Origin of the sequence: Brevundimonas sp. UYEF29, from assembly GCF_040546195.1 — a bacterium.
In the GTDB taxonomy this organism is placed as follows: domain Bacteria; phylum Pseudomonadota; class Alphaproteobacteria; order Caulobacterales; family Caulobacteraceae; genus Brevundimonas; species Brevundimonas huaxiensis.
The window spans coordinates 170,095-227,459 of sequence record NZ_JBEPNH010000005.1; the positions used below are offsets into that span (position 1 = coordinate 170,095).

Sequence of the window (57,365 nt, forward strand, 5' to 3'; positions counted from 1 at the left end):
TCAACGGGGCGGTGCTGGGCTTCGTCGCCTACGCCACCTACGACCTGACCAATCAGGCGACGCTGGCTGTGTGGCAGACCAAGCTGACGATTATCGACCTGATCTGGGGCACGACCCTGACGATGCTGTCGGCGACCGGCGGATATTTCGCTGCGCGCTGGGCCGAGGGCCGTTTCGGCTAAGCCGCCCGGCTGAGCCCGCGCTTGCGATTGCGACCTTGCGTGTCTAAAGCTCGCGCCAGGGTTGATCGCGGGGGCGACAGTTGGGGGATGGCAGGCACCGATTGCTGTCGGCGCGGGGCGCGGCCGATGCGGGCTGGGTCTATGGCGCGCACGTCGCCCGCTATGTCTCGCCGCTGCTGCTCTATCCGGTTCTGACGCGACGCCTGGGGCTGGAAGGGTTCGGCGTATTCGCCTCGGCCATCGCCCTGGCCTTGGTCGTGTCGGTGGTCGTGGATTACGGGCAATCGCTGTCGGGGCCGCGCGACATCGCCGGAGCGGTCGAAGGGCGCGGCGTCCTGATCGGTCAGGCCCTGGCGATGCGCGGCGTGCTGATCCTGCCCGCCGCTGCGGTCGGCGTTGGTCTGGCGGCCTTCAATCCGGTTCTGGAAGGGGCGAGCGGCGTCGTGGCCATGGCGGTCGTTCTGGGTATCGGGCAGGGGGCCAGCCTGCTGTGGTTCTTTCAGGGTATTCGCGATCCCGGTCCGGCGGCGATGCTGGAGGTCGGCTTCGCCCTGGTCGGAACGTGCGTCGTGCTGGCGCTGCCCGACTTGAGCGTCGGCGGCGTGATGGCCGTCCAGGCGGGCGGCGTCTGGGCCGGCTTGGTCGCGACCGGCGTCCTGCTGCTGCGACGGCAGAGGGTTCAAGCGCCGGAGCGGGGCTTTGTGCGACGCGTCCTGATCCAGGGCGGGCCGCTGTTCGCCAGTCGAGCGGTCATCGTCGCCTATACGGGGGCGGGCGTTCTGGTCGTCGCGGCGCTGGCCGGGCCGGCGCAGGCGGCGCTTTACGGGGCGGCGGATCGGCTGGTCGCGGCGTCCGGGTCGATGATGCGGCCGCTGGCGGGTCTGATTGCGCCCCGGATCGCCGGACTGCTGGGACAGGATCCGGCGGCTGCGTTTCGCACGGCGCGGTGGACGCTGGCGGCCTCGACGGGGGCGTTCGTGCTGCTGGCGGCGGCGCTGACGCTGACGGCGCCGCTGCTGATCCGTCTGTTGTTCGGGCCGGGGTTTGCGGGCGCCGTCGAGGTGCTGCGTCTTCTGGCCTGGGTGCTGCCCCTGGTGGCCGTCAGCCAGGTGCTGGGGCTGCATCTGATGAACCCGCTGCGGATGGATGGACGGTTTGCGCTGATCGTGACGCTGGGCTGTGTCGCGACGCTGGGGCCGGCGGTGGTGTTGGCGCCCGGCCTTGGCGCGGCCGGCATGGCGGGTGCGCGGATCATCGGCGAGGCGGCGGTGGTCGTGGCCTGTCTGATCGGCCTGAGGGCGCATTGGGGCGCGCTGTTCCAAACCGGCGGGAGGCGCGATGTCCCGGCGATATGACTGGCTGATCGTCGGCGCCGGCTTTACCGGTGCGGTGGTCGCCGAACGGCTGGCGCGCGGGCTGGACCAGAGCGTGCTCGTGATCGACCGGCGCGACCACGTCGGCGGCAATGCGTACGACCGGCGCGATGCGGGCGGGCGGCTGATCCATCCGTATGGCCCGCACGTGTTCCACACCAACAGCGCGCGCATCTTCGACTATCTGAGCCGGTTTACGGCATGGCGGCCCTACGCCCATCGGGTCCAAGGGCTGCTCGACGGGCGACAGGTGCCGCTGCCGTTCAATCTGGATTCGATCGAGACACTGTTTCCTGCCGCGGTGGCCGAGCGGATGACGCAGACCCTGGTTCAGCGGTTCGGTTTCGGGGCGCGGCCCAGCATCCATGACCTGCGACAGGCGGGGGACGATCCGGATCTGAGGCGGCTGGGCGACTATGTCTTCGACAAGGTGTTCGCCGGATACACCGCCAAACAGTGGGGCCTGCCGGTCGAGGCGCTGGACGCCTCGGTCACCGCGCGGGTGCCGATCGCGGTCAGCCGGGACGACCGCTATTTCGTCGATCGCTATCAGGCCATGCCGCGCGACGGCTATGGGGCGCTGTTCCAGAGGATGCTGAATCATCCCAACATCACGGTGTCGGTGAATACGCCGATGGATCAGGTCGAAGCGGGGTCGTGGGATCGGATGGTCTATTGCGGCGCGCTGGACGACTATTTCGGCCGGTCGGTCGGGGCCTTGCCCTATCGCAGCGTGCGGTTCGACCATCGGGTCGTGGATGTCGAGGATGGCCTGCCGGTCGGGACGGTCAACTATCCCAATGACTTCGACTTCACGCGCATCACCGATTTCCGCCACCTGACCGGCGAGCATGGGCCGACGACGGCGACGGTGACCGAATATCCGATGGTTTATGAGGCGGGCGTGAACGACCCCTATTATCCGATCCTGACGGAGGCGTCGCGCGCGTTGGCGGGGCAGTATCGCGAGATGGCCGCGACGCTGGCGGGCAAGGTCTGGTTCGCCGGGCGGCTGGCCGATTTTCAGTATTACAACATGGACCAGGCGGTCGGGCGGGCGCTGAGCCTGGTTGAGAAGTCGCTGGCGCCGGCCATCGCCAGGATAGCCGCATGAAGCCGTCGGTGTGGGCCGTGGTGGTGACGTGGAACCGGCGCGCCCTGCTGGAGCAATGTCTGGCGCATCTGATCGCCCAGACGCGCCATTGCGACGGGGTTGTGGTGGTCGACAACGCCAGCGACGACGGCACCGCCGAGATGCTGGCTGACGCCTGGGCGGGGCAGGCGATGGTGGTGCGGATGCCGGTCAACACCGGCGGGGCAGGCGGCTTCAACGCCGGAATCCGCGCAGCGATCGAGGCGGGGGCCGACCGGGTCTGGCTGATGGACGACGACGTGCTGGCGGCGCCGGATGCGCTGGAGGCCTTGCTGGCGGCGGAAACGGGGCTGGCGGATGAGGGCGTCGTGCCGGCCTTCCTGTGTTCCAGCGTGCGGTCGCCTGAGGGGCATCTGACCAATACGCCCGAGATCGACCGGAGGGAGAATGCGCTGGGCTATCCGGCTTGGGGCGAGCGGCTGGAGCAGGGGATGGCGCCGGTGAGGCAGGCGACCTTCGTGTCGGTCCTGGTCAGCCGGGCGGCGGTGATGCGGCATGGCCTGCCGCTGGCGCCCATGTTCATCTGGGGCGACGATACGGAATATACGCTGCGGCTGTCTCGCGAGGCGCCGGGCTATCTGGTCGCGGCCAGCCGGGTCGAGCACGTGCGCGCGGCGCCGGGACGGCTGACCATCGAGACAGAGCCCGATGCGCGGCGCGAACGGCTGCATCGCTATCTGACGCGCAACGTCATCCTGGCCAAGCGGCGGCACGAGGGGCGGCGCTCGGCGCTGCGCTATGCCGCCTCGCGGCTGAGGCTGGCAGGTCGGCTGGCGCTGGGCGGACGCTGGCGACAGGCCGGGGTGCTGGTCGCGGGCGTGATGGACGGGGCGCGGTTCGATCCCGAGGTCGAGCATTGCAGGCCGTCCTGAGCGCATCGCGGCGCGGGACGCTGCGGTGGTCGCAGGTGCGCGCGGCCTATGAGCGGGTGGCGCTAAGCCTGCTGGGCCTGGGCGTGACCTTGCCGCTCTTTCTGACGCCGGGGCAGGTCAGCGGGCCGCGGCTGGGCGATCTGGCGCTGGCGGTTGCTGTGCCGCTCGTGGGTGTGACGTGGCGAGGCATGGCGCCGGTTCTGAGGGCGGCGGTCGTGGTCGCGGCCGGCTTTCTGGTGATGACGCTGCTGGTTCAGGTCGCGCGGGGCGGCGATCGGCTGAACATCGGGGATGCGGTCTTCTGGTTTCGGTGGATCGCCTCGGCCTTGGCGGCGCCGGCTGTGGCGAGCCTGATCCTCAGGGACGAGCGACGGCGGCGGCTGTTCCTATTGGCCGTGCTGGCGGGCGCGGCGTGTCACCTGGCGACCTATGGGATGGCGATGCTGGTCGGGCTGGAGCCTTTGCAGGCCGTGGGGCTGGCGTCGCCGCGCGCGATGGTGACCACGACGGCCGCTCATGTGCGGTTGACGACCCTGGCCGAGCATCCGAATGCGGCGATGGCGATGATCGGACTGGCGGTCCCGGCCGGCGTGATGCTGGCGGGACGGCGCTGGGCGCGGGGCGGGACGACGTGGGGCGGCGTCGGCGTGGCGGTTCTGGGGTTCGTCAGCACCCTGTCGCGGGGCGGCATGATGGCGGCGATGCTGGCGGGGCTGGCGAGGATGGTCGTCGGTTGGCGATGGCGCGAGCGGGTTCGGCCGCTGGGGATGGTGCTGACGGTCTGTGTGCTGGCCACGGGCGCGATGGCTTTGCAGGCCTGGCGGTTCGACCTCGACGGCGGCCGGTTCGCGGGACGGTTCGACAGGATGGCGCTGCGGGACAATCTGGCCGGACGGATGCTGACCTGGAGGCGGACGGTCGATCTGGTCGTGGAAAGGCCAATGGGAACGGGGTGGTCGTCGGCGGAGGAGATGGGGGCGTTTCGGGCGCTGTCGGTCAGCCACAACGGCTATCTGTTCACGGCGCGGACGGCGGGGGTGGTGAGCGCGCTGGTGCTGCTGGGGCTGCATCTGGCGTCGGCGGCGCGGCTGGACGCGCTGACGCCGCTGTCGGTCTATGTGCTGGCGGCGATGTTCGGAGAGGATCTGACGCAGGGGGCGGGGATGGTCTTCCTGTGCTGTCTGGTGGGCGCCCTGGCGTGGCGAAGGCCGCTGGCGCCGTGAGGGTGCTGATCGTCAACACCCTGTATCCGCCGGCGCAGGTCGGCGGGGCGGAACGAAGCGTGGCGCAGTTGGCCCAAGGGTTGACGCGGGCCGGCGTGGAGGCGTCGGTGCTGACGCTGAAGCCGGGGCGCGAAACGGTGAACGAGCGGATCGACGGCGTCCCCGTGCAGCGGCTGCCGCTGCGAAATCTGTACTGGCCCTATGACGGCGCGCGGCGGCCGGCGTTCCGGCGGGCGATCTGGCATGGGCTGGAGGCGGCCAATTCGCTGATGGATGATCAGGTGGATCGCGCGGTCGCGCGGGTGCGGCCGGATCTGATCCACCTGCACCTGACGACGGGGTTTTCGCTGTCGGTCTATCGCGCGGCGACGCGGCGAGACCTGCCGATGGTGCAGACGCTGAGGGACTGGTCGATGCTGTGCGCGCGGGCGTCGCTGTTTCGACGCGGACGGCGTTGCGAGCGGCGGTGTGGGTCGTGCGTGTTGTTGACGGCGGGCAAGCGGGCGCGGTCGCAAGGCGTGAATCATGTCATCGGGCTGAGCGGGCCTGTGCTGGAGACGCATCGGGCGGCGGGCTATTTTCGGCGGACGCCAGGGTCGGTGATCGGCAATGCAGCGGGCGCGGCGGCGATCGCGCCAAGACCATCGTTGGCCGAGGCGCCGACGATGCGGTTTGGGTTTCTCGGGCGGATCGAGCCGGAAAAGGGGATCGAGGTTCTGCTGGCGGCGACGAGGCGGCTGGACGGTCACTGGACGCTGAATATCGCCGGGCGGGGCGAGGAGGATTACGTGCAGGCGTTGAGGCGGGCGTATGAGGATCCGCGCATCGTCTGGCTGGGGCAGGTGGAGGGGGAGGCGTTCTGGCCCAGGGTGGATGTGCTGGTCGCGCCGGCGGTGTGGGCCGAGCCGTTCGGACGCAGCGTCGCGGAGGCGGTTCAGCAAGGACGGGGCGTGATCGCCTCGCGCATCGGCGGCTTGCCGGAAGCGGCGCAGGGGGCGGGCATGTCGGCCCTGATCGAGCCGGGGAATGCAGACGCGCTGACGACGTCGATGCAGGCGGCTGTGGACCAGCCGGAACGGTGGCGTTTCGCGGCGGTCGGTGCGCCGGCCTGGACCGAGGCATCGATCGTCGAGGCTCATAGGGCCGCCTATCGTCAGGTGCTGAGCAGAAGATCTTCGATGACTTCGGCCGAGCGGGACCAGGCGTAACGGTCAGCGCGGCGAAGGCCGGCGTCGGGACGGGCGACATCCGGTCGGCTGAGCAGGTCAGCCATATGGGCGGCCAGGGCTGCGTCGTCGGCGGGATCGAAATAGAGGGCGGCGTCGGCGCAGACCTCGCGCGTCGCCGGGATGTCGGAGGCGATGACCGGACAGCCGAGGGTCATCGCCTCCAGCGGCGGAATGCCGAAGCCTTCGTAGAGGCTGGGAAAGACGAGCCCCTGCGCGCCGCCGAGCAGGGCGGCGATCTCTGCGTCCGAGCGACGGCCGGTGAAGATCAGGCGCGGGTCAGCGGGAAAGGCGGAACGGTCGAAGACGGCGGGGCGGTCGCCGATGATGACCAGCCGGACGGCAGGGTCCGCAAGACGAGAGAGGGCGCGGATGGCGCCGGCGAGGTTCTTGTTCGGCGTCAGATTGCCCAGGGCGACGTAGTAGGGGCGGGTGGTCAGACCGAGACGTTCAATGACGGCCGGGTCTGGCGTGATGTTGAGAAGATGGTCGGCGCTGTTCGGGGCGACGGCGACGCTGTCAGGCGACAGGTTCAGGACCGAGGCCAGCTCGCGCCGGGAGAAGTCGGAGACGGTCGCCAGCCGCGCACGGCGCGCCAGGATCCTGTTCAGGGCGCGGTGAAAGGCGGCGTAGCCGGTTCGGAAATGCTCGGGATGACGAAAGACGGCGGCGTCGTGGATGACGACGATCTGCCGCCGGTGCAGCACCGGGCCCGAACCGCCTAACGACAGCAGGCGGCCGTGGCGCGCGGTCCAGGCCAGGGCGGTCTGTTCCCACAGATGGCCGCCAGCGCGTCCGATCGTGCGGGTCGGGATGTGGAGCAGGTTCAGGTTGTCGGCGCCGGGGGGCGTCAGCAGGACATAGCGGTCGGCGGCGCCGGGGCGCTGGTCCAGGGCGCGGACGATTTGACGCGCATAACGCTGAACCCCGCTCATCGGCTGGGTCAGGAAGCGGCCGTTGATAAAGACGGGGTCAGCCACCCAGGCGTCGGCGGGCGAAGGCGTCGCGGTAGATCCGAACCGTCTGTTCGACCATCAGCGAAGCGGACAGCAGGCCCGGCGCGATCGGCAGGGGCACGACGCGGCTGGCCAGCGCGGCGCGCATCGCCTCGGCCAGATGATCGGGCGAGGCGTCGACGGGCAAGCGGTCGATGCGCGCGCCGATCTGGGTCAGACGCGCGATCCCGCCGACGTCGATGCAGACGATGGGCAGGCCTAGGGCGGCCGCCTCAATCATGGCGTAGGAATCGGCCTCGTAACGGCTGGTCATGGCGAACAGATCGAAGCCCGCCATCAGCGGCCCCGCGTCGCGTGCGCCCAGCAGACGGAGGGCGTCGCCGCCGGCGGTCCTGACCGACGGGGCCAGATCGCCGTCGCCGACCATGACGCCGATGATGCGCGGATCGACGGCGTTCGCCCGGCGGACGGCGTGCGCGAATCGGACGGGGTCTTTCTGAGCGCAAAGCCGGCCGACGAATCCGATGACCAGAGCGTCGTCGGGAACCTCGAGGGCTTGGCGGGCTGCGAGACGATCGTTGGCGGGCGGAGCGGCCAGGCCGTTGGGGACGACGTGCAAGCGGTTTCCGCCCAGCCCCCAGAGACGGGCGACGGCGGCCTCTTCCTCAGAAACGGCGATGATGGCGTCGCCGGACCGGGCCAAAAGCGCCTCGGCCGCGCCGGCGCTGATCGTCGCCGGGCTGGCCGGGCCCATCATCGGCAGGGCGTGAGGGGTGTAGATCTTGGCGGCGCGGGGCGCGTGGGCCAGGCGGACCAGGGCGCCGGCCTTGGCGCTGTGGCCGTGAACGATCTCGAACGGGCCGAGGCGGGCGATCAGGCGATTCAGGGCGTGAAGCGCGGCGACGTCCCACGGTCCGACGCTGCGTCGCATAGGCAGGCGTTCATTGGCGTGGAGGGGCAGAGCGGCGACCGCGGCCTGAAACCAAGGCTCTGCACGGCGTGGCGACCAGATCAGAGACACCTGATGGCCGCTTCTGATCAGGGCGCGGGCCAGATCGACCGCATGACGCCCCGAGCCGCCGCCGGACGGCTCGATGACCAGAAGAATGCGCAATGTCGTCCCCCGACGATGGCTCAGCGTTGCAACTGAAAGCCATCATCGAGAAACGTCAAGATTGCGTGGTTAGTTGACCGTCGCCTTGACGATCTTGCCGGGGCTGCGCGGCGGCTCGCCCTTGGGCAGGGCGTCGACGTGTTCCATGCCCGATTCGACCTGGCCCCAAACGGTGTACTGGCGGTCCAGGAAGGTGGCGTCGTCGAAGACGATGAAGAACTGCGAGTTGGCGCTGTTGGGGTCAGAGGTGCGGGCCATCGAGCAGACGCCGCGCACGTGCGGCTCAGCCGAGAACTCGGCCTTCAGGTTCGGCTTCTTGGAACCCGAGGTGCCGGTGCCGGTCGGATCGCCGCCCTGAGCCATGAAGCCCGGGATCACGCGGTGGAAGACCACGCCGTCGTAGAAGCCTTCCTTGGCCAGTTCGGTGATGCGTTCGACGTGGCCGGGGGCCAGGTCGGGGCGCAGCTTGATGACCACGTCGCGGGCTTCGCCGTCGCCGGTGTCCAGGGTGAAGGTCAGGGTGTCGGCCATGTCGGTCGTCCTCTTTGGGTTGATTTGAGGCGGGACATAGCCCGCAACGCTGGTCGGGGCTATGTGGGAACGATGAGCGAAGACGAAAAGCCCCAGAATCAACCGGCGGGAGAACGCCGCCGGATGGTGAGACCGCCCAGCGGCGGAACCGCCGCCGGACGCGGCATGGGCACCAAGATGAAGACGGCCGACACCAAGTCGATGTCGAGCCAGCAGTGGATCAAGCGCCAGCTGTCTGACAAATGGTCTGAAAAGGCGCGGGCCGAGGGCTGGCGCTCGCGCGCGGCCTTCAAGCTGATCGAGATCGACGACAGGTTCCGGCTGATCAAGCGCGGGTCGAAGGTCATCGACCTGGGCGCGGCGCCGGGCGGCTGGGTCCAGGTGGCCTTGAACCGCGGTGCGGGCGCCGTAGCGGGTGTGGACCTGCTGATGATCGCGCCGATCCCGGGCGCGACCCTGCTTCAAGCCGATTTCACCCATCCGGGCGTGGACCAGCAGTTGATCGACGCCATCGGCGGGGCGCCGGACCTGGTTCTGTCGGACATGGCGCACAATACGGTCGGGCATCGCCAGACGGACCATTTGAAGATCATCGCCCTGATCGAGATCGCCGCTGACTTCGCCATCCGCACGTTGCGGCCCGGCGGCAACTTCGTCTCCAAGAACTTCCAGGGCGGAGACGCCGGCGGCGTTCTGGCGCGGCTGCGCGAGGAGTTCGAGACGGTGAAATACGTCAAGCCGGCGTCGAGCCGTAAGGACAGCGCCGAAGTGTTTCTGGTCGCGCTGAACAAGCGCTGACGCGTCAGGCGGCGGCTGTGCTCGCGCGGGCTCTGCGATCTTCCAGGCGCGACCAGATGCGGTCGTGCAGGGCGAAGAAGAGCGTCTGCACCAGAGGCTCGACCATGCCGATGGTCAGCGCCGTGCGGATGTCGTTGGTCAGGGCGTAGGCCACGGCGACCGCCACGGCGAAATGCATGACGCCATAGGTGACGGTCTTCAGCGCGATCTGTTTGAACGACCGGGGCAGGGCATGGCTGTGGCCGTGATGGGCATCGTGCGAGCGGCGCTGTTCCTCGGGCGACATGATGTCGAGGCGGGCGGTGAAGGCCTCGGTCGCTTCCTCGATACTGGAGGCCATGCGCCGCCGCTCGACCTTGTGCCACACGCGGTCGTGGACGGTGTAGGCGATGGTCTGAAAGATCGGCTCGACCATGCCTACGGCCAGGGCGATGCGCCAGTCGCGGGTGATCGCGAAGGCGACCAGGATGGCGACGATCAGGTGCATGACGCCATAGCTGGCGATCTTCAGAGCCAGTTTGCGCGCGGTGCTGAGGATGACGCCGACCATGCGGAGAGAATGGTGAGCGGCCCTGCGGGTTGCAAAGCAATAAAATCTATCGGGCCTATAACCGCAATCGGCCTTGCCCCCGACCCCCGCATCCCGTTATACGCGGCCCGCAAAACGGAGACTCCCTATGGAGATACGCGAAGGACTGACCTTCGACGATGTTTTGCTGGAACCCGGCGCATCCGAGTTCATGCCGGCGATGGTCGATGTCTCGACCCAGCTGACGCGCGACATCAAACTGAACATCCCGCTGCTGTCGTCCGCCATGGACACGGTGACGGAAAGCCGTCTGGCTATCGCCATGGCCCAGTCGGGCGGTCTGGGCGTTCTGCACCGCAACATGACCATCGAGGAGCAGGCCGACGAGGTCCGCGCCGTCAAACGCTATGAGAGCGGGATGGTGGTCAATCCGGTGACGGTCGACCCGCAAACGACTCTGGGCGAAGTGCGCGAGATCGTGGCGCGCAAGAAGATCACCGGCTTCCCCGTCGTGGATCCGGCGACGGGCAAGCTGGTCGGCATGCTGACCCACCGCGACATGCGCTTCGAGAGCGACCTCAACGTCACGGCCGCCTCGCTGATGACCACGGGCGACCTGATCACGGTGCGCGAAGGCGCCAGCCGCGACGAGGCGCGCGAGTTGCTGAAGACCCGCAAGATCGAACGCGTCATTGTGGTGGACGAGGATTATCGGGCCGTCGGCCTGATCACCATGAAGGACATCGAAAAGGCCCAGGCCTTCCCCAACGCCGCCAAGGACGAGCAGGGCCGCCTGCTGGTCGGCGCCGCCTCCACCGTCGGCGACGCCGGATACGAACGCGCGATGGCGCTGGCCGAAGCGGGTTGCGACGTGGTGGTGATCGACACCGCCCATGGTCACTCCGCCTCGGTCGCCCAGGTGGTCGAGCGGATCAAGCGCGAGAACAACCGGCTGCAGATCATCGCCGGCAATGTCGCCACCTATGATGCGACGCGGGCTCTGATCGACGCAGGCGCGGATGCGGTGAAGGTGGGCATCGGTCCCGGATCCATCTGCACCACCCGCATCGTCGCCGGCGTGGGCGTGCCGCAGCTGACGGCGGTGATGGACTCCGCGCGGGCGGCCAAGGGCACGGGCGCCTCGGTCATCGCGGACGGGGGCATCAAATATTCGGGCGACCTGGCCAAGGCCATCGCGGCCGGCGCCAACGTGGCCATGATGGGATCGATGTTCGCCGGCACCGACGAAAGCCCCGGCGAGGTCTTCCTGTACCAGGGCCGCAGCTACAAGTCGTATCGCGGCATGGGCTCGGTCGGGGCCATGGCGCGCGGCTCGGCGGATCGATATTTCCAGAAGGAAGTCTCGTCCGAGAAGCTGGTGCCCGAGGGCATCGAGGGCCAGACGCCCTATAAGGGGCCGATCAGCCCGGTCCTGCACCAAATGGTCGGGGGTCTTCGCGCCTCCATGGGCTATGTCGGCGCCGGCACGATCCCGGAGTTCCAGGAACGCGCCCGGTTCGTGCGCATCACCGGCGCGGGTCTGCGTGAAAGCCACGTCCACGACGTGATGATCACGCGTGAAGCGCCCAACTATCGGCAAGGGTAGGCGACCATGACGACCGAACTCACCTATATGGCCCTGACGCTGATCCTGGCCCTGGTTCAGATCTTCCTGCCCGCCGGGGCGCGGACGGCCGAGTTCGGCTCGAAATGGAATGCGGGTCCGCGCGACGAGACGCCGGAGGCTAAGAAGCCGCTGACCGGCCGTCTCGAACGCGCCCAGGCCAATCTGTACGAAACCCTGCCGCTGTTCATCGCCGCGGTGCTGATCGCCCATGTCATCGGCGCGTCCAGCGCCCTGACAGTGTGGGGCGCGGCGCTCTATTTCTGGGGGCGGGTGGTCTATGTGCCGCTCTACGCCTTCGGTGTTCCCTATATCCGGTCGCTGGTCTGGGTGGTCTCGCTTGCGGGGCTGGTCATGGTCCTGGCGTCCCTGTTCTTCGTTTGAAAGCCTGAATTGACCCCAGCCGCTCGCCTCGCCGCCGCCGCCTCCGTCCTGGACTCCATCGCCCAGGGCCGCCAACCGGCCGAGGCCGTCATGAAGGCCTGGGGCACGGCCAACCGCTACGCCGGGTCCAAGGACCGGCGCGCCATCGCCGACCGGGTCTACAAGGTGCTGCGCGCGCGCGGCCGCCTGTCGTGGATCATGGGCGGGCGTGAAGACGGTCGGGCTCTGGTCATCGGTTCGCTGCACGCCATCGACGGCCTTTCGCTGGAAGAGATCGAGGCCCTGCATTCGGGCGACGGCTATGGCCCGCGTCCGCTGTCCAAACAGGAGCGCAGCCGCATCACGGCGGGGCAGGGCGAACTGCCGGGCTGGGTCGCCGCCGGCCTGCCCGAGTTCGTGGTCGAGGATTTCAAGGCCACCTTCGGCGACCGCTGGGCCGAGGAAGCCCACGCCCTGATGGCGCCGCGCGCGCCGATCGACCTGCGCGTCAATGATGCGGCCGCCACGGTCGATGAGGTCGAGGCCGAGCTGAAGGCCGCCGGGCTGGACGTGTCGCGCACGCCCTGGTCGGCCGTCGGCCTGCGCGCGCCGTCGGAACCGCCGCCCAACATCCAGGCGCTGGAGGGCTTCAAGGCCGGCCGGTTCGAAATCCAGGATGAAGGCAGCCAGGTCGTCTGCTGGCTGGCGGGCGCCGCGCCCGGCATGACGGTGGTGGATTACTGCGCCGGCGGGGGCGGCAAGACGCTGGGTCTGGCCCAGGCGATGAAGGCGCAAGGCAAGCTTGTCGCCTCGGACGTCGTCAACAAGCGGCTGGAGAATATCCGTCCTCGCCTGCAGCGCGCAGGCGTCGAGGCGGAGCTGGTCCTGATCGGCCAGAACGGCGGGGGCCTGGAAGATCTGAACGGGCAGGCCGATCTGGTCTTCGTCGATGCGCCCTGTTCGGGGTCCGGCACCTGGCGTCGTCGGCCCGAGGACGCCTGGCGTCTGACCGCCGAAGATGTCGTAAAGCTGCATGGCCTTCAGGTGCGTATCTTGAGCCAGGCGACCAAGCTGGTGAAGCCGGGCGGCAGACTGGTCTATGTCACCTGTTCGATGCTGGCGCGCGAAAACGAGGCCAGCGTGGACGCCTTCGAGGCTTTGCATCCCGAATTCCATCCCGTCCCGATCCTCCCCAGCGAAGCGGGGGAGGGGGACCACGCGCAGCGTGGTGGAGGGGGCGACCCCAGTTCCGGCGCCGGGGATGCGTTCGCCCCCTCCACCGCTTCGCGGTCCCCCTCCCCCGTGGACGGGGGAGGATTTTTGACGACGGCGGCTCAGGCGAAGTTCGCCGAGCTGGCGTCCGGGGCGCGCCTGCGCCTGTCGCCGGCCTCGGCCGACACGGACGGTTTCTTCGCCGCCGTCTACGAGCGCGCGGCATGAAGCTGGCGCGGCATGGCGGGGTTTCGCTGCTCTACGTCATGGCCGCGCCTGCTGAATATGGCCTGCACCTTCAGGCCCGGATCGCGCCGTTGATGACCGGCGTCGGCCCGGTCGAGGCCGCCGTGAACCTTGGCGTCGCCCTGGCGCGGCTGGAGGCGGCGGGCGATTTGCCGGATCTGATCGTATCGCTGGGCTCGTGCGGGTCGCGGGTGTTGGACCATGCGGCGGTCTATCAGGCCGCGTCCGTCGCCTATCGCGACATGGACGCCAGCCCGCTGGGATTTCCGAAGGGCGTGACCCCCTTGCTGGACCAGCCCGCCGTCCTGTCTTTGCCGTGCCCAATCCCCGGCGTGCCGACGGCGACCCTGTCGACCGGAGCGAACGTCGTCTCCGGCGCCGCCTATGACGCCATCGACGCCGAGATGGTGGACATGGAGACCTGGGCCCTGGTCCGCGCCGCCCAGACCTTCGGTGTGCCCCTGATCGCCCTGCGCGGCGTGTCGGACGGCCGCGCCGAGTTGAAGGCGTTGGAGGACTGGACCTCGACCCTGCATCATGTGGACGAGAACCTGGCCGCCGCCCTGGATCGCTTGATCGCCGTGCTGGAGGCCGACGGCCCCGCCGCTCTTGAGCTTCCCGCCCTTGAAATATCGGCCCCGCCCGGCCAAGACCCCGCCCATCCTCCTGCCCCGGATTCGATCACGCCATGACCACGCCGCAAGACCACCAGAAGGTCCTCATCGTCGACTTCGGCAGCCAGGTGACGCAGCTGATCGCGCGCCGCCTGCGCGAGGCCAGCGTCTATTGCGAGATCCATCCGTTCCAGAAGGCCGAGGCAGCTCTGACGGCCATGAAACCGGCGGCCATCATCCTGTCGGGCGGTCCCGAGAGCGTGCATGAAGAGGGCAGCCCTCGCGCGCCGCAGGGCGTGTTCGAGGCGGGCGTGCCGGTGCTGGGCATCTGCTACGGCGAGATGACGATGTGCGAGCAGCTGGGCGGCAAGGTCGAGGGCGGCCACACGCGCGAGTTCGGCCGCGCCGAGATCACGGTTCAGAAGGCCTCGCCCCTGCTGGCCGATCTGGCTCCCGTCGGCGAGAACGAAGAGGTCTGGATGAGCCACGGCGACAAGATCGTCGCCATCCCGCAAGACTTTGACGTGGTCGCCTCGTCAGAAGGGTCGCCCTATGCGGTGATCGCCGATGAGGCCCGCCGCTTCTACGGTGTGCAGTTCCACCCCGAGGTGATGCACACGCCGCGCGGCCATCAGATGCTGAAGAACTTCACCCACGGCATCGCGGGTTTGAAGGGCGACTGGACCATGGCCGCCTACCGCGACGAGAAGATCGCCCAGATCCGCGAACAGGTCGGCGACGCCAAGGTGATCTGCGGCCTGTCGGGCGGTGTGGATTCATCGGTCGCGGCCGTCCTGATCCATGAGGCCATCGGGGATCAACTGACCTGCGTCTTCGTCGACACCGGATTGCTTCGCAAGGACGAAGCGAAACAGGTCACGACCCTGTTCCGCGAGCACTACAACATCCCGCTGGTGCACGTCGATGCGTCGAAGGAATTTTTGGGCGAACTGGCCGGCATTTCCGACCCCGAGACCAAGCGCAAGACCATCGGCAGGTTGTTCATCGAGGTGTTTGATCGCGAGTCCGCCAAGATCGAAGGGGCCGAATTCCTGGCCCAGGGCACCCTCTATCCCGACGTGATCGAGAGCGTCTCCTCGTCCAGCGGCAAGGCCCACGTCATCAAGAGCCACCATAACGTCGGCGGCCTGCCGGACTATATGAAACTCAAACTGGTCGAACCCTTGCGCGAACTGTTCAAGGACGAGGTCCGGGCGCTGGGCCGCGAACTGGGCCTGACCGACGCCTTCGTCGGGCGCCACCCGTTCCCCGGACCGGGCCTGGCCATCCGCATCCCCGGCGAGATCACGCCGGACGCCGTCGAGACCCTGCAACAGGCCGACGCCATCTATCTGGACGAGATCCGCAAGGCCGGCCTCTACGACAAGATCTGGCAGGCCTTCGCCGTCCTGCTGCCGGTCAAGACCGTCGGCGTCATGGGCGACGCCCGCACCTATGAAAAGGTCCTGGCCCTGCGCGCCGTCTCCTCGACCGACGGCATGACCGCCGACTTCTACCAGTTCCCCTGGGACGTCCTCTCTAAGACCGCCACCCGCATCATCAACGAGGTCCGCGGCGTCAACCGCGTCGTCTACGACGTGACGTCCAAGCCGCCCGGGACGATCGAGTGGGAATAGGGCAGGGCGTCCGTCGGTTCTTTCAAGTGGCGGGTATTCTTCGAAACCGCACAATGCGCCGGCGTGCAGGTTGCAACTGCTTTCCCGCCTAACCCACGCTCTCAGACGAGATTACAAATCCGCCATCAGGATCGTCGCCTGCTTGCGAGTCGCGACCGAATGTGACTAAACATGAATGACACCGGTAGCAGTCAAACGGCCAACTCGCTTTGACACCGGTGTCTCCCGTCAGCAGCGGGAGGCGTGAACGAGGGCGTTCGATCCTTGAAGCGCAACACTTGGGAGGAGAAACTAGAATGATCCAACGCCACAAATTCGCGCGCCACGCCCTGGTCGCCACCGCGTCGCTGGGAGCCCTAGCTCTCGCCATGATGGCGCATGACGCCGCCGCCCAAACGGCCGAGGTCGCTGCGCCTCAGACAGATGACGCTGCCAAGGTCGATGATATCGTCGTCACGGGCTTTCGGGCCAGCCTGCAGAATTCCTTGAACATCAAACGTCGTGAAGCCGGCGTCGTAGACGCCATTTCGGCGGAAGACATCGCGGATTTCCCCGACACCAATCTGGCCGAGTCGATCCAGCGCATTCCGGGCGTCTCGATCGACCGCGATGCAGGCGAGGGCCGGTCGATCACCGTCCGCGGGCTCAGCTCGGAATTTACCCGCACGCGGATCAACGGAATCGAGGCCCAGGCATCGACCGGCGCCACCGACTCGTCGGGCGGCGTGAATCGCGGTCGTGGTTTCGACTTCAACGTCTTCGCCTCAGAGCTCTTCAACAATATCACGGTGCGCAAGACCGCCTCGGCTGAGACGGAAGAGGGGTCGCTGGGGGCGACCGTCGATCTGCGCACCAGCCGTCCGTTCGACAAGATGGGTTTCCAAGGCGCGCTGTCGGGCCAGTATGGCTACAACGACTTATCGCAGGACTGGAGCCCGCGGTTCGCCGGTCTGATTTCGAACACCTGGGCGGATGACCAGATCGGCGCTCTGTTCTCGATCGCCTACAGCGAGCGTGACAGCCTGGAGGAAGGTTTCAGCTCGGTGCGCTGGGGACCTGCCAGCGCCGACGGCGGTTTCCAGAATGGCGCTGTCCTGCCGAACGCCGCGCGCACCTACCACCCTCGCATCCCGCGCTATGGCAGCCTGGAGCACAGCCAGGAACGTTTGGGCGCGACGCTGTCGGTGCAAGCCCGGCCCGGCAATGGTCCGACCCTGTTCACGATGGACATGCTGTACTCGAAGCTGGATTCGACCCGCAGCGAAAACTTCCTGCAAGCGTGGTCGCTCAGCCGTGGCGCCGATCAGGGCGGCAAGCCGCAGGTCGACATCATGAGCTTCGAGATCGATCCCGACACGGGAGAGATGATCTACGCTCAGCTCGACGACATGGACATCCGCAGCGAGCAGCGGTTTGACGAGCTGGAAACCGAATTCAAGCAGATGACCTTCGGGGTCGAGCACGAGTTTTCGGATCGGCTGCGGTTCGACGGCCTGATCGGTCGCGCGGAGTCCAGCTTCGCCAACCCGGTCCAGGTCAGCGCCATTATCGATCGACAGAACGTCGACGGCTATTCCTATGATTTCCGTCAGAACCGCAATCTGCCGGCGATCAACTGGGGCTTCAACGTCGCCGACCCCACGCAGTGGAGCGTCGTCGGCCCGACCGGCGCCCAGCCCCGCTCGGAACTGCGCATCAGTTCGAACTTCCAGGAAAACGTCTATACGACGGGTGAGGCCAACTTCGCCTTCGACGTAAGCGATTGGCTCACACTGAAAGCGGGTGTCAGCCGTAAGGAATACGAGTCGAGCAGCCGCGCCTTCGCGCGCCCGAACAACGCCAACGGTTCGCCAGCACTGCCGGCGGGCACGAGCATGGCTTCGGTCACCAATCTGCTGAGCGGCTTCGGTCGCAATCTCGATCTGCCGTCGGGCGCTGCGAGCAGCTGGGTTCGGCCGGACTTGGCTGCGTTGCAGACAGTCTGGAATTACAACTGCAACTGCGACACGGGCGTAGCAGGCGGTGACTTCCGACTGATCGGCCTGAACGGCAATCCGTCCACCTATGGCAACTGGCGTGACGTGACCGAGACCGACACCGGCGCCTATGTGCAGGCCGATTGGGACACGGAAATCATGGGTGTGCCTTTCCGAGGCAACGTCGGCGTACGTCAGGTCAAGACCGAGGTCGACGCCTTGGGTTATTCCAACGTCGGTGGTGTTGCGACGCCGGTCCGGGGCGAGAACGAATATGACGACACCCTGCCGTCGCTAAACGTCTCGATCGAGCCGATGAAGGATCTGATCGTGCGCGTGGGCGCCGCCAAGGTCATGGCGCGACCGCCTGTCACCAGTCTGGTTCCGGTCTTCACGCTGAGCGCGGCCGGAGCGGCGACCAATACGGCCTCGCTGGGCAATGTCGAGCTGGAACCCTACCGGGCGACGACCTACGACCTGTCGGTAGAATATTACTTCGCGCCTGAAGCTCTGCTGTCCTTCGCCTACTTCTACAAGGACATCTCGACCTATGTGCAGACGACCACCGAACCGCTGTCGTACAGCCAACTGACGGCCTTGAACCCTGTGGCCTTCCCGTCAGGCGGTCGTCCTGCCGGCGACATCTATCAGTTCAGCACGCCTACCAACACGCCGGGCGGCCCGCTGAAAGGCTTCGAGATCAGCTATCAGCAGACCTTCTCCTTCCTGCCCAGCCTGCTGTCGAATATCGGTACGCAGCTGAACTACACGCACGTTGAATCCGAGATTCAGTATTGCGTCACCGCAACCTGCGCGGCCTTTGTGACGGCGGATCTGGTCAACCTGTCGCCAAACGCCTGGAACGCGACGCTGTATTATGACGACGGCAAGTTCAATGCGCGTGTGTCGGCGGCCTATCGCGACACCTATTTCCAGAACGTGCCGGGTTCAAACGGCGCCACGGGTCTGATCCCGTATCAGGGCAAGACCGAAACTACGACGATCGACGCTTCAGCATCCTATAACCTGACCGATAACCTCAGTGTTTCTGTCGAGGGGCTGAACCTGACCGACGAAGCCAACCGTCAGAACCACGGCGACATCGGCCTGCCGCGTGACAGCACCTATGTCTATCACCACACTGGCCGCCAGGTTTACATCGGCGCGCGGTATCGCTTCTGATCCCAACAGATCGGCGAGATAAGACAGGCGGCGTCGGTATAACCGGCGCCGCCCTTCTTTTGACATCGGCCGAACCGCGCGACGCGGCGACAGAATTTCGCTTGCCGGCTAGTCGCCTTGGCGGAAATCGAACCTCTGGTTTGCGACGAAATCTTCCCAGGCGCTGCGCGTGGCGAAGTCCAGGCCGCGATCCCACGCCGATCCCATGTAGTAGGTGAACGACTGACCCGGCGTGACCCGCACCAGTATCAGATAGTTGTCGGCGTCTTCAGTGAAGCCCTCGACCGTTGCGGGATCAACCGCCAGGGCGATGCCAAGCGAGCCATGCTCGGGGTTTTCAGGCTCCCAGAACATCAGACGCCCGTGTGCGGCGTCGCGCGTGACGAAGCCTCGTCCGTTGTCGTTGCTGCGCTTCGAAATGCCGATCGCGACGATCAGCGGTGCGTCGGAGTTCGAGGTCAGAGTGGAGGTCATTCGCGTAAAGTTGGAGCCTAACGGAAGGCTGAACTCACGCCTTTCTGAAACCGTGCGCACGACGTCGACAGGCCAAGGCCGGTAGGTCACGCTGAACCGCGCCTCGTCGCCGCCGGTTTTCTCAATCTGGTAGGTGGAGAAGTTGCGACTGGTCCAGAGCTTGTTGTCGTACCAGATGCCCAGACCCCCGGCGCCTCTGCCGCGTCCCACGTCGTAATAATCCAGGCCTTCGCCGCGATCGACGTGATAGTTCGGGAACTTCAACTGGCGGTCCATGAAGGGATAGCGGACCCGTTTGGCCCACACATCGATGCCCGAGCCAGAGGGCGCCTCGCGCGCTTCAAGCGTGGGACCGTAAATGCGATGAGCGACGCGATCGTTTTCCCATAGCAGGTCATCCAAACGATCCGGCGCGAAGCGGGCGACCGCGCGCGGTCGCTGCTGGTCTTCCGGCGGCGGCTCCAGCGGTTCGATGGTCGAGGGTCGATTCAGAGCGGATGGATCGTAGGAGAACGCCGAGGTCGCACGCATTTCGGCGTCTCGACGTCGGATTTCTTCGGCGCCGACGACCGTCACGGGGGCGGGCGGGACAGGGGTGGTCGCAGCGATCACTTCGGCCGTGGCGCGCGTGGGTTCCGTTAATGGCAGAGAGCGAACTGGATCATTCAGAGACGCGACTTCCAGCCCGGCCAGAATATAGGTTCCTGAAGCATAGAGGCCGACGTCCTCAGGGTCGGTCGATACGGGCTGATCGCCGGTCCTCTGCGCCGCGCCCACCAGGCCGTTCGCAAGCACATGGCGGTTCAGCCCGGCCCAACCCTTCAACACGTGCGGCAGGTAGATGTCGCGATCCAGAAGGCCGTGATTGATCCCCCAGGCCAGAGCGTAGACATAAAAGACCGAGCCTGAGGTTTCAGCCTCGGGATAGGCTTCGGGATCCAGCAAGCTGGCGCGCCACAGTCCGTCTTCTTGTTGGAGACCTGCGATCCTGCCGGCCATCTTCTGGAAGAGGTCGACATAGAAGCCGCGCCCGGCCAAATCGGCAGGCACGGATTCCAGCCATCGCACCAAACCGCCCATGACCCAGCCATTGGCCCGCGACCAGTAGATGCGGTCGCCATCAGCGTCACGATGGTTCTCGTCCTTGAACCGTTCGTCGCGCAGAAAGAGTTTTTCGTCCTCCACCCACAGCCGCGCCGCTGTGCGTCGCCATTCCTTGTCTGCGGCGTTCAGATATTTCGGATCGCCTGTGATCGCGGTCATGCGGGCGAAGACCGGGGGCGCCATATAGAGCGCGTCGGCCCACCACCAGACCAGCGCCGGTGTGTCTTCCGCCCGGGCCAGATAGGGGACCTGCCAGTCCAGCCGCTGACGCAGCGGCATCAGCACGCCCTCCTGTCCACGACGCGCGTAGAGTTCTTCGTAGAGATCGCCGATCGCGATATCGTCGGCGTTCAGCATCGTCTTGCCCGAGCGCGCGCCCCGTACACTGTAGTTGTAGTGATCGGCCACGGCGCTCAAAAAGCGCAGGGTTCTCCTGTCGTCCGAGACGCGCGCAAGTCGCGAGGCGCCGACGTAAAAGGTGGCTGCGACCCAGTTCGACGACATCTGCGTCAGGTTGCTGCCCGTCGATAGAGCGAGCGGCTCGGCGGCCATGGCGGCGATTTGCGAGGAAGCAACATATTCGACAGCCGCCATCGTGCTCTCTCGAGACGGCACGCCTGCCACGTCGGTGTAAAGGGCGGGGCGATCGCGTTCAGCCAGCCATTCAGCCTCGACGCCCGGCGGCAAGGCTCCGGTCGTTTGCGCTAGAACGGGGCCGGACATGGCGGCCGAGCTCATCAGGACTGCTATCAGGCCAAGGCAGGGTCGGGTTGGCAGGGCCATGTTTCCTCCGGCGCTGCTCCGGGCGGCGCATGATGGTTGGTGGCCCACCTGGACAGCGAGCCGCAACGTAACCGGTGTCAAATTCTGACGATCAACTATCGGTATCTCTTGCCAGCCTTATATCGTCCACTATTGTGAGACGAAAGAACAGAATGTGGGAAATCTAGATGCGCGCCGATCGCCGCACGCTTCTGCAACTGGGTGTCGTCAGTGCCTTGACGCAAGCGACGCCGGCGTTTGCACAGTCGAGCCGTTCGCGCACCTTCGATGCGTCCGACTATGGCGCGATGGGCGACGGAGTGACCATCAACACGCGTCCTATTCAGGCCACCATCGACGCAGCGGCAGGGCAGGGCGGAGGGGTCGTGGTCCTGAAGCCCGGTCTGTATCTGTCAGGTTCGCTATTCGTGAAGTCGGGGGTGACCCTGTCGATCGAACGCGGCGCCACTCTGCGCGGCGTTCAGGATCTGGCCGCCTATCCGATGGTTCGCACGCGTGTTGCCGGCGTTGAGATGGACTGGCCCGCCGGCTTGCTGAATGTCTATCAGCAACAGAACGCCAAGATCACGGGCGAGGGTCTGGTCGATGGCGACGGCAAGCTCTTCTGGGACTCCTACTGGGCGCTGCGCCGCGATTATGATCCGCGCGACCTGCGATGGGCGGCTGACTACGACTGCCGCCGTCCGCGGTTGGTCCACGTTTACGATTCACAGCAGGTCGAGGTTTCCGGTCTGAATCTGGCGCGATCGGGCTTCTGGACCGTCCACGTCTGCTACTCGCGGGATGTGAAGGTCGCCGACCTGATCATCAGGAATAACATCGGCGGACGCGGACCTTCGACGGACGGCATCGACATCGACTCGTCGGAGCGGGTGTTGGTTGAGAGATGCGACCTGTCGGTCAACGACGACGCGATCTGCATCAAGGCCGGACGCGACTGGGACGGGCTGCGGGTAGCCCGGCCGTGCCGTCAGGTGAAGATTCGCGACTGCATCGTCCGTGACGCCCTGGCCGGGATGACCTTCGGATCGGAGACATCTGGCGGATTTGACGACATCGAAGTCTCTGGGCTGAGGATCGAGTATCCGGTGCCGCTGGGGATCTTCTTCAAATCAGGCCACACACGCGGCGGCGTGATCTCCAACATCCGCCTGCGCGACATCCATCTGCAGGACGTGCGCACATTGATGCAAGTGAACCTGAACTGGTACCCAAACTACAGCTACGCCCAGATCCCGCGCGGAATCGCGGACGTGCCGGATTACTGGCGCGCGCTCGCCACGCCCGTGCCGCGCGAACAGGGCATTCCCCGTATCCACGATGTTCGCCTGTCGAACATCAAGGCCGTCGGCGGCAAAGTCGGATTCGCCGCCGCCGCCTATCCCGAAGCGCCGCTGAAAGACTTCATTTTCGAACGGTTGGACTGGGATGTGCAGGATGCGGGCGCCATCGCCAATGCCGAGAACTGGCGCTTCCGCGATTGCAACATCGACACCCTGGACGGCCAAGGCCCCAAGGTGACCGCGTCGTCCGGCGTCACTGGGCTGCGATCCAGACAAGCATGAAAAACCAAAAATTGTGGGAGTTAGCGCGATGAAAATTCTATCCGCCTGTTCGATCCTGGCATTTGGCGTGGTCGCGCTTGTGGGGGGCGTTTCCGGCGTTGCTCAGGCTGAAGTCCTGCGGCTGAACACGCCGGCGGTGGGCCTGACCAGCGACAGGATCGGCGCCTTGCCCGACGCGGAGCGTGGTCCGTGGGCCGAGTATCTGGCACGCTCCCAGGCCCAGCATCTGGCCGACCGCGCTGCGCTCGCGGCCGAGCTTCCCGCTGGAGTGGCTCCGCCGCCGCCGCCCAAGGCCATCGGACCCGCACACTACAACATGCCGCTGGATCGGCCTGCCGACTGGTACGCCACGGCCGAAGCCCGGGCCGTCGCGGATGCGATCGTCAGTTTCCAGACCCCCGCCGGCGGATGGAGCAAAAACCAGGATCGCAGCATTGCGCGCCTGCCGGGTCAGCGGTTCTCCAACGACGCCGAAACCATGGAGCAGAACCCGGCGAACTTCGATGCGCCGGCGGATCGCTTCTGGACCTTCGTTGGCACGTTGGATAACGAGGCGACGTGGTCGGAAATGCGTTTCCTGGCCAAGGTCGCCGCCTACGCGCCGGGACGCGGCGGCGACGCCTGGCGCGCCAGCGTGATCCGAGGCGTGCGCTATTTGCTGAACGCGCAATATCCCAATGGCGGCTGGCCTCAGATCTGGCCGCTCGAAGGCGGCTTCCACGACTCAATCACATTCAATGACAATGCGGTGGCGAACGCGGCCATGCTGCTTCGTGATGTCGCCCATGGCGCTGAGGGCTTCGACTTCGTGCCGGCTGACTTGGAGACACAGGCGGCCGAGGCGACCCAAAAGGCGATCGAGGTGATCCTCGCGGCCCAGGTGCGTCAAGGGGATCGCCTGTTGGGCTGGCCGCAGCAGGTCGAGCCCATGCGGCTGGTGCCAACAAGCGCTCGGAACTACGAGCCGCGATCCATCGCAAGCGGCGAAACAACCGATATCCTGATCTTCCTGATGGGCGAGGAGAACCCGTCGCCGGAGATCAAGGCCGCCGTCCGCGGCGCCGCCGAATGGCTTGAGGCGGTGCGTGTCTATGACAAGTCATTCGAAATGACCGACGACGGACGCAAGCTGATCGACAAGGCCGGGGCGGGTCCGATCTGGTCTCGCAACTACGATCTGGTGACCGGGCGTCCGATCTTCGGCGACAAGGATCAGACCATCCACGACGATGTGAATGAAATCTCCGTCGGAAGACGCAACGGCTATTCCTGGTGGATATCTTCGCCGCAGAAGGCGTTGGACCTTTACGCCGCTTGGTCCAATCGGGTCGGGTAAAGCCGAGACGCTGATCGGCATTGTCGATGGGGGCTGACGGCGCATCCGCGACGCAATGTGTGGGGCGCCAAGCGAGAACGCTTTCTTCGCTCCGGCCCTGCAAGATCGGCGCGGCAAAAGCCGATGTGAACCATTTCCCGTTCAGACGGTTAGCCAAGCCAGACTTTACGGAGAGGGCTGGCATGAGCACCCATGGACTGAAGGATGCGGTCGTTCGACCGTTGCATTGGATACTGCTGGCGTTTCCGATCGCGCTATTCACCTTCGCCCTGTTCACCGACATCGCCTATCTGAAGACGGCGGAGGTCCAGTGGACGAACTTCTCGGCCTGGCTGATCACCGGAGCGCTGGTATTCGGCGGTGTCGCCGGCCTGTTTTCGATCTTCGATTTCGTCGTCGGCCTGCGCCACGGGCGGTCACGGCGGGCGACGGTGCATCTGGTCGCGCTTGCGCTGGCCTGGGTGTTGGGGCTGGTGAACGCCTTCAAACACAGCCAAGACGCGTGGAGCTCCGTCGGAGCCTTCGGTCTTATCCTTTCGATCCTCTGCACAATCCTGGTCCTGGTCGCTGGCTGGACCGCCTATGCCGCGCGGGAGAGCGTCCGATGAACAAGAACCTGCTCGCCGCCAGCGCCGCCACCCTGGCCATGGCCCTGACGGTCGCATCGTGCGGCAACGCCAGCGACCCGAAACTGAACCAGACCGGCGCGACGCCCGACCTGCCCAAAATCAACGAGACGCTGGTCCCGCCGATGAAGATCAGCCCGCCGGCAGGTTGGAACGGCGAGACGCCGACGGTGCCGCAAGGCTTTACGATCAGCGCCTTCGCCACCGATCTCAAAATCCCGCGTCAGATGCTTGTCCTGCCCAATGGCGATGTGCTGATCGCAGAGGGGCGCGGCGGCCATGCGCCCGCCATGCGGCCCAAGGATGTGATCGCCGGCGTCATCAAGAAGCAGGGCAACACCAAGATCAAAGGCGGCAATCGCATCACCCTGGTGCGCGACGCGAACAACGACGGCACGCCCGAATTGCGGACCGTTCTGGTGGACAACCTCGATGCGCCCTACGGCCTAGCCTATGTCGACGGCTATCTCTATGTCGCCGAACAGGGGGCGCTGGTTCGCTTCGCCTTCCAGCCGGGCCAGACCGGTATCGCCACGCCCGCCGAGCGGGTGACGGAGCTGCCGTCGCGCATCAACCACCACTGGACCAAGTCCCTGACCGCCAGCGCGGACGGGTCGAAGCTGTATGTCGGCACCGGCTCGAACTCCAATATCGGTGAGCGCGGCATGGCGGTCGAAGAAGAGCGCGCCACGGTGTGGGAGATCGACCGGGCGACCGGCGCACGGCGCACCATCGCCACCGGCATTCGCAATCCGACGGCCCTGGCCATCGAGCCCACGACCAATCTGTTGTGGTCGGTCGTCAATGAGCGGGATGAACTGGGGCCGCAACTGGTCCCGGATTATCTGACCCAAGTGCGGGACGGGGCCTTCTACGGCTGGCCCTACAGCTACTGGGGCCAGAACCGCGATCCGCGCGTGATGCCTCAGAATCCCGAGATGGTCGCCAAGGCCATTCGGCCAGATTACGCCTTGGGATCGCACGTCGCCGCCCTGGGCCTGGATTTCGCCCGCAATGGCGGTTTTGGCGGGTCGTTCGCCAACGGCGCCTTCATTGGCATGCACGGCAGTTGGAACCGCCAGGATCCGTCCGGCTACAAGGTCGTCTGGGTGCCGTTCAACGCCGGTCGTCCAGCGGGTCAGCCCGTCGATTTCGCCACGGGCTTCCTGAAGGACGGCAAGGCGCGCGGACGCCCGGTCGGCGTCGCGTTCGATGGCACCAAACGTGTCCTGTTCGTCGCCGACGACCTGTCGAATACGGTGTGGCGCATCGCGCCTGCGCGATAGGCCGGCTTTTCCCTCGTCCAGCAAGGGCGAGGGAAATCGTTCATGTCTTCGAGACCTAGCCGAATAAGAAAAGTCCCCGGCTGCAAGCAACCGGGGACCTTGCCTATGGGGAGAGCTTTGACTTACGGCGTGAAGTCGATGGTGCGTTCGAAGGGCGCATCGACCGGACGGCCACGATCCATGATCGGCGTGACCTCGGCGCCGTTCATCAGGGCCAGGGCGGCTTCGCCAAAGCCCATGCCCGGACGGGTTTCTTCCAGCACGACGCAGTCGGTAACATGGCCAGATGCCAGGGCGGTGCAGCGCAGGCGCACGCTAAAGCGGTCGGTGCTCTGGGCCTTCGGCGCTACGGCGCGTTCGATGGCGGGTTGAGGCGCGCTGTACAGGGCCGCGTCCTTGAGCAGCGGTCCAGTCGGGGCGCCCATCAGGGCCGTCATCAATGTCAGGCTGAAGGTCAGTGTCATGGCAGGCCTCGTTCGTCTTCTATTAAGATTTGAACGAGATCTCCGTTCCCCGAACGTTCAAAAACGCGCGGGTGTGTTCGGCGAACCACACTTCGATTTCTCTGCTGACGTCAGAATGGCCTCAAGCTCGACTGTTGTTCTTCGCACAGGGTCTTCAGCCACGAACGCACGGTGCGCAAACGTGCGGTGTCGTGAACGTCGCGGTGGGTGGCCAGCCAGAAGCGACGCTCGATCAGGATCGACGGCAGCACGCGCACCAGACCCTCGGCCAGGAAGCACGGCAGGACGCCGACGCCGCCTCCCGCGGCGATGATCTCCCGCTGCGCCCGGATCGAAGATGAGGCGACGTGGGGCGCGAGGCCCGGCTGGACCTCGTCCAGATAGCGCAGCTCGGGCGCATAGATCAGATCGTCGATATAGCCGACGATGTCGAAGCGGCTCAGGTCGTCGACGGTGTCCGGAACGCCGTTGCGTTGCAGGTGATCGGGCGAGGCGTAGAGGGCCAGCTGATACGGCGTCAGCGGCTCGACGATCAGACGTGCAGCATGTGGCGCGGCCAGGGTGATCGCCATGTCGACCTCGCGGCGCGTCGGCGACAGAAAGCCGGAGGTCGCCGCTAGTTCGATCCTGAGGCCCGGATGAGCCAGACGCAGCGCGGGCAGGGCGGGCGCCATCAGGGTGACGCCAAACCCCTCGGACGCGCTGACGCGCACGACGCCGGCGGGCGCGTCGGGCTGGGTCACGCGATCGACGGCCTCCATCGCGCTTTCGGCCTCCAGACCGATGTCGAGCAATTGGGCGCCGGCGGCGGTCAGCTGAAGGCCGGTGGTCGAGCGGACGACCAGGGTGGATTTCAACGCGCTTTCCAATCGGGCGACCCGACGCCCGACCGTGGCGGCGTCGACGCCCAGCCGCTGCGCCGCGCCGCCCAGCGAGCCTGCGCGCGCGGCGGCGATGAAGATGCGCAGATCGTCCCAGTCATACATGTGTCAAACTGTAATGCAAAAACGCAGAGTGCTGCCTGCAACTTTGCATTATCGACAGGCGCGCAGCGGTGATAGCCATAGCCGCAACAAAAGAACCAACAGGGACACCCAGGCCATGCGCGACATTCGCCACTTCATCGACGGTGCGGCTTTCGACGGCGCGTCCGGACGCTTCAGCGACGTGTTCAATCCCAACACCGGCGATGTACAGGCTCGTGTGCAACTGGCGACGACGGGCGAGGTCGATCGTGCGGTCCAGGCGGCGCAGAACGCCTTTGACGGTTGGGCCTCGACCAATCCTCAACGCCGCGCCCGCGTCATGTTCGACTTCAAACGCCTGGTTGAGGCGCGGATGGACGAACTGGCCGAACTGCTGTCCAGCGAGCACGGCAAGGTCATCGCTGACTCCAAGGGCGACATCCAACGCGGCCTGGAAGTGATCGAGTTCGCCTGCGGCATCCCGCACGCGCTGAAGGGTGAATACACTCAAGGCGCCGGCCCCGGCATCGACGTCTATTCGATGCGCCAGCCGCTGGGCGTGGTGGCGGGTATCACTCCGTTCAACTTCCCGGCCATGATCCCGATGTGGATGTTCGGCGTGGCCATCGCGGTGGGCAACACCTTTGTCCTGAAGCCGTCCGAGCGCGATCCGTCGGTGCCGGTGCGTCTGGCCGAACTGATGCTGGAAGCCGGAGCGCCGAACGGCGTGCTGAACGTGGTGCATGGCGACAAGACGGCGGTGGACGCCATCCTGACTCATCCGTTGGTTCACGCCGTCAGCTTCGTCGGCTCATCCGACATCGCCCACTATGTCTATCAGACCGGCGCCGCCAACCATAAGCGCGTCCAGGCCATGGGCGGCGCCAAGAATCACGGCATCGTCCTGCCCGACGCCGACATGGATCAGGTGATCAAGGATCTGTCCGGCGCGGCCTATGGCTCGGCGGGCGAACGCTGCATGGCGCTGCCGGTCGTGGTGCCGGTCGGCAAGAAGACCGCCGACGAACTGCGCGAGCGGATGGTCGCCGAGATCCCCTCGATGCGGGTCGGCGTCTCGACCGATGCGGGCGCCCACTATGGCCCCGTCGTCACCGCCCAGCACCGCGAGCGTGTCGCGGGCTGGATCGAAAAGGGCGTGCAGGAAGGCGCCGAACTGGTCGTCGACGGCCGCGACTTCAGCCTGCAAGGTCACGAGAAGGGCTATTTCATCGGCCCGTCGCTGTTCGACCATGTGAAGCCCGAGATGTCCTCCTATCAGGAAGAAATTTTCGGTCCGGTGCTGCAGATCGTACGCGCCGAGACGTTCGAGGAGGCGCTGGCCCTGCCGTCGAACCACCAATACGGCAACGGCGTCGCCATCTTCACCCAGAACGGCCGCGCGGCGCGCGACTTCGCCGCTCGGGTCAATGTCGGCATGGTCGGGATCAATGTGCCGATCCCGGTGCCGGTCGCCTATCACACCTTCGGCGGCTGGAAGCGTTCGGCCTTCGGCGACATCAACCAGCACGGCATGGAGGGCGTCCGCTTCTGGACCAAGACCAAGACCGTGACGGCCCGCTGGCCGGACTCGGCGCTGGAGCATTCGGACAGCTCGTTCGTCATTCCGACGATGCGCTGAGGCCGCCATGGATTTCGCTCTCAACGACGATCAGCGCGCCATTCAGGACGCCGCCCGCGCCTTTGCCGAGGCCGAACTGGCGCCGCATTCGGCGCGCTGGGACGAGGACAAGCATTTCCCCGTCGAGGTGATGAAACAGGCGGCCGAGATGGGCTTCTGCGGCATCTATACGGCTGAGGAGCACGGCGGCATGGCCTTGGGCCGGGTCGAGGCGGCTGTGATTTTCGAAGAGCTGTCGCGCGGCGACGTGGCGACGGCGGCCTTCATCTCGATCCACAACATGGCGACGTGGATGATCGATCGCTTCGGGTCGGGCGACCTGCGCGGCCGGTTCGTGCCGTCGCTGGTCGGGATGGAGAAGATCGCCTCCTACTGCCTGACCGAGCCGGGGTCGGGGTCCGACGCGGCGGCGCTGCGGACGACGGCCGTGCGCGACGGCGACCATTATGTGCTGAACGGCTCCAAGGCCTTCATCTCCGGCGCGGGCACGTCCGACGTCTATGTCGTCATGGTCCGTACGGGCGGCGAGGGGCCGAAGGGCGTGAGCGCGATCGTGGTCGAAGCCGGCACGCCCGGCCTGTCGTTCGGCGCGCAGGAAAGGAAGATGGGCTGGAACGCCCAGCCGACCGCCATCGTCCAGTTCGACGACTGCCGCGTGCCGGTCGCCAATCTGTTGGGCGAGGAGGGGGCGGGTTTCAAATACGCCATGGCCGGACTGGACGGCGGGCGGCTGAACATCGCCGCCTGTTCGCTGGGCGGGGCGCGGCTGGCGCTGGAGACGGCGCAGGAGTACGTCGCCACCCGCAAACAGTTCGGCCGTCCGATCGGCGAGTTTCAGGCGCTGCAGTTCCGGCTGGCGGACATGGCCACGGACCTGGAGGCGGCGCGGCTGATGGTGCTGCGCGGCGCCTGGGCCATCGACACCGACCATCCGGAAAAGACGAAGTGGTGCGCCATGGCCAAGCGCCTGGCCACCGACGCCTGTTTCCAGATCGCCGACGAGGCCCTGCAACTGCACGGCGGCTATGGCTATCTGAAGGACTATCCGCTGGAACGGATCGTGCGCGACCTGCGGGTTCACCGTATCCTTGAAGGTACGAACGAGATCATGCGGGTGATCATCGCGCGGGAGATGACCAAGTGAGCGAGGCCGAGGTCGTCACCCGGATCGAAAACGGCGTCGGTCGCATCACTCTGAACCGGCCCAAGGCGATCCATGCCCTGAACCGGGCAATGTGCGAGGCGATGACCGAGGCGCTGCTGGCCTGGCGCAGCGACGCGGCTGTCCAGTCCGTGCTGATCGACCACGCCGGCGAGCGGGGTTTTTGCGCGGGCGGCGACATTCGCATGATCGCCGAAAGCGGTGCGGGCGATGCGTCGGAGGCCAAGGCCTTCTTCCTGGCCGAGTACCGGCTGAACCACCTGATGTTCGATTATCCCAAGCCGATCATCGCCATCGTGGACGGCATCGTCATGGGCGGCGGGGTCGGCATCTCTGAGCCAGCCGACATTCGTGTGGCGACCGAGCGCACCACCTACGCCATGCCCGAAACTGGGATCGGCCTTTTTCCGGACGTGGGCGGCGGCTGGTTCCTGCCGCGCCTGCCGGGCCAGACCGGCGTCTGGCTGGCGCTGACAGGCGCCCGGCTGAAGGCGGCGGATACGGTGGCCCTGGGCATCCATACGCACTTCGTGTCCGCAGATCGCGTCGATGCGTTGAAGGCCGATCTGATGCGCGAGCCCGCCGATCCGTCGTCGGTCGTGACGCGCCACGCGGGTGACGCCGGGCCTGCGCCGCTGTCGGCCCACCGCGAGGCCATCGACCGGCTGTTCGCCTTCGACACGGTTGAAGAGATTTTCCAGGCGCTTGAGGCGGACGGCTCGGACTGGGCGCTGACGCAGCTGGAAACCCTGAAGACCAAGTCGCCGCAGTCGCTGAAGGTCTCGCTGCGCCAGATCCGGACGGGCGCGACGCTGAACAGCTTCGCCGATAATATGGCGATGGAATACGCCCTGGGCGGCCGCGTGGTATCCACCCACGACTTCCAGGAAGGCGTGCGGGCGGTGATCGTGGACAAGGACAATGCGCCGAAATGGTCCCCGGCGGACCTGTCGGGCGTTACGAACGAGACGCTGGATGCGCTGTTCGCGCCGTTGCCGGACAATGAAAAATGGACGCCGCTGGCCTGACCACGTCCCCGCTTTCGCGGGGATGAGCGGACGACAAAAAGGGAGAGAGACCATGACCAAGATCGCCTTCATCGGCCTGGGCAATATGGGCGGCGGCATGGCCGCGAACCAGGCCAAGGCGGGCCATGCGGTCGCCGCCTTCGATCTGTCGGCGCAGGCGCTGGAACGGGCCGGAGCGGCAGGCTGCGTCGCGGTCGGATCGGTCGCCGAGGCGGTCAAGGACGCCGAGGTCGTGATCACCATGCTGCCGGCCGGGCCACACGTGCTGAAGGTCTATTCCGAACAGATCATCGGCGCGGCGCCGTCGACCGCGCTGCTGCTCGACTGTTCGACCATCGATGTCGAAACCGCTCGCAAGGTCGCCGGTCTTGCCAAATCGGCCGGTTACGCCTTCGCCGACGCGCCCGTGTCAGGCGGCACGGCGGCGGCGGATGCGGGCACGCTGGCCTTCATGGTCGGCTGCGACGAGGGCGACTTCGACCGCGTCGAGGCGGCGCTGGAACCCATGAGCCGCATCACCATCCGCGCGGGCGATCATGGGGCGGGGCAGGCGGCCAAGATCTGCAACAACATGCTGCTGGGCATCTCCATGCTGGGCACGTGCGAGGCCATCGCCCTGGCCGAGAAGCTGGGTCTGGATCCCGAACGGTTCTTCGAGATCGCGTCCAAGTCGTCGGGTCAGTGCTGGAGCGTGACCAGCTATTATCCCTGGCCGGGTCCGGTGCCGACCGCGCCGTCCAACCGCGACTATCAGGGCGGGTTCGCCACGGCCATGATGTTGAAGGACCTGAAGCTGGCCCAGGACGCAGCGGCGAAATCCGGCGCCTCGACGCCTCTGGGCGCACAGGCCGAGGCGCTTTACGCCCTGTTCGACGGGATCGGGCACGGCGGCCGCGATTTCTCCGCCATGCTGCAGATGCTGCGCGGCAAGCTGGATGAGCTTAACCCGGCATAGATTCGTCTTTCGCATTGTGATTGCGGCCCGTGCAGCTTCGGCGGCGCGGGCCTTTTCGTATGAGGCCGCAGCCGCGACGCAGATCGCCGACGGCTGGTGCGACCAAGGCGCGCGCCCACCGCGTTCGCCTTATTCCGTTCGCCGGAAGGAGCCTGCGAAGAGTGAAGCTAAAGCAGCGGCTTAGCGCCCGTGGCTCGTTGGGACGGCTCGAGCAGAGATCGAAAATCGCCCGAAATTTGGCCGAACGGCGCTTGCGGCGCACATCGCTCCTGTGTCATGTAACCGCTTACATCGCTTATCGACGGATCTTCGAAAAGGGGCCGGGACGATAGGGAGCAGGGAGAATTTAATTGGACATGGCCGCGCCTAGCGCTGCGTCTGCACGGCAGGAGGGCCAGCCCTTCGCCAAGGCCGCCACCATGCGCGACGTCGCCGAACGCGCCAATGTATCGGTGGCGTCCGTGTCTCGTGTACTGAACGGCTTGGGCGTGACCTCGGACGCGACGCGCCAGCGCGTGCTCGATGCGGTCGAGGATCTTCGCTACGTCCCTCACTTCGGCGCCCGCAGCTTGTCGACCAGCAAGAACGACACGATCGGCGTCATCCTGCCTGACCTGTTCGGCGAGTTCTTCTCCGAGTTGATCCGGGGCATGGACCTGGCCGCCCGCGCTCACGGCAAGCACCTGATCGTCTCCAGTTCGCATGACGGCGCGGAAGACACCTTGGCGGCCGTACGTTCGATGCGCGGGCGGGTGGACGGCATGATCGTGCTGTCGCCGCATCTGGGCGCGGCGAACCTGTCGTCAGAGTTCGCCGGTCGGATGCCGGTCCTGCTGATGAACGGCGGCGCGGCCGAGCCCGGCCGGGCGTCCATCATGATCGACAACCACGGCGGCGCCGTCGGCGCGGTCCAGCATCTGCTGTCCACTGGCCGCAGGCGGATCGCCCACATTCGCGGCGCCGCCGGCAATATCGAGGCGGACACGCGCGCGGCCGGCTATACGGCGGCGTTGGACGGTCATGACCCGATCATCGTCGAGGGCGACTTCTCTCAGGCCTCGGGGCACCGCGCCGCGACCCAGCTTCTGGCTATGACGGAGCGGCCCGACGCCGTTTTCGCCGCCAATGACATGATGGCTGTCGGGGCGCTTCTGGCCTTCCAGGAGGCCGGCGTGCGCTGTCCTGAGGACATCGCCGTCGTCGGCTTCGACGACGTGCCCATCGCCGCGCTGATGCGGCCTGCGCTGACGACCATGCGCGTCAATATCGCGGAAATCGGCCGTAGGGGCGTCGAACGCCTGATCGGCCTGGTCCAGGCCGGCGCGACCGCCGACGCCACGGACACCGCTTGCGAAATCGTTCGGCCGATCCTGGTCGAACGCCAGTCCACCGCGGCGGCCTCGTCCGCCAGGTTCAACAAAGGGTAGGCCAGCCATGTCGCTGAAAACCGATCCCATCAGGAGGGGAGAGCTCAGGATGACCCAGTTCAACACGCGTAAGGCCGCCTTGGCCGCCGCATCGGCGCTTGCCATCAGCATGGCGGTCGTCGGCGGCGCGCAGGCGCAGAACGCAACGACGACGTTGCGCGGCGCGGTCTATGACGGCCAGACCGTCGAGACGGGCGCGACGGTCGTCGCGACCGAAGTCTCCACCGGTTATGCGACACGCGCGCGCGTCGGCGCCGATGGTCGTTATGTTTTGTCCGGCCTGCGCCCCGGCACCTATCGCGTGCAGGTCACCAGCGCGGACGGCCAGACGGCGGAAGAAACCGTGACCCTGTCCCTGGGTCAGGTCGGCACGTTGAACCTGGATGTCGCCGGAGCGACGACGACAGCCGCCACCGACGGCGCGACTGAGCTCGGCGACATCGTGGTCACCGGCCGCCGGGTCTTCGAGGTGCGCACGCCCGAAGTCGCCACCAACGTGACCCAGCAGCAGATCAATAACCTGCCGCAGATCAGCCGCAACTTCCTGAACTTCGCCGCCCTGGCGCCGGGTCTTCGCGTGACCGAGGACGACACCGAGCGGACGATCTCGGCCGGCGGCCAGACCGCTCAGGCAATTAACGTCTTTATCGACGGCCAGAACCGCAAGTCGCTGATTAACGACGGCGGTGTCGCCGGTCAGGACGACAGTCGCGGCACGCCGTTCCCGCAGGGCGCCGTGCAAGAGTTCCGCGTCATCAGCCAGAACTTCAAGGCCGAGTACGAACAGGCCGGTTCGGCCATCATCACCGCCGTCACGCGCTCGGGCACGAACGAGTTTCACGGCGACGTCTTCGCCTACTATCAGGATCCCGGCTGGATTGCTCAGGATGTGATTTCGGAACGTCGCGGCGACGCCAAGGCGCCTCTGAAGCGCATCCAGTACGGCGCCAGCCTGGGCGGCCCGATCATTCAGGACCGGCTGCACTTCTTCGGCGCCTATGAGCGCAAGGACGAAGAGCGCATTTCGCAGTCCTTCCTCAACCGCACCGAATACACCAGCTTCTTCGCCAACGACCTGGGCACGACCTCGACGCCTTATGAGCAGGACGTCTTCTTCGGCAAACTGTCCTGGCAGATCAACGACCGCCAAAGGCTGGAACTGAGCAGCGAGTACAAGACGGAAGAAGATATCCGCGGAGCCAGCGGCCAGAATGCGCCCAGCCGCGCGGCGCGCAACAACGGCGAAAATATCGCCTTCAATCTGCGCCATCAGTATCAGGGCGATCGCTTCCTTAACGAGTTCGCGATCGATTACTTCACGTCAAGCTATGAACAGTCGGTGATCAATGGGTCCGACTATGGGCGCCAATACGTAATCTTCCGCGACGACAGCGCAGCGACGCCGGGGTTCCAGTATAACTTCAACAACCGCGACTCTACCGTATTCACGGCCGGCGGGCGGGCTGATGCTCAGTTCCTCGAGCAGAAGAGCACCACGATCCGTAACGATCTGACCATTCCGGATCTGGAGTGGATGGGTACGCACACGATCAAGATCGGTGCGAAATACTCGATGCAGAACTATTTCGTTCAGAAGGATTTCGGGCGTAACCCCACCTTTACCTACGACATCGAAGCTCGCCCCGAGATCAACGGCAGCCGCGATATCCCCGTCTCGGTTGACCTGGGAGTCGCCGTTCCGCCTGCGGACGTCGATAACAATGTTCTAGGCCTATACATTCAGGACGACTGGCAGATCACCTCCAAGCTGGAGCTGAACCTCGGCATTCGCTGGGATTACGAGGACAATGCGGTCAACAACGACTACCGCACGCCTGATTCCATTCGCAACATGCTGGCCGCGATCCAGAACCTGCCGAACTACGACTTCCCGTCGTATTTCAACCCGGCGGATTATATTTCCGATGGTGATCGCAAGGCCTTCAAGGGCGCGTTCCAACCGCGCTTCGGCTTCTCCTACGACGTCTTCGACGATGAGCGGACGGTCATCTTCGGCGGTGCCGGCCGCTACTACGATCGTATCGGCTTCAACTTCGCGTTCGACGAGCGGTTCAAGCCCTTCCAGTTCAACAAGACGATCTACTTCTCGAACACGGGCGGGCCTCGTGGCGGTGTCCAAACCATCGCCTGGAACCCGAGCTATCTGACGCCGCAGGGTCTTGATCCCCTGCTGGCGGCCAGCCCGGGCGCCGGCGAAGTCTTCCTGGTGCAGAACGACTTCGAGCCGCCTCGCACCGATCAGTTTAGCTTGGGCGTGCGCCAGAAGATCGGTATGTTCCAGACGGCGCTGACGCTTGCAGCCGGCAAGACGAGAGGCGAATCCAGCTGGTATATCGCCAATGCCCTGACGGAGACGGGCGGACGGTTCAACGGTCCGACGCCGGGATCGGTGGGCTTCCCGCAGTTCCGCAACCTGATCTTCTTCCAGAACACGGATAAAGAGCGCGACTACAAGGCGATCTACTTCACGGCCGACAAGCACTACAACGCCGAAGATCGCTGGGGCGTAAACATCGCCTATACCTATATGGACGCCACCCAGAACGGCAGCCGCGACTCCGGCTATGGCGCCTTCGACTTCGATTACAATGTGCCTGGACAGTCGCCTGAGTTCCCGTCGAACACCGACGAAACGCATCGTATCGTGGCGTCCGGCACCATCGGTCTGCCCGCGGACTTCCTGCTGTCAGGCATCGTGACCCTGGGTTCGGGCTTGCCCTACACCGTGTTCGACTGCCCGAACGCTCCCGCCGGCGGCCCGAACATTTGCTGGAACGGCGGTCGTCCGGACAAGCGCGCCTTCTTGCCCGGTCTGAACTTCGCCTACCGCCAGATCGACTTGCGTCTGACGAAGGGCTTCGAAGTCTATGGCGGCCAGAAGGTGGAGTTCATCGTGGATGCGATCAACATCTTCAACTTCACCAACTACAAGTCCTTCGATCAGGGCTTCAACAGCCCGCGCTTCGGCATGGGGACGGAACAGTATCTGCCGACCCGCAGCTTCCAGGTCGGCCTGCGTTACTCCTTCTAAATCCTGAGCCTGGGCCGCCTCGTGCTTGTTGCGAGGCGGCCTTTCTTTTTCGATTGAGACCCAGTGAGCGTGCCCATGAATCGTCGAAACTTCCTGATGCGGACCACCACAGGCGCGGCGGCTCTGGCCGTAGGATTTCCGGTGATGGCGGCGGCGCAGCAGGCGGCGGCGACGGGGGCGGTCAATGGGACGCAGAGACGGCCGATGCGGCTGGATCAGGAGATCGAGGAGCTTCAGGAGCGGACGTTCCGATGGTTCGAGAAGGTCACGGATCGCAGGACCGGCCTGACGCCGGATCGCTGGCCCACGCCGTCCTTCTGTTCGGTGGCGGCGGTCGGCTTCGCCCTGACCTGCTGGCCGGTGGGCGTCGAGCGCGGCTGGATGAGCCGGGCCGAGGCGCGCGAGCGGACCCTGACGACGCTGCGCTTCTTCCACGATTTGCCGCAGGGCCCGGAGGCCAGCGGCACGGCGGGGTACAAGGGCTTCTTCTACCACTTCCTGGATATGGAGACGGGGCTTCGTTACCGGACCAACGAACTGTCGACGGTCGATACGGCCCTGTTGATCGGCGGTATGCTGTTCGCCGCCCGCTACTTCGACGGCCGTCATGCCGACGAGGCAAAAATCCGTCAGAAGGCTCAAGCCATCTACGAGCGGATCGAATGGCCGTGGGCCGTTATCCGCGACAACCGCATCACCATGGGCTGGCACCCCGAGAGCGGCTTCATTCCCTCCGACTGGCACGTCTACAACGAGGGCATGCTGGTGTTGCTGCTGGCCATCGGCAGCCCCACCCATCCGGTGTCGGTCAATGTCTGGCACGAATGGGCGGCCAGCTATGACGAGAGCTGGACGGATCGCTGGGGCAGCTGGCACCTGAATTTCGCGCCCATCTTCGGGCACCAGTACAGCCATATGTTCATCGACTTCCGCGGCATTCAGGACGCCTGGATGCGTGGGCAGTCGGCCCAGCTGGGCGAATACCTCGACTATTTCGAAAACAGCCGCCGCGCCGTCTACGCCCAGCAGAAATACGCCCACGACAACCCGGGCGGCTGGGCGGGCTATTCGTCCGAGGTCTGGGGCCTGACCGCCTGCGACGGGCCGAGCGACTTCAAACAGGTCATCGACGGCAAGGAGCGCGAGTTCTTCAGCTATTCCGCGCGCGGGCCCGGCGACCGGGACGACGGCACCATCGCGCCGACGGCGGCGGCCAGCTCCATCGCCTTCGCGCCCGAAATCGTCGTGCCCTGCGTCAAGGCGATGAAGGCGCGCTACGGCGCGGGCGTCTATACCGAGTGGGGCTTCCTCGACAGCTTCAACCCGACCCTGACGGTGCGCGACGGGCCGCTGCAGCACGGCAAGATCGTGGACGGCGTGGGTTGGGTGGACGGCGACTATCTGGGCATCGACCAGGGGCCGATCGTCATCATGACCGAGAATCACAGGTCCGAGTTCGTCTGGCGCTATATGCGCGGCGAGCCCAATATCCGCCGCGCGCTCGACATCGCGGGCTTCACCGGCGGCTGGATGAACGGATGAGTTTGACGGCCCCCAGGCCCAATCTTGATAGACGCAGCGCTCTGGCCCTGATGGCGGGAGGGGCGGCTGCGGCCTGCACCCCACGCCGCGACGGCGAGACCGTGCTGCGCTTCTGGGCCATGGGTAATGAGGGCGGGACGGTGGGCCAGCTGATGCCCGAGTTCGAGCGCCGCAATCCGGGCGTCCGCGTCTCGGTCCAGCCCCTGCCGTGGACGGCGGCGCACGAGAAGCTGCTGACCGCCTACGCCGGGGCGTCGCTGCCCGACGTCAGCCAGATCGGCAATACCTGGGTGGCGGAGCTGACCGCCATCGGCGCCCTGTCGCCGACCCCGCCTGAGGCCGCGAACCTGCTGACCGACCAGTTTCCGGCGGTGCTGGAGACGAATGAGATCGCCGGCCGCGCCATGACCACGCCCTGGTATGTCGATACGCGGCTGCTGTTCTATCGCAAGGATCTGCTGGCGCGTGCCGGGTTCGATGCGCCGCCCGAGGACTGGGCCGAATGGAAGCGGGCCATGCATGCGATCAAGCGTGTGGCGGGCGACGGCAACTACGCCATCCTGCTGCCGTTGAACGAGTTCGAACAGCTTTTGACCTTCGGGCTTCAGATCGACGAGCCGCTGCTGAGGGATCGCGACACGCGCGGAAACTTCTCCAGCCCCGGCTTCATCGCGGCCCTGGCCTTCTATCGCAGCCTGTTCGACGAGCAGTTGGCGCCGCTGGCCTCGTCAACGCAGATCTCCAACGTCTGGACCGAGTTCGCCAGGGGCTATTTCAGCTTCTACTTCTCCGGGCCGTGGAGCGTCGGCGATTTCCGCAGCAAGCTGCCCGCGTCGTTCCAGCCGAACTGGGCCACGGCGGGCGTGCCGGGACCGAATGGCCTGGGCGCCTCGGCGCCGGGCGGGTCCAGCCTGGCGGTCTTCAAATCCTCCCCGCATCAGGAGGCGGCCTGGGCCCTGGTCCGCTATCTGTCCGAGCCGGCTGTGCAGGCCCGGTTCAACACCATCGTCGGCGACCTGCCCGCGCGCCAGAGCGCCTGGGACATCGCGGGCGTGGAGCGCGACCCGATGTTGGCGCCGTTCCGGGGGCAACTGGCGCGGGCCAAGGCCGTGCCCAAGGTGCCGGAATGGGAGCGGATCGTGACCGAGATGCAGATCGTCGCCGAACGGATGGTGCGCGGCGAATACACGCCAGAGGCCGCCGCCGCCGAGATCGACCGCCGCGCCGACCGGCTGCTGGAGAAGCGTCGCTGGATGATGGAACAGGGCAGGGCCGTATGACCGTCGCCGATCCCATTCTGGCCAAGGCTGGGGCGAAGGTCAGGCCGTCGCGCGGACGCGGCGCCCGCGAAAGGGCGGCCTGGACCTTCGTCGCCCCGGCCCTGATCGCCATCGGTCTGTTTTTCGCCATTCCGGTGATCGCGGCCCTGCTGCTCAGCCTGACCGACTTCGACATCTACGCCCTGGCCAACCTGGACAATCTGCGTTTCGTCGGCCTGCAGAACTATGAGCGGTTGCTGACCAATCCGCTGTTCTGGGGCGCGATGAAGAACACCCTGACCTTCGCGGTGCTGGGGGTGCCCCTGTCCATCGCCGCGTCCTTGGCGGCGGCGGTGATCCTGAACGCGCGGGTGGTGAAGTGGCGGCCGATCTGGCGGGTGATGTTTTTCGCCCCCTATGTCACGACCCTGGTCGCGACGGCGGTGGTATGGCGCTATCTGCTGCACACCCGTTACGGCGTCATCAACTGGGGGCTGGAAAGCATCGGCCTGCCCGCCGTGGATTGGCTGGGCGATCCGTCGACCTCGATCCCGGCGATCCTGATGTTCGTGGTCTGGAAGATCTTTGGCTACAATATGCTGATCTTCCTGGCGGTGCTTCAGACCGTGCCGGACGACCTTTATGAGGCCGCGCGCATCGATGGCGCCGGCCCGTGGAAGCAGTTCCGTCATGTGACCCTGCCGGCCATCGCGCCGACCATGCTGCTGGTTTCGATCATCTCGGTCGCCAGCTTCTTCCAGCTGTTCGCCGAACCCTATGTGATGACCCAAGGCGGACCGGCCCAGAGCACGGTGACGGTGCTCTACTTCATGTACGAAGAGGGCTTCAAATGGTGGAATCTGGGGTCCGCCAGCGCCGTCGCCTTCGTCCTGTTCCTGTGCATCCTGGCGATCACCCTGGTCCAGTTGGCGGTCGCCAAGCGGGTGGGGGCGTATCAATGAAAATCCGCGCCATCCTGCTTAATCTCGCCGTCGCCGTCATCGCCCTGGTCGTGTTGTTCCCGCTGGTCTGGATGGTGTCGGTCAGCTTCATGGCGACGGGGGAGGCGGCCGTCTTTCCGCCGCCGCTGCTGCCCTCGCACTGGACGCTGGAGCACTACCGCGACCTCTTTCTGAACCAGGGAATGGGGCGGTATCTGTGGAACAGTTTCGCTCTGGCGACCCTAGCGACGATCCTGGCGCTGGGGTTCACAGTTCCGGCCGGCTACGCCTTCGCCAAGCTGAAGTTCGCCGGGCGCGAGCGGCTGTTCCAGTTCCTGGTCGCCGCCCTGGTGGTGCCAGCCCAGATCGGCACTCTGCCACTGTTTCTGATGCTCAAATCGATGGGCCTGGTGAACACCTACGCCGGGGCGCTGGTGCCGTGGCTGGCGTCCATCTTCGGCCTGTTCCTGGTTCGCCAATATGCGCTGAGCATTCCCGACGAGATGCTGGAGGCCGCGCGGATCGACGGGGCCAGCGAAGGGCAGATCTTCCGCCGCGTGGTCCTGCCGACCTTGCAGCCGATCATCGTGACCCTGGGCCTGTTCGTCTTCCTGGGCAGCTGGAACGATTTCCTGTGGCCCCTCATCATTCTGACGGACCAGTCGAACTACACCCTGCCGGTCGCCCTGGCGGCCCTGTCGCGTGAGCATGTGCAGGACATCGAACTGATGATGGCCGGCGCCGTCGTCACGGTCGCGCCCGTGCTGATCCTCTTCCTCGCCCTGCAACGCTACTACATCCGCGGCATGCTCGCGGGCAGCGTGAAGGGCTGACCAGAACTGCGAGTTCCAATGCGTAATCTCCTGCTGGCCGCCGCCTCGGTCCTGACCCTCGCCCTGGCCGCGCCTGCCGTCGCGCAGGAGACGCGCGTTCTCGACAGCATGGACGATGCGACGCGGTGGGAGGCCACGGCCTCGACCGACGTTCACGCCGCCGTCTCCGCCGTCGCGGGGCATGACGGGCGGGCGGTGCGGCTCGACTACGATTTCGACGGCAAGGCGGGCTATGCGGTGCTCAGCAGGCCGCTGCCGTTCGACCTGCCCGAGAATTACGAGATCAGTTTCTGGGTGCGGGGCGCCGGGCCGACCAACACCTTCGAGGTCAAGCTGACCGACGCCTCGGCGGACAATGTCTGGTGGAAGCAGACGGCGCGCTACGAATTCCCAGACGGCTGGACCAAGTTCGTCATCAAACGTCGTCAGGTCTCGAAAGCCTGGGGGCCAAGCCCCGAAACCATCCTGCGCCGCGCGGAGCGGGTCGAGTTCGTCGTGGTCGCGGCCGAGGGCGGCAAGGGCTCGGTCGAGATCGACCAACTGACCCTGCGCGCCCTGCCGGTCGATCCGCCGGTTCCGCCCCAGCCGATCGCCAGCGATGGACGCACGGCGTCGACCGCCGCCAACGCCGTCGATCTCGGCCCGAAGACAGCCTGGACCCCGCCGGTGGGCGAGGCTTCGGTCCTGACATTGGACCTGGGCTACGAACGCGAGTTCGGCGGGCTGACCCTGCGCTGGGGCGAGCGGGGCGCGGCGAGCGACTATCGCGTTTCCGCGTCGATGGACGGGCGCGACTGGCAGCCGCTGACGACGGTTACGGGCAGCAACGGCGGCGTCGACTGGCTGAGGACGCCTGAGGCGACGGCGCGCTGGCTGAGGCTGGAACCGCTGAAACCCGTTCGCGCCTCCGATGTGGTCGGCTCGTCCGGCGCGGGCCAGCGGCTGGGCGCGGGTCAGGCCACGACCTATGCGCTGAACGAGATCGAGGTCGAACCGCTGGCCTTCGGCGCGGACCCCACGGTGTTTCTGGAAGCCGTGGCCAAGGAAAACCGGCGCGGCGTCTATCCGCGCGGCTTCTCCGGCGAGCAATCCTACTGGACCCTGGTCGGTGTCGATGGTGGCGGCGAGAGCGGCCTGATCGGCGAGGACGGCGCCATCGAACTACGCCGCACGGGGCCCAGTATGGAACCCTTCGTCGTCGATAACGGGCGGCTGATCACCTGGGCCGACGTCAATATCGAACAGGGGCTGAAGGACGGCGACCTGCCGATCCCGTCGGTGACCTGGACCGCCGACGACTGGACGCTGAAGATCACCAGTTTCGCCGACGGGCCGCCCGATCAGGCGCAACTGTGGGGCCGCTACGACCTGACCAATACCTCCAGCCGGCCGCGCACCGTGACGCTGGCCCTGGCGGCGCGCCCGATGCAGGTGAATGCGCCGCGTCAGTTCCTGGCCATTCCCGGCGGCGTCAGCCCGGTGGAGACGATCGCCTGGGACGGCGCCGAACTGAAGCTGAACGACACGGTGCGGGTGCAGCCGCTGGCGGCCCCGGATCAGGTCGCGCTGGCGACCTTCGACGCCGGCAGCGATCCGCAGTCCCTGATCCTCCCGTCTGCCCGGCGACCGGCCGCCGAGGTCATGACGACGACCGACGCCACAGGTCTGGGCGCCGGCGCCCTGACCTACGAGGTGATGCTGCAGCCCGGCGAGACCCGCACGGTCGGCTGGGTGTCGCAACTGTCCGGCGACGCTCTGGCGCCCGAGCCCGTGGGACAGGCGGCGGCTGTGCTGGACGCGGTCGAGACCCGGTTAGCGGCTGAATGGCGCGCGAAACTGGATCGGGTGGACCTGACCCTGCCGCCCGCCGCCCAGCGGATCGAGGACGCGCTGAAATCGTCGCTGGCCCATATGCTGATGTCGCGTCAGGGGCCGATCCTGCAACCCGGCACCCGCAGCTACAACCGCTCCTGGATTCGCGATGGGGCCATGATGGCCGAGGGTTTGAACCGGCTGGGCATGGCGGAGCATTCGGCCGACTATCTGCGCTGGTACGCCCCCTATGTGTTCGAGAACGGCAAGGTGCCGTGCTGCGTCGATGCGCGCGGCGCCGATCCGGTGCCTGAGAACGACAGCCACGGCGAGTTCGTCTTCCTGGCCGCCGAAACCTATCGCTACACCAGGGACGAGGCCCTGCTGCGCCGGGTCTGGCCGCAGGTGCAAAAGGCCATCGCCTATATGGACGAACTGCGCGCCTCGACCCGCACGGCGGCCTTCCAGGCGCCGGACCAGCGGCATCTGTACGGCCTGCTGCCGCCGACGATCAGCCACGAGGGCTATTCGGACAAGGCGGCCTATTCCTACTGGGACGATTTCTGGGGGCTGCTGGGCTACAAGGACGCGGTCTTCATCGCCGAAACCCTGGGCGATGCGCAGGCTGCGGCTCGCTATACGGCGGCGCGGGATCAGTTCGCCGCCGACATCCGCGCGTCGATTACAGCGACGGCGGTCCATCATGGCATCGACTGGATCGCGGGCGCTGCGGACCGGGGCGATTTCGACGCCACCTCGACCACAATCGCCCTGTCGCCGGTGGGCGAACAAGAAAACCTGCCGCCCGAGCTTCTGGTGCGAACCTTCGATCGCTACTGGGAAAACTTCCAGAACCGTCTGACCAACCGCCAGGCGTGGAAGGACTACACCCCCTACGAATGGCGGCTGGTCGGCGCCTATGTGCGGCTGGGTCAGAAGGACCGGGCGCTGGATGTGCTGGACTTCCTGATGGCCGACCGTCGGCCCGAGGCCTGGAACGGCTGGGCCGAGGTGGTGGGCCGCGAAAAACGCGAGCCGCGCTTCATCGGCGACATGCCGCACGCCTGGATCAGCTCCGACTATATCCGTTCGGCGCTCGATCTGTTCGCCTATGAGCGGGACAGCGATCACGCTCTGGTGCTGGCGGCGGGCGTGCCGGAGGTGTGGCTGGACACGAAGGAGGGTGTCGGCCTGCGGGATCTGCGCACCGCCTATGGGCCGCTGACCTACGCCTATCGCAAGGAAGGCCAGGGCTACGTCCTCACCTTGGACGACGGCGCGACGCCGCCGGCCGGATTCGTGCTTCAGTGGGCGGCGGGGCAGGGGCGGCCGGAGCGCGTTCGGATCGACGGCCGCTCAGCGACGTGGTCGGGCGACGAACTGGTCATTCCGGCAGGGGCGCGGCGGGTTGTTCTGAACTGAGCCTTCTCTCTTGAAACGGAGGGGTTAGAGCCGCTTGAAGGCTTTCCCGTCCGCGTCGAACAGGTGCGCCTGTTTTGCGGGCACGTGCAGCGTCAGTCGCTCGCCCGCCTTGGCCCGCAGTTCGCCCGCCAGCTGAACCGTCAGCGTGTCTGGCGTCGCCGGATGCTTCAGGTGCGCCATGGTCGTGGCGCCCAGAGTCTCGACGAACATGACCTCGGCGCTCAGGGCGTCGCCGTCGTCGCTGAGGATCAGATGCTCGGGACGGACGCCCAGCGTCACGGTATCGCCGAGCTTGGCCGAGGCGGCGTCCACGGCGATGCTGATCGGCTCGCCGGCCGTCGTCTCCACCGTCGCGCCGGTTGTCGAGGCCTCGACGATCTCGGCAGTCAGCAGGTTCATCTTGGGACTGCCGATGAAGCCAGCGACGAACAGGTTGGCGGGGTGTTCGTAAAGCTCCATCGGCGCGCCGACCTGTTCGATCCGACCGGCGTTCAGCACCACGATCCGGTCGGCCAGGGTCATGGCCTCGACCTGGTCGTGGGTGACGTAGATCATGGTGGTCTTCAGCTCGGCATGCAGCCGCGCGAACTCATAGCGCATCCGTACGCGCAGGGCGGCGTCCAGGTTGGACAGGGGCTCGTCGAACAGGAAGACCTCGGGTTCGCGCACGATGGCGCGGCCGATAGCGACCCGCTGGCGTTGGCCACCCGACATCGCCTTGGGCTTGCGATCCAGATAGTCGGTGATGCTGAGCGCCTCGGCGGCGGCGCGCACGCGGCGGTCGATCTCGCCCTTGTCCGTCTTGGCCAGCTTCAGGCCGAAGGCCATGTTCTCATAGGCGGTCATGTGCGGATAGAGCGCATAGGACTGGAACACCATAGCGATGCCCCGGTCCGACGGCGACAGGTCGTTGACCAAGCGGTCCCCGATCAGAACCTGGCCCGTGGTCGCCTCTTCCAGCCCCGCGATGGTGCGCAGCAGGGTGGACTTGCCGCAGCCCGACGGGCCGACGAAGACGACGAATTCGCCGTCGGCGATCTCCAGATCGACGCCCTTCAGCACCTCGACGGCGCCGAACGCCTTCTTCACGTCGACCAGACGGACATTCGCCATGCTTCCTGCTTTCCTGACCCGTTTTGTTTTGCCGCAGCGTAACCGGTTACATCGCAGGATCAATGGCGCACGATGTCTCGCCGACGATTGAAATTGCAAAACTGCAAAATTGGGCTTTCGCAAAAACGAAGCGCTGGATAGAAGTCCGCTGCCAATGGCGGGGAGTATCCGAATGACAAAGCGCAACTTCTTGATGACGACAGCCTCGATCGCCTGGTTGGCGACGGCTGCGGCCGCCCAGGCCCAGGAGGCGTCGCGCGTGGACGATGTGGTCGTCACCGGCTCCCGGATCGCGGGCGGTGAGCGGATCGCCCCGGTAGAGACTGTAGCCCGCGAAACGATCGCCGCCGCCGGCGTCGCCGATGCCTCTCAGCTGATCCGGCTGGTCACGGCGAACTCGGGCTCCGAGGCCCAGGTCGATCAGCTGAACCAGCCGCAGAGTTCGGGCACGGCCCAGTTCAACCTGCGCAATCTCGGCCTCGGCTCGACCCTGGTCCTGGTGGACGGCCAGCGCTGGACCAACAGCGCCGTGGTGGCGACGGACGGCTCGGGCTTCGTCGACATCAACTCCCTGGTGCCGATGATCGCGCTTCAGCGGGTCGAAGTGGTCAAGGACGGCGCCTCGGCGGTCTATGGCTCGGACGCGGTGGCGGGCGTGGTCAACTTCATCACCCGGCGGGGCGTGGACCGCCCCGAGATCAGCGCCAAATACGCCGTCGCCGACGGGTCGGAAGAGAGCGTGATCGAGGCGCTCGGCGGGTTCGGCCTGCTGGGCGGCGACCTGACGCTGGCGGCTTCGCATTTCCATCGCTCGGCCCTGGGTTCCGACGAGCGGGACTTCACCCAGGCCGAACGCTATGGCCGCGCGGCCTGGACGGCCGTGACCAGCTATGGCCAGCCGGGCTCCTATTTCCGACCTAGCCGCAACGGTTTTTCGCCCGATCCGGCGTGCGGCAATACGGCGTTCGGCAGCGCCTATCTGAACACGCCGACCGACAGCTTCTGTCGGCTGGACTATTCCGACTTCTTCGACCTGGCCCCGGAGGAGACCCGCACGCAGCTGTTCGCGGACTACCGGCGGCCTGTGGGCGACATGACCCTGTCGCTGCAAGGGGCGTGGTCGGCGACGAACACCATCGCGCGCCAGTCGCCGTCGCTGCCGATCCTGGCGCGGTCGCTGACGGTCCCGGCGAGTCATCCCGACAATCCGTTCGGCGAGGCGGTGCTGTTCCGGGGGCGGCTGCTGGGGGCGGAGGCCGGCGCGTCGCAAGCGGAGTTCGACTATCGCACCTGGCGTCTGGCGGCCGGGCTGGATGGGCGCTTCGGCAATGGCTGGACCTGGAACCTGTCCGCGACCAGCAGCCGCCAGCACGTCGCCTATGACAAGCCCGACACCATCGGCAGCGCCTTGCAGAATGCGCTGAACGGCCTGGCCGGAGCGGGCTGCAATCCCGCGACGGGGACGCCCGGCGTCGGGGGTTGCCAGTATTTCAACCCGTTCGGCAGCGCCTATCTGGGGACCGGAACGGCGAACAGCGCCGCCCTGATCGACAGCCTTATCGGCTCGACCGGCCTGCGGGGCGCGGCGACCCTGACGACGGCGGACGCCTCCACCAGCGGCGAGGCCCTGGCCTGGGCCGGCGGATCGATCGATGTCGCCGTCGGCGCCCAATATCGCCGCAGCGGCTTCCGTCACGACTGGAGCGATCTGGTGAACCGGGGCGATCTGCTGACGGCGGGCGTGTCGCCGGATTTCGACGGCGATCAGGAAGCTCTGGCCGCGTTCGCCGAAGCCCGCCTCCATCTGGGCGACCGGATCGAGGCGCAGTTGGCCGGGCGCTACGAATCCTACGACGGCAACGAGGGCCGGTTCAGCCCCAAGGCCGCGATCCGGTGGGACGTCACCGATGCCCTGGCCCTGCGTGCGTCGTGGGGGCAGGGGTTCCGGGCGCCGTCGGTCTATGCCCAGTCGGGGGCGCAGGCGTCGCAGCCGTCGGTCTTCGACCGGGGGGCGTTCGTCTTCGTCAACACCCTGACCTCGGGCCGAGCCGACCTGAAGCCCGAGAAGTCCGAGAGCCTGAACCTGGGCGCAGTCTGGACGCCGATCGACGGGCTGGAACTGGGCGTGGACGCCTGGCGGTTCGACTATGCCGATCAGGTGGTCAAGGAGTCGGCCCAGGCCATCATCAACCAGGCGGCGGCCGATACGGCGGCGGGGCGGACCGGCACGGAGGCGCAGAGCCGCATTACCCGCTCGGCCAGCGGCGCCCTGACCTTCGTCCAGCTTTATTTCATCAACGCCTCGTCCATCGAGACCCAAGGGATCGACCTGTCGGCCCGCTATCGGCGCGGCCTGTGGGGCGGGGAGGCGACGGCCTCGGCGACGTGGACCTATGTGGACGCCTATGACATCCGGCTGGACGCGTCGGCCGCCAAGGTGTCGGGCGTCGGTTCGACCAACCTGAACAACATCGGCCGGTCCCTGCCACGCAATCGCGGGGAGTTCGCCCTGGGCTGGAGCGGCGGGGCGAACGCGTTGACGGCGCTGGTCCACTATACCGACGGCTACGCCAATGACCGCAGCGGCATCACCGACGCCAGCATCGCCAGCCAGACTACCGTAGATCTGCTCTACAGCCGCACGATCGGCGCTGACCTGGATCTGTCGGTCGGGGTGGTCAATGTCGCGGACAAGGCGCCGCCGCTGGCGCAGTTCGCCCTGGGCTATGACCCGGTTGTGGCCGATCCGCGCGGGCGGGTGGTCAGCATCGGCCTGAGCAAACGGTTCTGACCAAGCGGTTCTGATCGGCGGTTGCGCGGTCAACCGGGCGGTGTATGCATCCCCCGGGGGAGAATCCGATGACCGACGGCGAGACGACGCGCAAGCAGGCGTTCAAGGACCTGTCCGAGGACGCGCTGGGCTTTGGCGGCGCCGAGGTGCGGACGGCGCGCGACCTGCTGGTGCGGCCCCGACTGGTGCTGCAGGCCTGGATGATCGAGGGGCCGACAGGGGGCGGGCGTTACGCAAAGCCGTTGAAGCTGTATCTGGCGCTGAACGCGATCCTGATGCTGATCGTCTTCCTGCGCGGGGGCTTGAGCTTATACCTGGAAGGCATGCCGGCCGAAGTGCTGAACCCCCTGCTTCAGGAAGCGGGCAAGTCGCGCGACGCCTTCATGTCGGATGCCGACGGCTGGATGTCGCTGGTCGCCGTGCCGATCATGGCGCCGCTCTACGCCCTGGCGGCCATGCCGCTGTTTCGCCTGTGGGACGCCGAGGACCTGGGCCTGAGATGCGGGTTCCGCGCGGCCTTCGCCTATCTGAACGCCTGGACCGTGCCGTTGCTGCCGCTGGCCTGGTTCATGTTCAGCCCCGGCCCGCTGGCCGCGGCGTGCAGCCTTTTGATGCTGGCGCTGGGCATCGTGGCCTTCATGCGGATGGGGAGGGGACGGTGGTATCGGGGCGTGGTCCCCGGCCTGGCCAAGGGCCTGATCGTGATGATCGCCATCGGGCTGTCCAGCGTCGTTGCGACCTTCATCGTGATGGTCATCGGCGTGTTCGCCGGGTTCGCGGCCTAGACGGTCGCCTGACAAAAACACCGTCTAATTCGTCTAATTCGTCTGAACTCAGCGACAGAGCGAAATTGCACAGCGCGGAAAAAGGGCGTGCAAAATGCAAGACGGTGCAATTGCTGAGCGCTGCTGTTTTCAAAGACCCGTCGACATCATAATCCCGTTCGGGGATACGTACGGTCGATTGATGAAGGCCGTCTCTAAACGCCCGATACTAAAGCGGATTTGTCGGCGAACAATGACGGCAAGGGGGGCGCCGCAGAGCGTGGATCGATCGTCGCTCCGCCTCTGTCCCGAAACCTCATTTTCGGTAGTTGTCTTGTCGACAGGGGCGCGAGCGAGGACGACAGTGTTCGCTGAAGCCTCTGATGGTCTGCAATGTCTCTGCGTTTACAAGCCGCTCAGGTCGCTTGGCTGAATACGAAGCTGACGCTCGATTTCATCGCCGCATCCCGCACCTGGATCGACGAGGATTTGATATCCGCCCTGCTGACTGCGGGCGTCGTGGATGCGAACGTCAGAGGCGCCGATGACGAAGGTGCGGCACGCAACCCTTCCATCGGAGCCGGCATTTTGCCGAACGCCCTGCGGCGGCCTGTGAATGCGATCAGCATCGCCATGTCCCTGGGCGTGCCGCGCGAGAGCGCGCGCACAAAACTGGCGGGCCTGGTGGAGCGGGGGATCTTGGTCCGGACCGACGGCGGCTTCGTCTTGCGCGCCGAGGTGTCGCAGTCGAAACCGTTCAAGTCTGCGATGGAAGCCTTTCTGCTGGCCACGGTGGAGTTCGTCGATGGGCTGGCGATGCTGAATGCATGCGGCGCCCGCGACGGCGACAGGGTCGTCACGCCAGCCTGGCCAGTCGCCGGCCTGGCGACGCGGCTGATGACGGCCCACGTCCTGAAAGGCATCCAGCACGCCTGGTCGCTGAAGCCCGAAATCAGCATGACGACGCACTACGTCCTGCTCTGGCTGTCGCATCTCACCGGAAGCGCCTTGCGGGTCGTTCAGGACGAGCCGGACGCCGGCCGTCTCGGCCCCCTGAACCCGCCGTTCGGGCCGGTGAGCGTGATCGAGGTCGCCAAGGCCGCCAGAATGGACGACGAAACGGTCCGCCGGCACCTGGGTCAGCTTGAAAAGGCAGGCCTGGTGATCCGGGTCGCGGGCAAGAGAGACATCAATCTGCCGGATCAGACCCTGGTCGCGAACTGGCTCGATTTCCAAAGCCGGACGATCCTCGGCACGCAGCAACTGGTGCGCAAACTCTATGTCGCGGGCGTGATCGTCGATCAGCCAAGCGAAACCATCCGATTATTCTGAACGACGATGATGAGGTTCGCATCCCAGATCGATGCTGGAGCTGCATTCGTCGGTTGCTCGTCGAATGCCGTCGTCAATAGGGGGCGCGCCGATGCCGGCCCTTATTGACGCGTTCGATTGGGCGACGACGCCCCTGGGGCCAAGGCGCGATTGGTCGCCCGCGCTGAGCATTACCTATGACATGATGATGGGAATGGGTTTTGCGGCCAGCGTCATGTGGGGCCCGGAGCGCACCCTGCTCTACAACGGCGCCTATATGCCGCTGCTCGGACAAAAGCATCCGAACGCCCTGGGCCGTCCGCTGGATCAGGTCTGGCATGAGGTGTGGGACGATCTGCGCCCTCTGACGGAGCGCGCGCTGGCAGGCGAAACCGTTTTTCTGGAAGACCTGCCGCTGACGATGGTTCGAAACGGCTATGCGGAAGACACCAGCTGGACACTGTCCTACAGCCCCGTGCGGGACGGCGACGCGATCGTCGGCATTCTCAATATCGCCATCGAAACGACCGAGCGGGTGCGGGGCGAGCAACACCGGCAGATGCTGGTCGACGAATGCGGTCACCGGGTGAAGAACACCCTCGCCCTGGTTCAAGCGGTCGCCCGCAGCACCCTGTCGGGCGTCGATCGTGACGTGCTGGAGCGTTTCGACGAGCGACTGAACGCCATCGCCCGGACCCAGCAGACGCTGGACGAAAAGGCGTGGAATGGCGGCGACCTCGGTGAGATCGTTCGCGACGCGGTCGGTAATCTGGTGCGCAGGCCGGTCTCGATCTCGGGGCCGTCGGTGCAGCTGTCGCCGCGTGTGGCGCAAACGGTCGCCTTGATCATCCACGAACTGACGACGAACGCGTTCAAGCATGGCGCCCTCGCCAAGCCCGGCGGCCGCGTCTCGGTCGATTGGCGGCTGGATGAGGGTGAACTTGTCCTGACGTGGATCGAAGGCGGGGGCGCGCCGGCCCATCCGCCGCTCAAGACCGGCTTTGGCGTCAAACTACTCGCGAGAGGCCTGCTGGGGGGCGGCGGCGCGGATCTTCGCTATGGCGTAGAGGGGTTCTCGGCGACGTTCACAGCGCCGGCGTCGCGTCTGACCGACAGTTGACGATGCCTTGCGAGGGGGCGAAAGCGGCTGCATCCGCTTGATCCCCGACCTTCGAGAGACCCATGACCTACACCCTATATGGCATTCCCAACTGCGACACGGTGAAGAAGGCCCGGGTCTGGCTGGAGCAGCAGGGGGTCGATTACGTCTTCCACGACTACAAGAAGGCCGGGGTGGATGCGGGGCGGCTGGGCCAGTGGGTCGACGAGCACGGTTGGGAGACGGTGCTGAACCGGGCCGGGACGACGTTCAAGAAGCTGCCGGACGCCGACAAGGCGGACATCGACAAGTCGAAGGCGATCGCGCTGATGACGGCCCAGCCGTCGATGATCAAACGGCCGGTGCTGGATCTGGGGGATCGGCGTCTGGTTGGGTTCAAGCCCGAGACCTACGCCTCGGCGTTTACCTGAGCCGGACGGTCGCGACGACGCCGAAGTGGTCAGACGGGTATTCGCCGTTGGTCGGCGTGTCGCCGAAGCGACAGGCGTCGCCGGGCGTGAAGGCGGCCTGTTCGACGAAGATGTGGTCGATGACGCGCTCGGGATGACCCTTGGCCGGGTTTAAGGTGGTCGTGACCGCGCCGCGGGGCAGGGCGCTGAAGAAGCGGGGACCCGTCAGGGTCGCCAGGCCGGAATCCTCCTGCGTCGCATTGAAGTCGCCCATGACGATCAGGGGCGTGTCGTCCTGCGGCAGCCAGCCGAGCAGCGACGCGATCTGGCGAGCGCGGACCGGGCCGGCGTCCTGCTGCCACGCCAGATGGGTGACGACGACATCGACCGGGCGACCCTGGACGGCGACGCGAAGCCGAAGCGCGGTGCGGAAATCGTCGAGCGGCTCGAGCTTGGTCGAGGCTTCGGCCAGAACAGGCAGGCGGGTCAGCAGGGCGTTGCCATAGCGACGCGGGGCGCCCTCCGCGTCGGTCGAGACGAAGGCGACATGATAGCCGCCCAGTTCGCGCGCCAGCATCCGGGCCTGGTTCTCAAGCCCGACATTGGCGTCCTCCAGCACCTCCTGAAGGGCGATGACGTCGGCGTCCTGAGCCTTCAGGGCGGCGACTAGCAGCGGGCGGCGGGCGGCCCAGTCGCCCATGTTGTGCCAGATGTTGAAGGTGACGAGCTTCAGTTCGGCGGGCGTAGTGGGCTTTGGCGCCGTGGCGCAGCCTGCCAGCGGCGCCAGCGCGGCGGCGGCCAGCAGGGTGCGACGGGGGATCATCTCGGCCTCAGCCCTCGACGTCCGTCGAGGGGCGGTCATGGCCGTCGGCGCTTTCGGTGACCCATTCGCCGGCGGCGGTCTCGTATTCGATCGCGGCGGTCTGGTCCGGCACGCGCTGCTCGCGTGCGGCGCGCACGGCGGCGGCCTTGGCGTCGTCGTGGCTGGCGAAGGTTTCGGAATAGGTGTCGCCGGACTTGTAGGCCCAGCCGCCGTCATGTTCGACGATGCGATAGGTGACATGGGCCATGGGACGCGCTCCTGAGATTGATGAACCCGAACCCTAGACCGAACCGGCGGCGGCCGAAACGGCGACCTTACGAAGATTTCACGTAACGCCGCGCATCCGTTGAGGCGTCGGCCAGCCTCTTGTGATCAGAAGGCCGCCGCATCAGGCTGCTGCAACGGTTAAAGGGATACCCAAAATGGAAGGCATTGTTCCGATCTTCGCGATGTTCGCCGTCTTCGGTTCGATCACCGCCATCGTCTTCGGCCCGCAGGTGCTGAAGTATCGCGAAAAGCGCGACATGCAGGAAACTATCCGCCATGCGGTGGACAAGGGCCAGCAACTGCCGCCCGAACTGATCGACGTCATGACCAAGGATGTGCAGAAGAGCCTGCCGTCGCGCACCAAGGACATCCGGCGCGGCGTCATCTGGCTGGCGTCCGGCATCGGCATCGCCGCCTTCTCGGTCGTCAGCGAACTGGGCGGGAACTTCAACGGCAACCTGGACAGCGGCCTGCTGGGCATCTCGTGCATTCCCGTCACGATCGGCCTGGCCTTCATCGTCCTGAGCTTCTTCAACAAGGGCGCGGACTGACCACGGCGGGCGGGGAAGCTCTGATGAGCAAGTCTCTACGCGACTTCCACGATGTGGAGCTGGCCGCCCAGGCGGCGGCCGGCGGTCGGCGGGAGTATGGCGAACTGGTGCGTCGGCACGGGTCGGCGGTGCGGGGGCTGCTGCGCCGGATGGGGGCGACGCCGTCCCTGTCCGACGACGTGGCGCAGGACGCCTTTCTGCAAGGGTTCCAGCGGTGCGCGGAGTTTCGCGGGCAGGGAACGTTTGCGGGCTGGATCAAGAAGATCGCGGCGCGGCTCTATCTGAAGCGGGTGGCCAAGGAGGCGCGCTACGTCGCGGAGATCGAGGCCGATCAGGCGGATGTGGCCGTCGACCACGGGGGTCTGATGGACCTGGACGAGGCGTTGAAGACGCTCAGCGAGACCGAGCGTGTCTGCGTCTCCCTGTGCCACGGCGCGGGGATGTCGCATCCGGAAATCGCGGCAGCCATGAATTTGCCGCTTGGCACGGTGAAATCGCATGTCAAACGTGGTCTGGATAAACTCCGTGCGCGGCTGCAACCGGCGCACGGCTCAGGCGGGAGGTCGGTCCATGTCGGCTGACGAATTCGATCCGATGATCGAAAGGCTGTTCGCCCAGGCGCCGAGCCTGCCGGACGAGGCCCTGTTCCTGGCGACGGTCAAGGCGCGCATGGAGACGCGGTCGCGCTGGCGCGCTCTGACCCTGACGGCGGCCGGACTGATCGGCGGGGTGCTGGCGGTGCGCGAGGGGGTGAACATCAACTTCACCGCCGACGGCGATACGACCTTGGCGCAAGGCCTCAGGGCGGCGGCCGCCACGGCGCAGGGCGCAGCGCAATCGGGTCTGGACGGATTGGGCCTTCAAGGTCTGGGCGTCGGGGCGCTGGATGTGATGAACGGCTCGGGCATGATGGCCTTCTGGATCGTCGCCGGCGCCCTGGTCGCCCTGATGGCGGCGGGCGTGGCGAAGTTGTCGCAGGACGTGTGAGCGCGGCTGCAAGGGTGACACCGGCGGGGCAGGGGCCTATCTGACCCCTTCACGTCAGGAGGCCCGGCGATGTCCGTCCATACCCAAGAGAGCGTCAAACGCATCACCGTGCCCGATATCGCGGGGCGCAAGGGCGGCGAGCCGATCGTCTGCCTGACGGCCTATGACGCGCCGATGGCGGCCCTGCTGGACCCGCACTGCGACGTGCTGCTGGTTGGCGACAGCCTGGGGATGGCGGTTCACGGCCTGCCCAATACCGTCGGCGTGACGCTGGAGATGATGATCCTGCACGGGCAGGCCGTCATGCGCGGCGCCAAACGCGCCATGGTGGTCGTGGATATGCCGTTCGGCTCCTACGAGGGCGGCAAGGAGGTCGCCTACGCCAACTGCGTGCGGGTGATGAAGGAGACGGGCGCCCAGGCGGTGAAGCTGGAAACCAGCATCGAAATGGCCGAGATCGTCGCCTTCCTGGTCAAGCGCGGCATTCCGGTCATGGGCCATGTCGGCCTGCGACCCCAGGCGATCCTGGCCGAGGGCGGGTTCAAGGCCAAGGGGCGGACCGACAGCGAGCGCGACCGGGTGCTGGCCGAGGCCAAGGCCGTCGCCGAGGCCGGCGCCTTCTGCATCGTCATCGAGGGCGTCGCCGAATCGCTGGCGCGCGAGATCACCGAGACGATCGACGCGCCCACCATCGGCATCGGCGCCTCGGCCGCCTGCGACGGCCAGGTGCTGGTGGTCAACGACATGCTCGGCATGTTCGACTGGACCCCGAGGTTTGTGCGCAAATACGCCGATCTGCGCACCGAGATCGACCGCGCGGCCGCCGCTTTCGCCAGCGATGTGAAAACCCGCCGTTTTCCTGCCGAAGTCGAGACCTACTTCTCGAAAAAGCCGGCTTCGCAGTAACGGACGACGTTGCGGGCGGGGAGCCGACCTTCTAGGGTCCGCGCCGGTTTGCATTTCGCGATTTTGGGGCGACGTTTCAGTGGTTGATGTCTTCGAGCAGGTCGAGGAGGAGCTTCGCTCCGACAAGTTGAAGCGCCTGGCCAAGACCTGGCTGCCCGTTTTCGGCGTGGTGCTGGTCGTCGCCCTGATCGGCGCCCTGGGCTGGTGGGGCTGGGACAGCCTGAACTCCAACAAGGCCGCCAAGGCCGCCGAGGCCTATGATCGCGGCATGGAGGCCCTGCGCGCCGACAAGCCGATGGACGCCCGCGCCGCCTTCGAGGAAGCGATCAAGGAAGGCAACGGCGCCTACAAGGTCCTGGCCCTGCAGCAGCAGGCCGGCCTGGCCGTCAGCGCCAACAAGTTCCCCGAAGCTGTCCGCCTCTTCGACGAAGCCGCCAAGGCGTCCAGCGATCCGATCCTGTCGGACCCGCCCGCCCTGAAGGCCGCCTTCCTGGTTATGGACACCGCGCCGCTGGCCGAGATCGAAAAGCGCCTGACGCCGCTGGCCGAAGACAAGCGCCCGCTCCACGCCTTCGCCCAGGAAGCCCTGGCCCTGGCGCGCCTGCAACACGGCAAGACCAAGGAAGCGCGTGAGGCCTTCGTGCTGCTGCAACTGGGTCAGGACGTGCCGGACTCGATCCGTCAGCGCGCCCAGATCGCCGTGGAATCCATCGACGCCGGCACCGCCGCCGCCATCAAGCCCATCATCGACGCCGCCGCCAAGGCGACCCCGCCGGCCGCCGGCGCTGCGAACGCGATGACGCCCTCGGCCGCTCAGGCTGCTCCGGCCCAAGCTGCCCCGGCTCAGGTCGGACCCGCTCAGGCGGCTCCCGCCGCCGCGCCGGCCGCCCAATAGTGACGACCCCTTACAGGACGCCCCCGATGAACCGAGTTCTGAAAGTCGCGCTGATCTGCGGCGTCGCCGCAACGATGGCGTCCTGCGGCACCGTACGCCGCAACCTGCCGTTCGGTCTGGGCGGCGGCAAGGAAGACGCCGGCGCGACCGCCTCGGCCGGCCAGCGCATCTCGGTGCTGGAGTTCGAACAGAGCCTGTCCCCGTCGGCCGCCCTGTCGGGCCGCGACTTCTTCCTGCCGGGTCCGCAGGCCGTGACGGCCTGGACCCAGCCGGGCGGCACGTCCGAGAACTTGGTCGAGCACGTCATCGCAGCGCCGAACTTCCAGATCGCCTGGAAGCGGGGCGTCGGCTCGGGATCGGCTCACGTCGGCAATGTCATGGCGCCGATCGTGGCCGCCGACGGCAAGATCTTCGTGCTGGACGGCGAATCGACCGTTTCGGCGGTTTCGGCCGACACCGGCGCGATCCTGTGGAAGGCCAACGTCAAGAACGCCGATCGTGACCGCAACGGCGGCTTCGGCGGCGGTGTCGCCGTGGGCGGCGGCAAGGTCTTCGTCTCGTCCGGCTATCGCTCGATGACGGCGCTCGACGCCAACACCGGCGCGGTGGTCTGGACCCAGCAGGTGGACGCCCCGATCCACGGCGCCCCGACCGTTTCGGGCAACCGGGTCTTCGTCGTGGACGTCGACAGCCAGCTGTTCGCCTTCGACGCCAACACCGGCGCCCAGGACTGGACCTATCGCGGCATCGCCGAGCCGGCGCGCGTCATGCGCGCCTCCAGCCCCGCCGTCAGCGGCACGACCGTCGTCGCCCCGTTCGCCTCGGGCCAGCTGGTCGCGCTGAGCGCCCTGAACGGCCAGGCGGTGTGGGAAGAGACCCTGTCGCGCACCAGCCGCACCAGCGCCCTGTCGGAAGTTCGCGATGTGGCGGGCCGTCCGGTCATCAGCCGCGGCATGGTCTAT

49 protein-coding genes (2 of these 49 only partly in view) are annotated in these 57,365 nt (G+C 66.4%); 39 read left to right on the top strand and 10 right to left on the bottom strand.

The genetic code is table 11. The features are described from left to right. The 6 genes from ABIB58_RS10195 to ABIB58_RS10220 all read left to right on the top strand — a co-directional run. A protein-coding gene (locus ABIB58_RS10195; protein ID WP_039245498.1) for a DUF2177 family protein crosses the window boundary here: on the top strand, positions 1-182 show its final stretch. 232 nt of this gene lie to the left of the window's left edge; only the last 182 of its 414 coding nucleotides appear in the window; its start codon lies beyond the left edge, outside the window; its stop codon occupies positions 180-182. Positions 183-262: 80 nt separating this feature from the next. Next, positions 263-1,537: an oligosaccharide flippase family protein gene (locus ABIB58_RS10200; protein WP_082064374.1), complete on the top strand. Its 1,275-nt coding sequence runs from the start codon at positions 263-265 to the stop codon at positions 1,535-1,537. Beyond that, positions 1,521-2,669, top strand: coding sequence for a UDP-galactopyranose mutase (gene glf, locus ABIB58_RS10205; protein ID WP_045810176.1), 1,149 nt, complete (start codon positions 1,521-1,523; stop codon positions 2,667-2,669). The genes ABIB58_RS10200 and glf overlap by 17 nt, the downstream gene beginning before the upstream one ends. Next, positions 2,666-3,580 carry a glycosyltransferase family 2 protein gene (locus ABIB58_RS10210; RefSeq protein ID WP_045810175.1) on the top strand — a complete coding sequence of 305 codons (915 nt, stop codon included), beginning with the start codon at positions 2,666-2,668 and terminating at the stop codon, positions 3,578-3,580. The genes glf and ABIB58_RS10210 overlap by 4 nt, the downstream gene beginning before the upstream one ends. Positions 3,581-3,615: 35 nt before the next feature. After that, positions 3,616-4,803: an O-antigen ligase family protein gene (locus tag ABIB58_RS10215; RefSeq protein ID WP_156146749.1), complete on the top strand. Its 1,188-nt coding sequence runs from the start codon at positions 3,616-3,618 to the stop codon at positions 4,801-4,803. After that, entirely contained in the window at positions 4,779-6,011 is a 1,233-nt protein-coding gene (locus ABIB58_RS10220; RefSeq protein WP_052689489.1) for a glycosyltransferase, read from the top strand. Before ABIB58_RS10215 ends, ABIB58_RS10220 begins: the two co-directional genes overlap by 25 nt. Here the strand turns inward: ABIB58_RS10220 and ABIB58_RS10225 are convergent. From ABIB58_RS10225 to ABIB58_RS10235, 3 genes are all read right to left on the bottom strand, one after another. After that, a complete protein-coding gene (locus ABIB58_RS10225; protein ID WP_052689488.1) occupies positions 5,957-7,009 on the bottom strand; it encodes a glycosyltransferase family 4 protein in 1,053 nt (350 codons plus the stop codon). The two genes, ABIB58_RS10220 and ABIB58_RS10225, sit on opposite strands and share 55 nt — an antisense overlap. Next, entirely contained in the window at positions 7,002-8,099 is a 1,098-nt protein-coding gene (locus ABIB58_RS10230; RefSeq protein ID WP_052689487.1) for a glycosyltransferase family 4 protein, read from the bottom strand. The genes ABIB58_RS10225 and ABIB58_RS10230 overlap by 8 nt, the downstream gene beginning before the upstream one ends. Positions 8,100-8,168: 69 nt before the next feature. Continuing rightward, positions 8,169-8,630, bottom strand: a complete 462-nt coding sequence (locus ABIB58_RS10235; protein ID WP_017504078.1) for a peptidylprolyl isomerase — start codon at positions 8,628-8,630, stop codon at positions 8,169-8,171. 72 nt (positions 8,631-8,702) lie between these two features. Between ABIB58_RS10235 and ABIB58_RS10240 the strand changes: the two genes are divergently transcribed. Then, positions 8,703-9,428 (top strand): RlmE family RNA methyltransferase, encoded by a 726-nt coding sequence (locus tag ABIB58_RS10240; protein ID WP_045810172.1) that lies wholly within the window; start codon positions 8,703-8,705, stop codon positions 9,426-9,428. Between the two features lie 4 nt (positions 9,429-9,432). On the opposite strand, the gene ABIB58_RS10245 is transcribed toward ABIB58_RS10240, so the two are convergent. Next, positions 9,433-9,978 (bottom strand): DUF2061 domain-containing protein, encoded by a 546-nt coding sequence (locus ABIB58_RS10245; protein ID WP_045810171.1) that lies wholly within the window; start codon positions 9,976-9,978, stop codon positions 9,433-9,435. 127 nt (positions 9,979-10,105) lie between these two features. Here ABIB58_RS10245 and guaB point away from each other — a divergent pair, with 127 nt between their 5' ends. The 6 genes from guaB to ABIB58_RS10275 all read left to right on the top strand — a co-directional run bounded on the left by guaB (position 10,106) and on the right by ABIB58_RS10275 (position 18,811). Next, positions 10,106-11,563, top strand: a complete 1,458-nt coding sequence (guaB, locus tag ABIB58_RS10250) for an IMP dehydrogenase (protein WP_045810170.1) — start codon at positions 10,106-10,108, stop codon at positions 11,561-11,563. A gap of 6 nt (positions 11,564-11,569) precedes the next feature. Continuing rightward, positions 11,570-11,965 (top strand): MAPEG family protein, encoded by a 396-nt coding sequence (locus tag ABIB58_RS10255; protein WP_045810169.1) that lies wholly within the window; start codon positions 11,570-11,572, stop codon positions 11,963-11,965. 9 nt (positions 11,966-11,974) lie between these two features. Next, on the top strand, positions 11,975-13,384 hold the full coding sequence (locus ABIB58_RS10260; RefSeq protein ID WP_045810168.1) for an RsmB/NOP family class I SAM-dependent RNA methyltransferase: 1,410 nt from the start codon (positions 11,975-11,977) through the stop codon (positions 13,382-13,384). Then, positions 13,381-14,094, top strand: coding sequence for a 5'-methylthioadenosine/S-adenosylhomocysteine nucleosidase (locus ABIB58_RS10265; protein WP_045810167.1), 714 nt, complete (start codon positions 13,381-13,383; stop codon positions 14,092-14,094). Before ABIB58_RS10260 ends, ABIB58_RS10265 begins: the two co-directional genes overlap by 4 nt. Further along, positions 14,091-15,653, top strand: a complete 1,563-nt coding sequence (gene guaA, locus ABIB58_RS10270) for a glutamine-hydrolyzing GMP synthase (protein WP_045810166.1) — start codon at positions 14,091-14,093, stop codon at positions 15,651-15,653. Before ABIB58_RS10265 ends, guaA begins: the two co-directional genes overlap by 4 nt. A gap of 296 nt (positions 15,654-15,949) precedes the next feature. Continuing rightward, positions 15,950-18,811: a TonB-dependent receptor gene (locus ABIB58_RS10275; RefSeq protein ID WP_354040714.1), complete on the top strand. Its 2,862-nt coding sequence runs from the start codon at positions 15,950-15,952 to the stop codon at positions 18,809-18,811. Positions 18,812-18,919: 108 nt separating this feature from the next. Here the strand turns inward: ABIB58_RS10275 and ABIB58_RS10280 are convergent, their stop codons facing one another. Further along, entirely contained in the window at positions 18,920-21,127 is a 2,208-nt protein-coding gene (locus tag ABIB58_RS10280) for a glycoside hydrolase family 88 protein (RefSeq protein WP_231576606.1), read from the bottom strand. Between the two features lie 212 nt (positions 21,128-21,339). Between ABIB58_RS10280 and ABIB58_RS10285 the strand changes: the two genes are divergently transcribed. From ABIB58_RS10285 to ABIB58_RS10300, 4 genes are all read left to right on the top strand, one after another. Beyond that, positions 21,340-22,737, top strand: a complete 1,398-nt coding sequence (locus ABIB58_RS10285; RefSeq protein ID WP_185224723.1) for a glycoside hydrolase family 28 protein — start codon at positions 21,340-21,342, stop codon at positions 22,735-22,737. 28 nt (positions 22,738-22,765) lie between these two features. Further along, positions 22,766-24,073 carry a pectate lyase gene (gene pelA / locus ABIB58_RS10290; protein ID WP_045810582.1) on the top strand — a complete coding sequence of 436 codons (1,308 nt, stop codon included), beginning with the start codon at positions 22,766-22,768 and terminating at the stop codon, positions 24,071-24,073. Between the two features lie 182 nt (positions 24,074-24,255). After that, complete coding sequence (locus ABIB58_RS10295; RefSeq protein ID WP_045810581.1) at positions 24,256-24,681, top strand: DUF2231 domain-containing protein; 426 nt, start codon at positions 24,256-24,258, stop codon at positions 24,679-24,681. 38 nt (positions 24,682-24,719) lie between these two features. Continuing rightward, positions 24,720-25,985, top strand: coding sequence for a PQQ-dependent sugar dehydrogenase (locus tag ABIB58_RS10300; RefSeq protein WP_502909747.1), 1,266 nt, complete (start codon positions 24,720-24,722; stop codon positions 25,983-25,985). A gap of 122 nt (positions 25,986-26,107) precedes the next feature. Here ABIB58_RS10300 and ABIB58_RS10305 read toward each other — a convergent pair whose 3' ends face one another. Then, positions 26,108-26,449, bottom strand: coding sequence for a TonB family protein (locus ABIB58_RS10305; protein WP_045810579.1), 342 nt, complete (start codon positions 26,447-26,449; stop codon positions 26,108-26,110). Positions 26,450-26,559: 110 nt separating this feature from the next. Continuing rightward, a complete protein-coding gene (locus ABIB58_RS10310; protein ID WP_354040718.1) occupies positions 26,560-27,435 on the bottom strand; it encodes a LysR family transcriptional regulator in 876 nt (291 codons plus the stop codon). A 115-nt stretch (positions 27,436-27,550) separates the two neighbouring features. Here ABIB58_RS10310 and ABIB58_RS10315 point away from each other — a divergent pair, with 115 nt between their 5' ends. The 11 genes from ABIB58_RS10315 to ABIB58_RS10365 all read left to right on the top strand — a co-directional run bounded on the left by ABIB58_RS10315 (position 27,551) and on the right by ABIB58_RS10365 (position 44,486). Next, positions 27,551-29,053 carry a CoA-acylating methylmalonate-semialdehyde dehydrogenase gene (locus tag ABIB58_RS10315; RefSeq protein WP_039245273.1) on the top strand — a complete coding sequence of 501 codons (1,503 nt, stop codon included), beginning with the start codon at positions 27,551-27,553 and terminating at the stop codon, positions 29,051-29,053. Positions 29,054-29,060: 7 nt separating this feature from the next. Next, on the top strand, positions 29,061-30,197 hold the full coding sequence (locus ABIB58_RS10320; protein WP_354040721.1) for an isobutyryl-CoA dehydrogenase: 1,137 nt from the start codon (positions 29,061-29,063) through the stop codon (positions 30,195-30,197). Then, positions 30,194-31,243: an enoyl-CoA hydratase/isomerase family protein gene (locus ABIB58_RS10325; RefSeq protein WP_354040723.1), complete on the top strand. Its 1,050-nt coding sequence runs from the start codon at positions 30,194-30,196 to the stop codon at positions 31,241-31,243. The genes ABIB58_RS10320 and ABIB58_RS10325 overlap by 4 nt, the downstream gene beginning before the upstream one ends. 52 nt (positions 31,244-31,295) lie before the next feature. After that, positions 31,296-32,198 (top strand): 3-hydroxyisobutyrate dehydrogenase, encoded by a 903-nt coding sequence (mmsB, locus tag ABIB58_RS10330; protein ID WP_354040725.1) that lies wholly within the window; start codon positions 31,296-31,298, stop codon positions 32,196-32,198. 356 nt (positions 32,199-32,554) lie between these two features. Further along, positions 32,555-33,625: a LacI family DNA-binding transcriptional regulator gene (locus tag ABIB58_RS10335; protein WP_197071014.1), complete on the top strand. Its 1,071-nt coding sequence runs from the start codon at positions 32,555-32,557 to the stop codon at positions 33,623-33,625. Positions 33,626-33,674: 49 nt separating this feature from the next. Next, positions 33,675-36,677: a TonB-dependent receptor gene (locus ABIB58_RS10340; RefSeq protein WP_045810575.1), complete on the top strand. Its 3,003-nt coding sequence runs from the start codon at positions 33,675-33,677 to the stop codon at positions 36,675-36,677. Between the two features lie 75 nt (positions 36,678-36,752). Further along, complete coding sequence (locus ABIB58_RS10345) at positions 36,753-38,219, top strand: glucoamylase family protein (protein WP_354040728.1); 1,467 nt, start codon at positions 36,753-36,755, stop codon at positions 38,217-38,219. Beyond that, complete coding sequence (locus ABIB58_RS10350; protein ID WP_197071013.1) at positions 38,216-39,499, top strand: sugar ABC transporter substrate-binding protein; 1,284 nt, start codon at positions 38,216-38,218, stop codon at positions 39,497-39,499. Before ABIB58_RS10345 ends, ABIB58_RS10350 begins: the two co-directional genes overlap by 4 nt. Beyond that, entirely contained in the window at positions 39,496-40,440 is a 945-nt protein-coding gene (locus ABIB58_RS10355) for a carbohydrate ABC transporter permease (RefSeq protein WP_354040730.1), read from the top strand. The genes ABIB58_RS10350 and ABIB58_RS10355 overlap by 4 nt, the downstream gene beginning before the upstream one ends. Continuing rightward, positions 40,437-41,252 carry a carbohydrate ABC transporter permease gene (locus ABIB58_RS10360; protein ID WP_161638864.1) on the top strand — a complete coding sequence of 272 codons (816 nt, stop codon included), beginning with the start codon at positions 40,437-40,439 and terminating at the stop codon, positions 41,250-41,252. Before ABIB58_RS10355 ends, ABIB58_RS10360 begins: the two co-directional genes overlap by 4 nt. An 18-nt stretch (positions 41,253-41,270) precedes the next feature. Beyond that, positions 41,271-44,486 carry a discoidin domain-containing protein gene (locus tag ABIB58_RS10365; RefSeq protein WP_354040733.1) on the top strand — a complete coding sequence of 1,072 codons (3,216 nt, stop codon included), beginning with the start codon at positions 41,271-41,273 and terminating at the stop codon, positions 44,484-44,486. A 24-nt stretch (positions 44,487-44,510) separates the two neighbouring features. On the opposite strand, the gene ABIB58_RS10370 is transcribed toward ABIB58_RS10365, so the two are convergent. Continuing rightward, positions 44,511-45,599, bottom strand: a complete 1,089-nt coding sequence (locus ABIB58_RS10370) for an ABC transporter ATP-binding protein (protein WP_045810571.1) — start codon at positions 45,597-45,599, stop codon at positions 44,511-44,513. Positions 45,600-45,771: 172 nt separating this feature from the next. Here ABIB58_RS10370 and ABIB58_RS10375 point away from each other — a divergent pair, with 172 nt between their 5' ends. From ABIB58_RS10375 to ABIB58_RS10395, 5 genes are all read left to right on the top strand, one after another. After that, the gene (locus ABIB58_RS10375) at positions 45,772-48,390 is read left to right on the top strand and encodes a TonB-dependent receptor domain-containing protein (protein ID WP_354040735.1); all 2,619 of its coding nucleotides are present in this window, start codon (positions 45,772-45,774) and stop codon (positions 48,388-48,390) included. Positions 48,391-48,458: 68 nt separating this feature from the next. Next, positions 48,459-49,175 carry a hypothetical protein gene (locus ABIB58_RS10380; RefSeq protein ID WP_336980081.1) on the top strand — a complete coding sequence of 239 codons (717 nt, stop codon included), beginning with the start codon at positions 48,459-48,461 and terminating at the stop codon, positions 49,173-49,175. A gap of 372 nt (positions 49,176-49,547) precedes the next feature. Next, positions 49,548-50,486, top strand: coding sequence for a winged helix-turn-helix domain-containing protein (locus tag ABIB58_RS10385; protein WP_045810569.1), 939 nt, complete (start codon positions 49,548-49,550; stop codon positions 50,484-50,486). A gap of 91 nt (positions 50,487-50,577) precedes the next feature. Then, the gene (locus tag ABIB58_RS10390) at positions 50,578-51,585 is read left to right on the top strand and encodes a sensor histidine kinase (RefSeq protein ID WP_052689517.1); all 1,008 of its coding nucleotides are present in this window, start codon (positions 50,578-50,580) and stop codon (positions 51,583-51,585) included. 62 nt (positions 51,586-51,647) lie between these two features. Further along, positions 51,648-51,995 (top strand): ArsC family reductase, encoded by a 348-nt coding sequence (locus ABIB58_RS10395; RefSeq protein WP_045810568.1) that lies wholly within the window; start codon positions 51,648-51,650, stop codon positions 51,993-51,995. Here ABIB58_RS10395 and ABIB58_RS10400 read toward each other — a convergent pair. Then, the gene (locus ABIB58_RS10400) at positions 51,988-52,797 is read right to left on the bottom strand and encodes an endonuclease/exonuclease/phosphatase family protein (RefSeq protein ID WP_354040739.1); all 810 of its coding nucleotides are present in this window, start codon (positions 52,795-52,797) and stop codon (positions 51,988-51,990) included. The genes ABIB58_RS10395 and ABIB58_RS10400 overlap by 8 nt on opposite strands. Positions 52,798-52,804: 7 nt before the next feature. Then, positions 52,805-53,044 carry a DUF2188 domain-containing protein gene (locus ABIB58_RS10405; RefSeq protein ID WP_017506104.1) on the bottom strand — a complete coding sequence of 80 codons (240 nt, stop codon included), beginning with the start codon at positions 53,042-53,044 and terminating at the stop codon, positions 52,805-52,807. 175 nt (positions 53,045-53,219) lie between these two features. Between ABIB58_RS10405 and ABIB58_RS10410 the strand changes: the two genes are divergently transcribed. From ABIB58_RS10410 to ABIB58_RS10435, 6 genes are all read left to right on the top strand, one after another. Next, positions 53,220-53,615, top strand: coding sequence for a DUF6249 domain-containing protein (locus tag ABIB58_RS10410; protein WP_354040741.1), 396 nt, complete (start codon positions 53,220-53,222; stop codon positions 53,613-53,615). Between the two features lie 23 nt (positions 53,616-53,638). After that, positions 53,639-54,196 (top strand): RNA polymerase sigma factor, encoded by a 558-nt coding sequence (locus ABIB58_RS10415; RefSeq protein ID WP_161638875.1) that lies wholly within the window; start codon positions 53,639-53,641, stop codon positions 54,194-54,196. Beyond that, the gene (locus ABIB58_RS10420) at positions 54,186-54,602 is read left to right on the top strand and encodes a hypothetical protein (protein WP_354040744.1); all 417 of its coding nucleotides are present in this window, start codon (positions 54,186-54,188) and stop codon (positions 54,600-54,602) included. The genes ABIB58_RS10415 and ABIB58_RS10420 overlap by 11 nt, the downstream gene beginning before the upstream one ends. A gap of 69 nt (positions 54,603-54,671) precedes the next feature. Further along, positions 54,672-55,508, top strand: a complete 837-nt coding sequence (gene panB / locus ABIB58_RS10425; protein ID WP_354040746.1) for a 3-methyl-2-oxobutanoate hydroxymethyltransferase — start codon at positions 54,672-54,674, stop codon at positions 55,506-55,508. A gap of 79 nt (positions 55,509-55,587) precedes the next feature. Next, the gene (locus ABIB58_RS10430; RefSeq protein ID WP_354040748.1) at positions 55,588-56,403 is read left to right on the top strand and encodes a tetratricopeptide repeat protein; all 816 of its coding nucleotides are present in this window, start codon (positions 55,588-55,590) and stop codon (positions 56,401-56,403) included. Positions 56,404-56,429: 26 nt separating this feature from the next. After that, on the top strand, positions 56,430-57,365 hold the 5' portion of the coding sequence (locus ABIB58_RS10435; RefSeq protein WP_088582173.1) for a PQQ-binding-like beta-propeller repeat protein. 447 nt of this gene lie beyond the right edge of the window; only the first 936 of its 1,383 coding nucleotides appear in the window; the start codon lies at positions 56,430-56,432; the stop codon falls past the right edge of the window.

Excerpts from the sequence above, each read along its gene's own strand:
- ABIB58_RS10295 (WP_045810581.1), top strand. The coding sequence starts at position 24,256 with ATGAGCACCCATGGACTGAAGGATGCGGTCGTTCGACCGTTGCATTGG.
- ABIB58_RS10415 (WP_161638875.1), top strand. The coding sequence starts at position 53,639 with ATGAGCAAGTCTCTACGCGACTTCCACGATGTGGAGCTGGCCGCCCAG.
- guaA (WP_045810166.1), top strand. The coding sequence starts at position 14,091 with ATGACCACGCCGCAAGACCACCAGAAGGTCCTCATCGTCGACTTCGGC.
- ABIB58_RS10420 (WP_354040744.1), top strand. The coding sequence starts at position 54,186 with ATGTCGGCTGACGAATTCGATCCGATGATCGAAAGGCTGTTCGCCCAG.
- ABIB58_RS10255 (WP_045810169.1), top strand. The coding sequence starts at position 11,570 with ATGACGACCGAACTCACCTATATGGCCCTGACGCTGATCCTGGCCCTG.
- guaB (WP_045810170.1), top strand. The coding sequence starts at position 10,106 with ATGGAGATACGCGAAGGACTGACCTTCGACGATGTTTTGCTGGAACCC.
- ABIB58_RS10345 (WP_354040728.1), top strand. The coding sequence starts at position 36,753 with ATGAATCGTCGAAACTTCCTGATGCGGACCACCACAGGCGCGGCGGCT.
- pelA (WP_045810582.1), top strand. The coding sequence starts at position 22,766 with ATGAAAATTCTATCCGCCTGTTCGATCCTGGCATTTGGCGTGGTCGCG.
- ABIB58_RS10405 (WP_017506104.1), bottom strand. The coding sequence starts at position 53,044 with ATGGCCCATGTCACCTATCGCATCGTCGAACATGACGGCGGCTGGGCC.
- panB (WP_354040746.1), top strand. The coding sequence starts at position 54,672 with ATGTCCGTCCATACCCAAGAGAGCGTCAAACGCATCACCGTGCCCGAT.
- ABIB58_RS10380 (WP_336980081.1), top strand. The coding sequence starts at position 48,459 with ATGACCGACGGCGAGACGACGCGCAAGCAGGCGTTCAAGGACCTGTCC.
- ABIB58_RS10315 (WP_039245273.1), top strand. The coding sequence starts at position 27,551 with ATGCGCGACATTCGCCACTTCATCGACGGTGCGGCTTTCGACGGCGCG.
- ABIB58_RS10370 (WP_045810571.1), bottom strand. The coding sequence starts at position 45,599 with ATGGCGAATGTCCGTCTGGTCGACGTGAAGAAGGCGTTCGGCGCCGTC.
- ABIB58_RS10365 (WP_354040733.1), top strand. The coding sequence starts at position 41,271 with ATGCGTAATCTCCTGCTGGCCGCCGCCTCGGTCCTGACCCTCGCCCTG.
- ABIB58_RS10355 (WP_354040730.1), top strand. The coding sequence starts at position 39,496 with ATGACCGTCGCCGATCCCATTCTGGCCAAGGCTGGGGCGAAGGTCAGG.
- ABIB58_RS10280 (WP_231576606.1), bottom strand. The coding sequence starts at position 21,127 with ATGAGCTCGGCCGCCATGTCCGGCCCCGTTCTAGCGCAAACGACCGGA.
- ABIB58_RS10335 (WP_197071014.1), top strand. The coding sequence starts at position 32,555 with ATGGCCGCGCCTAGCGCTGCGTCTGCACGGCAGGAGGGCCAGCCCTTC.
- ABIB58_RS10410 (WP_354040741.1), top strand. The coding sequence starts at position 53,220 with ATGGAAGGCATTGTTCCGATCTTCGCGATGTTCGCCGTCTTCGGTTCG.
- mmsB (WP_354040725.1), top strand. The coding sequence starts at position 31,296 with ATGACCAAGATCGCCTTCATCGGCCTGGGCAATATGGGCGGCGGCATG.
- ABIB58_RS10390 (WP_052689517.1), top strand. The coding sequence starts at position 50,578 with ATGCCGGCCCTTATTGACGCGTTCGATTGGGCGACGACGCCCCTGGGG.
- ABIB58_RS10360 (WP_161638864.1), top strand. The coding sequence starts at position 40,437 with ATGAAAATCCGCGCCATCCTGCTTAATCTCGCCGTCGCCGTCATCGCC.
- ABIB58_RS10305 (WP_045810579.1), bottom strand. The coding sequence starts at position 26,449 with ATGACACTGACCTTCAGCCTGACATTGATGACGGCCCTGATGGGCGCC.
- ABIB58_RS10265 (WP_045810167.1), top strand. The coding sequence starts at position 13,381 with ATGAAGCTGGCGCGGCATGGCGGGGTTTCGCTGCTCTACGTCATGGCC.
- ABIB58_RS10400 (WP_354040739.1), bottom strand. The coding sequence starts at position 52,797 with ATGATCCCCCGTCGCACCCTGCTGGCCGCCGCCGCGCTGGCGCCGCTG.
- ABIB58_RS10340 (WP_045810575.1), top strand. The coding sequence starts at position 33,675 with ATGACCCAGTTCAACACGCGTAAGGCCGCCTTGGCCGCCGCATCGGCG.
- ABIB58_RS10245 (WP_045810171.1), bottom strand. The coding sequence starts at position 9,978 with ATGGTCGGCGTCATCCTCAGCACCGCGCGCAAACTGGCTCTGAAGATC.
- ABIB58_RS10395 (WP_045810568.1), top strand. The coding sequence starts at position 51,648 with ATGACCTACACCCTATATGGCATTCCCAACTGCGACACGGTGAAGAAG.
- ABIB58_RS10210 (WP_045810175.1), top strand. The coding sequence starts at position 2,666 with ATGAAGCCGTCGGTGTGGGCCGTGGTGGTGACGTGGAACCGGCGCGCC.
- ABIB58_RS10285 (WP_185224723.1), top strand. The coding sequence starts at position 21,340 with ATGCGCGCCGATCGCCGCACGCTTCTGCAACTGGGTGTCGTCAGTGCC.
- ABIB58_RS10320 (WP_354040721.1), top strand. The coding sequence starts at position 29,061 with ATGGATTTCGCTCTCAACGACGATCAGCGCGCCATTCAGGACGCCGCC.
- ABIB58_RS10275 (WP_354040714.1), top strand. The coding sequence starts at position 15,950 with ATGATCCAACGCCACAAATTCGCGCGCCACGCCCTGGTCGCCACCGCG.
- ABIB58_RS10300 (WP_502909747.1), top strand. The coding sequence starts at position 24,720 with ATGGCCCTGACGGTCGCATCGTGCGGCAACGCCAGCGACCCGAAACTG.
- ABIB58_RS10240 (WP_045810172.1), top strand. The coding sequence starts at position 8,703 with ATGAGCGAAGACGAAAAGCCCCAGAATCAACCGGCGGGAGAACGCCGC.
- ABIB58_RS10350 (WP_197071013.1), top strand. The coding sequence starts at position 38,216 with ATGAGTTTGACGGCCCCCAGGCCCAATCTTGATAGACGCAGCGCTCTG.
- ABIB58_RS10385 (WP_045810569.1), top strand. The coding sequence starts at position 49,548 with ATGTCTCTGCGTTTACAAGCCGCTCAGGTCGCTTGGCTGAATACGAAG.
- ABIB58_RS10375 (WP_354040735.1), top strand. The coding sequence starts at position 45,772 with ATGACAAAGCGCAACTTCTTGATGACGACAGCCTCGATCGCCTGGTTG.
- glf (WP_045810176.1), top strand. The coding sequence starts at position 1,521 with ATGTCCCGGCGATATGACTGGCTGATCGTCGGCGCCGGCTTTACCGGT.
- ABIB58_RS10310 (WP_354040718.1), bottom strand. The coding sequence starts at position 27,435 with ATGTATGACTGGGACGATCTGCGCATCTTCATCGCCGCCGCGCGCGCA.
- ABIB58_RS10235 (WP_017504078.1), bottom strand. The coding sequence starts at position 8,630 with ATGGCCGACACCCTGACCTTCACCCTGGACACCGGCGACGGCGAAGCC.